Annotated in this window: 52 protein-coding genes and 7 tRNA genes (2 of these 59 cut by a window edge); 19 read left to right on the plus strand and 40 right to left on the minus strand. The window is 72.1% G+C overall.

The window, feature by feature from the left end:
- On the plus strand, window positions 1-50 hold the 3' portion of the coding sequence (locus ACGH7X_RS07600) for a 3'-5' exonuclease (protein WP_399882883.1). It extends 676 nt beyond the left edge of the window; only the last 50 of its 726 coding nucleotides appear in the window; the start codon falls outside the window, past its left edge; its stop codon occupies window positions 48-50.
- A gap of 138 nt (window positions 51-188) precedes the next feature.
- Here the strand turns inward: ACGH7X_RS07600 and ACGH7X_RS07605 are convergent.
- The 9 genes from ACGH7X_RS07605 to ACGH7X_RS07645 form a co-directional block, all read right to left on the minus strand.
- Window positions 189-260 (minus strand) — tRNA-Val (locus tag ACGH7X_RS07605).
- A 39-nt stretch (window positions 261-299) separates the two neighbouring features.
- A complete protein-coding gene (locus ACGH7X_RS07610; RefSeq protein ID WP_399882885.1) occupies window positions 300-758 on the minus strand; it encodes an SRPBCC family protein in 459 nt (152 codons plus the stop codon).
- 39 nt (window positions 759-797) lie between these two features.
- Window positions 798-3,533 carry a Tat pathway signal sequence domain protein gene (locus ACGH7X_RS07615; RefSeq protein ID WP_399882887.1) on the minus strand — a complete coding sequence of 912 codons (2,736 nt, stop codon included), beginning with the start codon at window positions 3,531-3,533 and terminating at the stop codon, window positions 798-800.
- A gap of 157 nt (window positions 3,534-3,690) precedes the next feature.
- Window positions 3,691-4,290 (minus strand): hypothetical protein, encoded by a 600-nt coding sequence (locus ACGH7X_RS07620; RefSeq protein WP_399882889.1) that lies wholly within the window; start codon window positions 4,288-4,290, stop codon window positions 3,691-3,693.
- Between the two features lie 12 nt (window positions 4,291-4,302).
- Entirely contained in the window at window positions 4,303-5,220 is a 918-nt protein-coding gene (locus ACGH7X_RS07625) for a carbohydrate ABC transporter permease (protein ID WP_399882891.1), read from the minus strand.
- Window positions 5,217-6,215 carry a carbohydrate ABC transporter permease gene (locus tag ACGH7X_RS07630; protein ID WP_399882893.1) on the minus strand — a complete coding sequence of 333 codons (999 nt, stop codon included), beginning with the start codon at window positions 6,213-6,215 and terminating at the stop codon, window positions 5,217-5,219. Before ACGH7X_RS07630 ends, ACGH7X_RS07625 begins: the two co-directional genes overlap by 4 nt.
- Window positions 6,215-7,528: an ABC transporter substrate-binding protein gene (locus tag ACGH7X_RS07635; protein ID WP_399882895.1), complete on the minus strand. Its 1,314-nt coding sequence runs from the start codon at window positions 7,526-7,528 to the stop codon at window positions 6,215-6,217. Before ACGH7X_RS07635 ends, ACGH7X_RS07630 begins: the two co-directional genes overlap by 1 nt.
- 400 nt (window positions 7,529-7,928) lie before the next feature.
- Window positions 7,929-8,000, minus strand: a tRNA-Val gene (locus tag ACGH7X_RS07640).
- 78 nt (window positions 8,001-8,078) lie between these two features.
- On the minus strand, window positions 8,079-8,531 hold the full coding sequence (locus ACGH7X_RS07645; protein WP_399882897.1) for a TIGR02611 family protein: 453 nt from the start codon (window positions 8,529-8,531) through the stop codon (window positions 8,079-8,081).
- Window positions 8,532-8,722: 191 nt separating this feature from the next.
- Between ACGH7X_RS07645 and ACGH7X_RS07650 the strand changes: the two genes are divergently transcribed.
- Together ACGH7X_RS07650 and ACGH7X_RS07655 are read left to right on the plus strand one after the other, a co-directional pair.
- Window positions 8,723-9,136, plus strand: a complete 414-nt coding sequence (locus ACGH7X_RS07650) for an SsgA family sporulation/cell division regulator (RefSeq protein ID WP_004002642.1) — start codon at window positions 8,723-8,725, stop codon at window positions 9,134-9,136.
- Between the two features lie 278 nt (window positions 9,137-9,414).
- On the plus strand, window positions 9,415-9,975 hold the full coding sequence (locus tag ACGH7X_RS07655) for a CGNR zinc finger domain-containing protein (RefSeq protein WP_399882899.1): 561 nt from the start codon (window positions 9,415-9,417) through the stop codon (window positions 9,973-9,975).
- Between the two features lie 85 nt (window positions 9,976-10,060).
- Here the strand turns inward: ACGH7X_RS07655 and ACGH7X_RS07660 are convergent, their stop codons facing one another.
- Window positions 10,061-10,240, minus strand: a complete 180-nt coding sequence (locus ACGH7X_RS07660; protein ID WP_399882901.1) for a hypothetical protein — start codon at window positions 10,238-10,240, stop codon at window positions 10,061-10,063.
- A gap of 169 nt (window positions 10,241-10,409) precedes the next feature.
- Entirely contained in the window at window positions 10,410-10,868 is a 459-nt protein-coding gene (locus ACGH7X_RS07665; protein WP_399882903.1) for a hypothetical protein, read from the minus strand.
- 202 nt (window positions 10,869-11,070) lie between these two features.
- Between ACGH7X_RS07665 and ACGH7X_RS07670 the strand changes: the two genes are divergently transcribed.
- Window positions 11,071-11,595, plus strand: a complete 525-nt coding sequence (locus tag ACGH7X_RS07670; RefSeq protein WP_399882905.1) for a DsbA family protein — start codon at window positions 11,071-11,073, stop codon at window positions 11,593-11,595.
- Window positions 11,596-11,642: 47 nt separating this feature from the next.
- On the opposite strand, the gene ACGH7X_RS07675 is transcribed toward ACGH7X_RS07670, so the two are convergent.
- From ACGH7X_RS07675 to ACGH7X_RS07685, 3 genes are read right to left on the minus strand one after another with little or no spacing between them, the layout of a single operon-like run.
- Window positions 11,643-12,467, minus strand: a complete 825-nt coding sequence (locus tag ACGH7X_RS07675) for a GNAT family N-acetyltransferase (RefSeq protein WP_399882907.1) — start codon at window positions 12,465-12,467, stop codon at window positions 11,643-11,645.
- A 51-nt stretch (window positions 12,468-12,518) separates the two neighbouring features.
- Complete coding sequence (locus ACGH7X_RS07680) at window positions 12,519-13,340, minus strand: aminotransferase class IV (RefSeq protein ID WP_399882909.1); 822 nt, start codon at window positions 13,338-13,340, stop codon at window positions 12,519-12,521.
- Window positions 13,337-14,389, minus strand: a complete 1,053-nt coding sequence (locus ACGH7X_RS07685; protein ID WP_399882911.1) for a chorismate-binding protein — start codon at window positions 14,387-14,389, stop codon at window positions 13,337-13,339. Before ACGH7X_RS07685 ends, ACGH7X_RS07680 begins: the two co-directional genes overlap by 4 nt.
- Before the next feature lie 177 nt (window positions 14,390-14,566).
- Here ACGH7X_RS07685 and ACGH7X_RS07690 point away from each other — a divergent pair.
- From ACGH7X_RS07690 to ACGH7X_RS07710, 5 genes are all read left to right on the plus strand, one after another.
- Window positions 14,567-14,639 (plus strand) — tRNA-Gly (locus ACGH7X_RS07690).
- A 38-nt stretch (window positions 14,640-14,677) separates the two neighbouring features.
- Window positions 14,678-14,751 (plus strand) — tRNA-Cys (locus ACGH7X_RS07695).
- Between the two features lies 1 nt (window position 14,752).
- Window positions 14,753-14,824, plus strand: a tRNA-Val gene (locus tag ACGH7X_RS07700).
- A gap of 36 nt (window positions 14,825-14,860) precedes the next feature.
- Window positions 14,861-14,932: transfer RNA gene (locus ACGH7X_RS07705), tRNA-Val, on the plus strand.
- A gap of 38 nt (window positions 14,933-14,970) precedes the next feature.
- Window positions 14,971-15,042 (plus strand) — tRNA-Val (locus ACGH7X_RS07710).
- 84 nt (window positions 15,043-15,126) lie between these two features.
- On the opposite strand, the gene ACGH7X_RS07715 is transcribed toward ACGH7X_RS07710, so the two are convergent.
- From ACGH7X_RS07715 to ACGH7X_RS07725, 3 genes are all read right to left on the minus strand, one after another.
- Window positions 15,127-15,408 (minus strand): zf-TFIIB domain-containing protein, encoded by a 282-nt coding sequence (locus tag ACGH7X_RS07715; RefSeq protein ID WP_399882913.1) that lies wholly within the window; start codon window positions 15,406-15,408, stop codon window positions 15,127-15,129.
- 101 nt (window positions 15,409-15,509) lie between these two features.
- A complete protein-coding gene (locus tag ACGH7X_RS07720; RefSeq protein ID WP_399882915.1) occupies window positions 15,510-16,439 on the minus strand; it encodes a phosphotransferase in 930 nt (309 codons plus the stop codon).
- 211 nt (window positions 16,440-16,650) lie between these two features.
- Complete coding sequence (locus tag ACGH7X_RS07725; RefSeq protein WP_007443462.1) at window positions 16,651-16,833, minus strand: hypothetical protein; 183 nt, start codon at window positions 16,831-16,833, stop codon at window positions 16,651-16,653.
- 588 nt (window positions 16,834-17,421) lie between these two features.
- On the opposite strand from ACGH7X_RS07725, the gene ACGH7X_RS07730 reads away from it, so the two are divergent.
- Window positions 17,422-18,831: a protein kinase gene (locus ACGH7X_RS07730; RefSeq protein ID WP_399882918.1), complete on the plus strand. Its 1,410-nt coding sequence runs from the start codon at window positions 17,422-17,424 to the stop codon at window positions 18,829-18,831.
- Window positions 18,832-18,871: 40 nt separating this feature from the next.
- On the opposite strand, the gene ACGH7X_RS07735 is transcribed toward ACGH7X_RS07730, so the two are convergent.
- The 9 genes from ACGH7X_RS07735 to ACGH7X_RS07775 all read right to left on the minus strand — a co-directional run bounded on the left by ACGH7X_RS07735 (window position 18,872) and on the right by ACGH7X_RS07775 (window position 31,226).
- Window positions 18,872-19,690: a TrmH family RNA methyltransferase gene (locus tag ACGH7X_RS07735; RefSeq protein ID WP_399882920.1), complete on the minus strand. Its 819-nt coding sequence runs from the start codon at window positions 19,688-19,690 to the stop codon at window positions 18,872-18,874.
- A 1-nt stretch (window position 19,691) separates the two neighbouring features.
- Window positions 19,692-20,924: a uroporphyrinogen-III C-methyltransferase gene (cobA, locus tag ACGH7X_RS07740; RefSeq protein ID WP_399882922.1), complete on the minus strand. Its 1,233-nt coding sequence runs from the start codon at window positions 20,922-20,924 to the stop codon at window positions 19,692-19,694.
- Between the two features lie 310 nt (window positions 20,925-21,234).
- Window positions 21,235-24,969, minus strand: a complete 3,735-nt coding sequence (gene cobT, locus ACGH7X_RS07745; RefSeq protein WP_399882924.1) for a nicotinate-nucleotide--dimethylbenzimidazole phosphoribosyltransferase — start codon at window positions 24,967-24,969, stop codon at window positions 21,235-21,237.
- A gap of 372 nt (window positions 24,970-25,341) precedes the next feature.
- Window positions 25,342-26,568: a precorrin-6y C5,15-methyltransferase (decarboxylating) subunit CbiE gene (gene cbiE, locus ACGH7X_RS07750; protein ID WP_399882926.1), complete on the minus strand. Its 1,227-nt coding sequence runs from the start codon at window positions 26,566-26,568 to the stop codon at window positions 25,342-25,344.
- A gap of 118 nt (window positions 26,569-26,686) precedes the next feature.
- Window positions 26,687-27,325: a GNAT family N-acetyltransferase gene (locus ACGH7X_RS07755; RefSeq protein ID WP_399882928.1), complete on the minus strand. Its 639-nt coding sequence runs from the start codon at window positions 27,323-27,325 to the stop codon at window positions 26,687-26,689.
- 134 nt (window positions 27,326-27,459) lie between these two features.
- Complete coding sequence (locus tag ACGH7X_RS07760) at window positions 27,460-28,287, minus strand: MetQ/NlpA family ABC transporter substrate-binding protein (RefSeq protein WP_399882930.1); 828 nt, start codon at window positions 28,285-28,287, stop codon at window positions 27,460-27,462.
- Window positions 28,288-28,373: 86 nt separating this feature from the next.
- Window positions 28,374-29,111 carry a methionine ABC transporter permease gene (locus ACGH7X_RS07765; RefSeq protein ID WP_399882932.1) on the minus strand — a complete coding sequence of 246 codons (738 nt, stop codon included), beginning with the start codon at window positions 29,109-29,111 and terminating at the stop codon, window positions 28,374-28,376.
- The gene (locus ACGH7X_RS07770) at window positions 29,108-30,154 is read right to left on the minus strand and encodes a methionine ABC transporter ATP-binding protein (protein WP_399882934.1); all 1,047 of its coding nucleotides are present in this window, start codon (window positions 30,152-30,154) and stop codon (window positions 29,108-29,110) included. Before ACGH7X_RS07770 ends, ACGH7X_RS07765 begins: the two co-directional genes overlap by 4 nt.
- A 421-nt stretch (window positions 30,155-30,575) precedes the next feature.
- Window positions 30,576-31,226: an HAD family hydrolase gene (locus ACGH7X_RS07775; RefSeq protein WP_399882936.1), complete on the minus strand. Its 651-nt coding sequence runs from the start codon at window positions 31,224-31,226 to the stop codon at window positions 30,576-30,578.
- A 728-nt stretch (window positions 31,227-31,954) separates the two neighbouring features.
- Here ACGH7X_RS07775 and ACGH7X_RS07780 point away from each other — a divergent pair.
- Both ACGH7X_RS07780 and ACGH7X_RS07785 read left to right on the plus strand, forming a co-directional pair.
- Window positions 31,955-32,314 carry a hypothetical protein gene (locus tag ACGH7X_RS07780; RefSeq protein ID WP_399882938.1) on the plus strand — a complete coding sequence of 120 codons (360 nt, stop codon included), beginning with the start codon at window positions 31,955-31,957 and terminating at the stop codon, window positions 32,312-32,314.
- A 1-nt stretch (window position 32,315) separates the two neighbouring features.
- On the plus strand, window positions 32,316-32,732 hold the full coding sequence (locus ACGH7X_RS07785; protein ID WP_399882940.1) for a hypothetical protein: 417 nt from the start codon (window positions 32,316-32,318) through the stop codon (window positions 32,730-32,732).
- Between the two features lie 28 nt (window positions 32,733-32,760).
- On the opposite strand, the gene ACGH7X_RS07790 is transcribed toward ACGH7X_RS07785, so the two are convergent.
- The 3 genes from ACGH7X_RS07790 to ACGH7X_RS07800 form a co-directional block, all read right to left on the minus strand.
- On the minus strand, window positions 32,761-33,258 hold the full coding sequence (locus ACGH7X_RS07790; RefSeq protein WP_399896834.1) for a GNAT family N-acetyltransferase: 498 nt from the start codon (window positions 33,256-33,258) through the stop codon (window positions 32,761-32,763).
- Window positions 33,259-33,315: 57 nt separating this feature from the next.
- The gene (locus tag ACGH7X_RS07795; RefSeq protein ID WP_399882942.1) at window positions 33,316-33,810 is read right to left on the minus strand and encodes a sigma-70 family RNA polymerase sigma factor; all 495 of its coding nucleotides are present in this window, start codon (window positions 33,808-33,810) and stop codon (window positions 33,316-33,318) included.
- A gap of 74 nt (window positions 33,811-33,884) precedes the next feature.
- A complete protein-coding gene (locus ACGH7X_RS07800) occupies window positions 33,885-35,060 on the minus strand; it encodes a glycerophosphodiester phosphodiesterase (protein WP_399882944.1) in 1,176 nt (391 codons plus the stop codon).
- A 458-nt stretch (window positions 35,061-35,518) separates the two neighbouring features.
- Between ACGH7X_RS07800 and ACGH7X_RS07805 the strand changes: the two genes are divergently transcribed.
- Window positions 35,519-36,193 (plus strand): lysophospholipid acyltransferase family protein, encoded by a 675-nt coding sequence (locus ACGH7X_RS07805; protein ID WP_399882946.1) that lies wholly within the window; start codon window positions 35,519-35,521, stop codon window positions 36,191-36,193.
- 94 nt (window positions 36,194-36,287) lie between these two features.
- On the opposite strand, the gene ACGH7X_RS07810 is transcribed toward ACGH7X_RS07805, so the two are convergent.
- The 4 genes from ACGH7X_RS07810 to argH form a co-directional block, all read right to left on the minus strand.
- Window positions 36,288-37,832 (minus strand): MFS transporter, encoded by a 1,545-nt coding sequence (locus ACGH7X_RS07810; RefSeq protein WP_399882948.1) that lies wholly within the window; start codon window positions 37,830-37,832, stop codon window positions 36,288-36,290.
- Window positions 37,829-38,380, minus strand: coding sequence for a TetR/AcrR family transcriptional regulator (locus tag ACGH7X_RS07815; protein ID WP_399882950.1), 552 nt, complete (start codon window positions 38,378-38,380; stop codon window positions 37,829-37,831). The genes ACGH7X_RS07810 and ACGH7X_RS07815 overlap by 4 nt, the downstream gene beginning before the upstream one ends.
- 96 nt (window positions 38,381-38,476) lie before the next feature.
- Complete coding sequence (locus ACGH7X_RS07820) at window positions 38,477-39,448, minus strand: aldo/keto reductase (protein ID WP_399882952.1); 972 nt, start codon at window positions 39,446-39,448, stop codon at window positions 38,477-38,479.
- A gap of 107 nt (window positions 39,449-39,555) precedes the next feature.
- On the minus strand, window positions 39,556-40,989 hold the full coding sequence (argH, locus tag ACGH7X_RS07825) for an argininosuccinate lyase (protein ID WP_399882954.1): 1,434 nt from the start codon (window positions 40,987-40,989) through the stop codon (window positions 39,556-39,558).
- A 298-nt stretch (window positions 40,990-41,287) separates the two neighbouring features.
- On the opposite strand from argH, the gene ACGH7X_RS07830 reads away from it, so the two are divergent.
- The 5 genes from ACGH7X_RS07830 (at window position 41,288) to ACGH7X_RS07850 (ending at window position 45,680) form a co-directional block, all read left to right on the plus strand.
- On the plus strand, window positions 41,288-41,875 hold the full coding sequence (locus tag ACGH7X_RS07830) for a pyridoxamine 5'-phosphate oxidase family protein (RefSeq protein ID WP_399882956.1): 588 nt from the start codon (window positions 41,288-41,290) through the stop codon (window positions 41,873-41,875).
- Between the two features lie 3 nt (window positions 41,876-41,878).
- Window positions 41,879-42,595, plus strand: a complete 717-nt coding sequence (locus ACGH7X_RS07835; RefSeq protein ID WP_399882958.1) for a L,D-transpeptidase — start codon at window positions 41,879-41,881, stop codon at window positions 42,593-42,595.
- 87 nt (window positions 42,596-42,682) lie between these two features.
- On the plus strand, window positions 42,683-44,065 hold the full coding sequence (locus tag ACGH7X_RS07840) for a ferric reductase-like transmembrane domain-containing protein (protein WP_399882960.1): 1,383 nt from the start codon (window positions 42,683-42,685) through the stop codon (window positions 44,063-44,065).
- 27 nt (window positions 44,066-44,092) lie between these two features.
- On the plus strand, window positions 44,093-44,887 hold the full coding sequence (locus tag ACGH7X_RS07845; RefSeq protein WP_399882962.1) for an FMN-binding protein: 795 nt from the start codon (window positions 44,093-44,095) through the stop codon (window positions 44,885-44,887).
- 55 nt (window positions 44,888-44,942) lie between these two features.
- Window positions 44,943-45,680: an FAD:protein FMN transferase gene (locus ACGH7X_RS07850; protein WP_399896837.1), complete on the plus strand. Its 738-nt coding sequence runs from the start codon at window positions 44,943-44,945 to the stop codon at window positions 45,678-45,680.
- Between the two features lie 297 nt (window positions 45,681-45,977).
- On the opposite strand, the gene ACGH7X_RS07855 is transcribed toward ACGH7X_RS07850, so the two are convergent.
- Genes ACGH7X_RS07855 through argC form a run of 5 tightly spaced genes read right to left on the minus strand, consistent with a single transcriptional unit; the run spans window position 45,978 to window position 50,850 of the window.
- Window positions 45,978-46,517, minus strand: a complete 540-nt coding sequence (locus ACGH7X_RS07855) for an arginine repressor (protein ID WP_399882964.1) — start codon at window positions 46,515-46,517, stop codon at window positions 45,978-45,980.
- 7 nt (window positions 46,518-46,524) lie between these two features.
- Complete coding sequence (locus ACGH7X_RS07860) at window positions 46,525-47,733, minus strand: acetylornithine transaminase (protein ID WP_399896840.1); 1,209 nt, start codon at window positions 47,731-47,733, stop codon at window positions 46,525-46,527.
- 35 nt (window positions 47,734-47,768) lie between these two features.
- Complete coding sequence (gene argB, locus ACGH7X_RS07865) at window positions 47,769-48,677, minus strand: acetylglutamate kinase (RefSeq protein WP_399882966.1); 909 nt, start codon at window positions 48,675-48,677, stop codon at window positions 47,769-47,771.
- On the minus strand, window positions 48,674-49,825 hold the full coding sequence (argJ, locus tag ACGH7X_RS07870; protein WP_399882968.1) for a bifunctional glutamate N-acetyltransferase/amino-acid acetyltransferase ArgJ: 1,152 nt from the start codon (window positions 49,823-49,825) through the stop codon (window positions 48,674-48,676). Before argJ ends, argB begins: the two co-directional genes overlap by 4 nt.
- Window positions 49,822-50,850: an N-acetyl-gamma-glutamyl-phosphate reductase gene (gene argC, locus ACGH7X_RS07875; RefSeq protein WP_399882970.1), complete on the minus strand. Its 1,029-nt coding sequence runs from the start codon at window positions 50,848-50,850 to the stop codon at window positions 49,822-49,824. Before argC ends, argJ begins: the two co-directional genes overlap by 4 nt.
- 135 nt (window positions 50,851-50,985) lie before the next feature.
- Between argC and ACGH7X_RS07880 the strand changes: the two genes are divergently transcribed.
- On the plus strand, window positions 50,986-51,444 hold the full coding sequence (locus tag ACGH7X_RS07880; protein ID WP_399882972.1) for a hypothetical protein: 459 nt from the start codon (window positions 50,986-50,988) through the stop codon (window positions 51,442-51,444).
- On the opposite strand, the gene ACGH7X_RS07885 is transcribed toward ACGH7X_RS07880, so the two are convergent.
- Both ACGH7X_RS07885 and ACGH7X_RS07890 read right to left on the minus strand, forming a co-directional pair.
- A complete protein-coding gene (locus ACGH7X_RS07885; protein WP_399882974.1) occupies window positions 51,434-51,958 on the minus strand; it encodes an AAA family ATPase in 525 nt (174 codons plus the stop codon). The two genes, ACGH7X_RS07880 and ACGH7X_RS07885, sit on opposite strands and share 11 nt — an antisense overlap.
- A 64-nt stretch (window positions 51,959-52,022) precedes the next feature.
- Window positions 52,023-54,443 carry the 3' portion of an alpha-L-arabinofuranosidase C-terminal domain-containing protein gene (locus ACGH7X_RS07890; protein WP_399882976.1) on the minus strand. It continues 54 nt past the right edge of the window, so the window shows 2,421 of its 2,475 coding nt (coding positions 55-2,475); the start codon falls outside the window, past its right edge — the gene reads right to left on this strand; its stop codon occupies window positions 52,023-52,025.

Raw genomic sequence — 54,443 nt, forward strand, 5'->3', positions numbered from 1 at the left:
CGGTGGACCCGGCCTGGCCCCTGCGGCCGGACCTGCCCGCGGCGGCGTGAGCATCGCTTACCGGCCCGCGGAAACGCCGGGGCGGGGGTGTGGGTGGCGGAGCCCCCACTACGCGCGGCGCAGCCGCGCAGAAACAACGAAGCGACGTGGTCCGCGTAGTCTGCGGACACACGTCGCGGTCGCGAGCGTGGGCGATACTGGGTTCGAACCAGTGACCTCTTCGGTGTGAACGAAGCGCTCTCCCACTGAGCTAATCGCCCGGGAACGCAGTGAACAATACAGGGCGGCGCGCGTTTCCATCAAACCGCTTGCCGACCGCCCGCCAGGTGCGCGGCGAGGCCGCGCCGTCCCGCCCGCATCATCAGCCGGTGGTTGGCCCGGAACAGCGGCCGGCCCGGCACCGCGAGGCGGCGCAGCAGCGGCTTGCGTACGACGACCTCCTGGTCGTAGCGGACCAGGGAGCCCGAGCCGCGCGGGGCGACCGTCCACCGCGCCCAGCCCTCCAGGTCGCCGCTCATCACCACCTCCAGGACCCCCGCCGCAGGGTCGCGCCGGCCCTCGCGCAGGGTCGCCGTCAGGTCGTACGGGAGCAGGGAGCGGAAGCGGGCGGTCCCGCTGGTGTCGTCGAGGCGGGTGACCTCGCGCACCTGCGGCCACCAGCGGGGGTAGTCCTCGATCCGTTCCAGTGCCCGGTAGACGTCCGGGGCGGGCGCGGGCAGCGGCCACAGGCTGCGGAATCGGTAATGGTTCCAGTCCACCCGTGCAGTGTGCCCGCGCCCGCCCCCGTCAAGGGCCCGCTACGGCATCCTGTCCCCCAGGAGTGCGAGGTTCTCGATGGCGGCGAGGCCGTAGAGCGCGGTGTCGTTGGTGGAGACCCAGCTCGCCTCGCTGCCCGGTACCAGCGTGAGGGGACCGCTCAGCTTCTCCGTCTTCCAGGGGGCCGACTCCTTGTAGCCGTCGGAGTCGTAGAACTTGTCCCACGCGCGCGTGGCGAGCTTCTCGTCGCCGGTCTGCACGGCCGCGTAGGCGTCGAGGCGCGAGTGGCCCTGGAAGAGGATGAGGCTGCCGAAGTTGGAGCCGTAGCGCTCGGCCTGTTCCGTCTTGGTCGCGTTGAAGTAGCGGCAGTAGTCGTAGTACGCCTCGTTGAACTTCGGCATGTCGACGAGGTCGATGAGTTCCGCGCACAGTTCGTTCAGGCCGAAGACGGCCGACAGGTGGGAGACCTCGACCTTCGGGGTGTCGGCGACGGCGAACCTCCCGGTGTCCAGGTCGTACAGCCCGCTGCCCTGTACGAAGCCGTTGGGCTGCGCGGCGATGGTCTCCATGGTGGACAGGACGCGGTCCCTGGCCTTCTCCCATTTGGGGCCCTTGCGTTCCCACTCGGTCAGCCACGCCGATACCAGGCCGCTCCAGTCGGTGCCGAAGCCGATCGAGAGGGCGTGCCGGTCGGGCGTGTAGGGCTCGGTGCGGATCTTGCGGAGCGGGTCGAGGGCGAGGAACGTCTCGTCGGAGTCGACGTTGGCGTGCATGAGGTCGCCGACGCGCTCGTCGGCCGTGAGGAAGTAGTAGAAGCGCCGGTAGGTGGTGTTGGCGATGCGCTGCTGCTTGGCGCTGTCCGCGTAGTGCTGGACGCCGTGCCGGGTGCCGAGGCCGGCCCATTCGCCCAGGTGGTAGACGTCGACCTCGCCGGTGTGCCGGGTCATGGCCTCGGCGAAGCGGAAGATGTCGGCGCGGCCGGAGCGCAGGTAGGCGTACCAGAGCCAGAGGTCCGGGGAGAGTTCGGAGTTGTCCCAGGCGTAGCCGCCGACGTCGTAGCGCCACGTGTGCCGGGCGGCGTCGTAGGTGTGCATGATGTCGCCGTAGTCCCAGAAGCCGTACCAACGGCGGGTCTCCACCTGATCCTTGTAGTAGGTGAAGAGGAAGTCGAGGTGGTCCTCGATCCCGGCCTTGGCGGGGGTGGAGCGGTCGGGTTCGGAGTAGAGGCCGGGGCCGAAGACCTTGGACTTGATGAGCTGCTTGGGCGGGGCGGCCAGTTGCGGCAGGACGCGCACCGCCTCGACCTGTTCGGCGAGCCGCTCCGCGCTCGGGGTGGCCGCGTTGGCCCAGAACAGGAGTTCCGAGGTGCGGGCGATGCCGTAGGGGGTGCCGAACCCGGGCTCGTAGTCCTCGTAGGTGATGTTGAGGCCCTCGAGCTGTTCGGGGAACGTGTCCTGGCCCATGCCGTCGTGGTAGAAGCGCAGGTCCATGGGCTGGGCCTCGGGCGACCAGAGCCAGAGGGTGACCTCGGCCTCGTCGGTCCGGGCGTCGCGGATGTCGAGCTGGGCGGGGTGCTTCTCCCAGAAGTCGCGCAGCCCGAAGGAGAGGCCGCCGCTCGCGCCGCCGACGTAGCCGAAGCCGGAGGCGCGCCGTCCGCCGCCCGCGCCGATCCAGCCGTGGCCCTTCTTGGTGCGCTTGCGCAGGGTGAAGCCGTCGGCGGAGAGCTGGGAGAGGGTGTAGTCGCCCCACTCGGGGATGTACTTCAGGCGAGTGGTGACCCGCTGGTCCCAGGTGGCGGGGTCGGGCAGCTTCTCGCCGGCGAACTGCGCGGCCTGCACGGCCGCGCCCGGGTCGCGGCGCAGTCCGGTGATGCCCTTGACGGCCTCGCGCAGCAGGCCGGTGCCCTCGCCGCCGATGCGGACGTGGCGGTCGTAGGCCTCGTCGCGCATGGGCACGGTGAAGCGGACGCCGAGGCCGCGGATGAAGTCGCCGCTCGCCTTGCCGGGCTCCTGCTTCCCGTCGAACGTGATGGTGTGCACCATGCGGAAGGAGTCGGCGCCCGCGTAGAAGTAGAGGCGGACGGAGAAGGGCAGCCAGCCGCGGTGGCCCTTGCGGTGCTTGCCGTCGATGCGGACGACGGCGCGGACCGGGCCCTCCTGTTCCACCTTCACCTCGTCGATCGCGCCGTCGAAGCGCTCGTACTTGACCGTGCCCTGGTCGCCGTCCTCGATCTCGGGCTGGCGCAGCAGGACGAGGCGGCCGTTCCTGGCGATCTCGGTGGAGCCTCTGGTGACCGACTTGATCAGTGTCGAGCCCGACGTGCCGATTCTCGCGGTGATGACACCGGTCGATATGTCGATGGTGCCGCCGTGCCGGTCGACGGTGACCTTCTTGGCGGGGGCGGCGGGGGTACCGGCGGCCAGGGTGAGCTTGCCGTTGCCCGAGCCGACGGCGTGCGCGGTCCACTTGAGGGAGCCGTCCGGCCAGTGGGCGAGGGGCCACGACTGCACGGGTACGGCCTTGCCGTCGGCGTCCGTGACGGCGAACGACTGGTCCTCCTGGAAGGTGCCCTTGGGCCAGGGGACGCCGACGGTGGAGCCGGGGGCGGCGCCGAGGCCGCCGTCCTCGAGCCAGGTCAGGGTGACGGGGCTGTCGTCGGCGGCGCGGGCGGCGGGCGCGGCCTGCGCGTTCTTCGTACCGAGGGCCCAGCTGAACTGGGCGGCGGCGCCGGCGACGGCGGCCGCCTTGAGAAGGGACCTGCGGGGGATGGGGGACATGGCCTTTCCTTTCCGTGCGGGTGTGCAAGGGGTCAAGGGCATGGCTGTGCGAGGTGTCGTCGGTCGCGTCAGGTGTCGTCGGTCGCGCAGGGATGTCAAGGGCATGACAGCAAGAGCACGGCACCGGAGCGCCGGACCGGTACGGAAGCGCCGCCCGTCAGCGCCGCCGGTAGCGCTCCTCCACGGCGACGGCCGCCGCGGCGACGGCGCCCAGGACGGCGACGGCCAGCGGAGCGCTGAACCAGGCGGAGCAGGCCACGACGGCCAGGCCGCCGACGATCAGGAAGGAACCGGCGGGGTCGAGCACGGTGCGGCGGCCCGCCCCCGCGAGCAGGGCCCGCCAGGAGGAGCCGGGCCGCCAGGCCGCCGCCGCGCGCAGCCCGGCCACGGCGGCGCCGATCAGGGCGAGCACCCCGACGGCGCCGACGAGCGGGCCACCCGGCAGGCCGCTGCGTACTGCTTGCACGTCCACCCACACCGCGGCCAGGGCGATCCACCCGGCGACCCCGACGAGCCACCCGCGGCGCACCGCCGCCCGGTAGTCGGCCACGAACTCCCGCCAGCCGCCGCTCTCGTGGGCCAGCCGGCGCCCGAGGTGCCGTGCGCCGGCCGCGAAGGCGGCGGGGTAGGTGACCAGCGGCAGCGCGGCCACCGCGATCCACACGCCGGTGAGCAGGCACTCGGCGAACAGGGCGAAGCCCTGGGCGAGCCGGGACCCCCCCGGCTCCGGACGGGCCTCGGCACGCGCCTCGGTCATGATCGGTTCACCTCAGCCCTTCAGCCCGGACGTCGCCATGCCGTCGATCAGATAGCGCTGGAAGGCCAGGAAGAAGGCGAGGACGGGCAGCAGGGCGACGAGTGACATGGCGATCATGCCGCCGTAGTTCGCCAGCCCCTCCTGGTCCACGAACATCTTCAGGCCGAGGGAGACGGTGTACTTGCTCGGCTCGTTGAGGTAGATCAGCGGGCCCATGAAGTCGTTCCAGGAGTTGATGAAGGTGAAGATCGCGCTGGTGATCAGGGCCGGCCGGCACAGCGGAAGCACGATCGACCAGTAGATGCGCAGGTGCCCGCAGCCGTCGAGGCGGGCCGCCTCGTCCAGTTCCCTGGGCAGGTTGCGCATGAACTGCACCATCAGGAAGACGAAGAACGCCTCGGTGGCCAGGTACTTGCCCAGCAGGAGCGGGGTGTAGGTGTTGATCAGGTCCATGTTGCGGAAGAGCACGTACTGCGGGATCAGCAGCACGTGGTACGGCAGCAGCAGGGTGCCGATCATCAGCGTGAACAGCAGGTTGCGGCCGGCGAACCTGATCTTGGCGAAGGCGTACGCGGTCAGCGAGCAGGACACGACGATCCCGATCACCGAACCGATCGCGAGGAAGAGCGAGTTGAGGAAGAAGGTGGAGATCGAGATGTCCGCGATGCCGTCGGCGAGGCTCGTGTAGTTGGAGGTGATCGGGTCGCCCGGGAAGAGGTCCAGGCTGCCGACGATGTCGCCGCTCTCCTTGAAGGAGCCGCCGATCACCCAGAGCACCGGGTAGAGGATCACGGCGAGGATCGCCAGCGAGCCGAGGTGCCAGGCGAGCGACCCGGGCAGTCTGCGCCGGAGCGCGGCCGCCTTGGGGGACGGGGACGGGGCGGGCGCGCCGTCGGTGGCCGGCGTGACGTCGGTGGCCTGCGCGCTCATCGGCCGCCCTCCTCGTAGTGCACCCAGCGCTTCTGGGACCAGAACAGCACCGCGGTGACCAGGGCGACCGCGACGAGCAGCATCCACGCCATGGCGGAGGCCAGGCCCATGCGGCTGTTCTCGAAGCCCTGGACGTACAGGTAGCAGGTGTAGACCATCGTGCCGTCCGCGGGACCGCAGGCGTTGCCTCCGGCGCCGCCACCGACGATGTAGGCGGAGCTGAAGATCTGGAAGGAGTGGATGGTCTCCAGCAGGACGTTGAAGAAGAGGACGGGGGAGATCATCGGCAGAGTGATGTTCCAGAACTGCCGCAGCTTGCCCGCCCCGTCGACGTCGGCCGCCTCGTACAGCTCGCGCGGCACCTGCTTGAGGCCGGCCAGGAAGATGACCATGGGGGCGCCGAACTGCCAGACGGTCAGCGCCACCAGGCTGTAGATGATCAGCTCCGGGTCGCCGGTCCAGCCGCCGGCGTCGAGCCCGAAGAACTGCTGCGTACGGTCGACGATCGCGTCGTCCGTGAAGATCGCCTTCCACACGATCGCGATGGACACGCTCGCACCGATCAGGGACGGCGCGTAGAAGGCGGCCCGGTAGAAGGCCTGACCGCGCCGCTTCTGCGCCAGCAGCAGCGCGACCCCGAGCGCCGCGATCAGCTTGATCGGCGTGCCGACCACGACGTACCACAGGGTGATCCGGACCGAGTGGCGCCAGCGCGGGTCGCCGAACATCTCGGAGAAGTTGTCCAGGCCGATCCACCTGGGGGCGTCGAACAGGTTGTAGTCGGTGAACGCGAAGTAGAGCGAGGCGACCATCGGTCCCGCGGTCAGCAGCAGGAATCCGGCGATCCAGGGGGACATGAAGAGGTAGCCGGCCAGGTTCTCCCGGCGGCCCCGCCGCTTCAGTTCGGCGGGGCGCGGGGACTTGTGCGGACCGTGCCGCGGCTCGGAGTCCCGCAGCCCCTCCATCGCGGGGGCGTGTGTCACGGCGCTTCCCATCAGCCGACGAGAGCCGTCTTCGACTCGGTGAAGAACTGCTTGACGGCGTCGTCGACCGACCGGGAGCCGAGCGCCATCTCCTCGGCGATGCGCAGGAACGCGGCCTCGCAGATGTCGGCCCCGTTCGGGTGCGGGGTGATCTCCTCCAGGACGCCCGCCTCGACGAGCGACTCCTCGTAGGCGGCGATGGCCTTGTTGACCGGGTCGGTCGGCCGGTACGCGTCGTACTGGGCCTGCGTCGTGGGGACACCGCGGTCATAGCCCATGATCTTGGCGACCTCGGGGTCGTGCACCATGAAGTCGATGAACTGGGCGACTTCCTTCGGGTGCTCGGTGCGCTTGTAGCCGCTGAGCATCAGCGAGCCGAGGTACTGGCCGGTCCGCTTGCCGTCCGTGGTGGGGATCGGCGCGAGTCCGTACTCGCTCTTGCCCTCGGAGGTGTAGCGGACGGTGAAGTTGTCCCAGGTGAACTCGCTGCCGGCGAGTTCCGCGGACAGGGCCGACTTGGGCTTGATCTGGGCGACCTTCTTGGCGTCGGCGAAGAGTCCGGACTTCACACCCTTCTCCGCCTTGGTCCACCACGTGGTCAGGTCCGCCTCGGTGAAGCCGAGTCCGTCCTCGGTGAAGAAGGCCTTGCCGTTCTGACGCAGGTACAGGTCGTAGAGGTACATGACGCCGTACATGCCGCTGTCGCCGGCCCGGCCCGTCTTGTCGCGGATCTTCGTCATCGCCTCGTCGAAGTCGTCCCACGTCCAGCCCTGTTCGGGCTTGACGCCGGCCCGGGTGTAGACGGGCTTGTCGATGACCAGGGCCATCGAGTTCGAACCGACGGGCACGCCGAGGAGTTTGCCGTCGATCTCGCCGAACTTCTCCAGACCCGCGCGGAAACCGTCCATGGCGAGGTTTCCCGCCTTGACCTGCTCGCTCAGATCGAGCAGGACATTCTTGGCATCGTATTTCCGGAGAAAACCAATGGCATTCTGGAAGACGTCCGGTGGATTCCCCCCGGAGGCCTGTGTGTTGAACTTCTTCCAGAAGTCGGTGTACGGCTGAAAGTCGGTCTTGACCTTGATCTTCGGATACTTCTTCTCGAAGAGCGCGATGGTCTTGTTGATGCGTTCCGCCCGGTCCTCGGCACCCCACCAGGAGTAACGGATCGTCACCGTTCCGTCTCCCGAGCCGCTGCCGCCGCCGCACGCGGTGGCCGTGGCGCCCAGCCCCGCGACGGCCAGCGAGGCCCCGGCCGCCTTGAGGACCGTCCGCCTCCCGGTCTGCCTCTCCGCCGCCCTCTTCGCATTCCCGCCCTGCTGCATACGAGCCTCCCCGCGACGTCGCGTCCGCCTCATGAATCGTTTCAAGTAAGCGCTTGCTGGCACAAGGTACGGAGGGCCCGGAGGCGCGTCAATGATTCGGACAGGAATTGATGGGCGCGGGCCAGGACCTGCTTGGACGCCCCACCCGGACGCGCTGTTCGGCGGCCCGGAGAACACCCAGGTCGGCGCGGCGCGACCGACGGGCCGAACGCCGTGGGGCCCGTGACGGGCCGCGGCACCGAAGGTCACGGTTGAATGAACGCGAGCAGAAGCGGAACGGCCGCGCGAGCCCTTCGGGCACCCCGCGGGCCCTTCGGGCGCCCGGGGACGGGCTGCCGGGCGCACCGCACGACAAGGCGGCCCGGCTCACGATCGTGAGCCGGGCCGCCTGATGATCCGGTGGGCGATACTGGGTTCGAACCAGTGACCTCTTCGGTGTGAACGAAGCGCTCTCCCACTGAGCTAATCGCCCGGACGCAGGAAGAACATTACCCCATGTCAGGCACGCCCATGACCAGCGGGGGCCGCGACGGCGCACCCCCGTGGACGATCACTGGTCCTTGATCTTCCAGGGCATCTGGAGGCCGAACTTCCACAGGTAGATCCCGGCCAGCACGGCGATGATCACCACACCGATCGAGGTCAGGATGATGTTCCGCCGCCGCACCTTCGGATCGAGGGCACGCTGCGCCGCCTCGGTGACCTTGCGCTTGGTCCAGCGCAGCACCAGCTGGGCCCAGACGAACTCGGTCGCCCAGATCGCCATGCCGCCGAAGATCACGACCCAGCCCGGTCCGGGCAGCACCAGCATGGCCACGCCGGCCACCACGACCGCCAGGCCGACGATGAAGACGCCGACCTGCCAGCTGATGTGCAGCGCACGGCGCGCCTTGATGAATTCCGGTGCCCGCGAACCGAGCGCGCGCTCGGCCGTGGCCTCGTCCGTCCCCGTACGGTCTGCCGCCACGGCCGCCTCGCCCGGCTTGTTACTCCCCGTGTTCATACGGCCAAACACTACCGGAGCGAAACCTGTCACCGGAATGGGCGCACGACCCGAACGATCTCTCGGCCGGAAGAGCTACGTAAACACACGCAAAACACTCAGAGGGGTTTACAACGGCACCGTAGGTGGCATGTCGATTTCGCCGACGTGCGAATCCCCGAGCGCACACTGAGCGAAAGGCCCTGGCGCTTATGAACACCACGGTCAGCTGCGAGCTGCACCTGCGCCTCGTTGTGTCGAGCGAGTCCTCCCTGCCTGTCCCCGCAGGCCTGCGGTACGACACGGCCGACCCCTACGCCGTGCACGCCACCTTCCACACCGGAGCCGAGGAGACCGTCGAGTGGGTGTTCGCCCGCGACCTCCTCGCCGAAGGTCTCCACCGCCCCACCGGCACGGGCGACGTCCGTGTCTGGCCGTCCCGCAGTCACGGCCAGGGCGTCGTGTGCATCGCTCTCAGCTCCCCGGAGGGCGAGGCACTGCTCGAGGCCCCGGCGCGGGCCCTGGAGTCCTTCCTGAAGCGCACAGACGCCGCCGTGCCCCCCGGCACGGAACACCGGCACTTCGATCTCGATCAGGAGCTCTCGCACATCCTGGCGGAAAGCTAGGGCGGGGCCCCGCGTGAAGCCGCCCGTCGCCGTCGACTCGGGGTGACGGCACGGGCCCGGACAACCGCATACGGCACACACCGGCGTCGTCGCCGCGGATCTCCGCGGCGGCGGCGCCGCTGCGTGCGCGGCGACGGGGAACGAAGGCGGGCCTGCCGCCGTTGTAGGGGCAACCGACGACCGGGACCGGCTCGCGGCCGGTTCGCCCGCCGCGCGAGCCACTACCATCGGCCAGCATCGGCGGGCGCCCGCCCGACCCCCAGGCCAGGGAGCGAAACGTGCTGATCACCCACGACACCCGGTGCGCGCTCGACACCGTGGTGGATCTGGTGAACACCGTGCCGGAGGACGAAGCGGCTCCGGACGGGCTGGCGGACCTCGCGGCCCTCCAGGAATTCGTGGGAACGCACGACATCAGCGACGTCGGAGTGCTCTCGGAGCTCGATCTCTCGGCGGTGCGCAGGATCCGTGGGCGGTTCGCGGCGGTCTTCGCCGCCCCCGACGCCCGGACCGCGGCAGGGCTGATCAACGACCTGGTCGCGGCGGCCGGCACGACGCCCCGGCTCACCGACCACGACGGCTACGACTGGCACATCCACTACTTCGCGCCCGGCGCCTCCGTCGCGGACCACCTGACCGCCGACTGCGGGATGGCGCTGGCGTTCTTCGTGGTCGCCGGGGAGCAGGAGCGGCTGCGGCGGTGCGAGGCCCCCGACTGCCGGCGCGCCTTCGTCGACCTCTCCCGCAACCGCTCGCGGCGGTACTGCGACAGCCGCACCTGCGGAAACCGTTTGCACGTGGCCGCCTACCGGGCCCGGCGCAAGGAGGCGGCGGGCTGACGCCACCTCTGCGGACGGCGCTCGTGCAGATGTCTTGAGGGCGACGCGGCCCCCGGCGGGTGGCGCCGGGGAGCGCGGGTACGGCTCACAGCAACAGCAGATCGTGCAACGAAGCCATGAGCAGCAGACACCCGATCACCGCAAGGAAGATCATGAGCGGTGGCTGGGAAAGGGCGAAGAGGCAGCCGCGTGGTTCGTCCTGCACCCGCGCGGTTTCGCTCTGTCTCGTGTCCAGCTGGGGATCCAGCTGAGTGGTGTCCGGCATCTCGCCGCGATGATGACTCAGCGGACGGGGTCTACGCGATCAACACGCCCGTAAAGACCGGGAGTTCGTTGAATGTCGCAATCTCCGGTCGGATCGTGATCATTCCGGAGCGCGCTCTGTCGGCCTGGGACCGCTGTGTCGTTTCAGTCCGCATCAGCGGCGACGGACTTCATATCCCGTGCTTCTTGAGGATGGCCTCGATGTCGCTGAAGTCCTCCTCACCACCGCGGGACGCCTTCGCCGGCCGGGACGGGGGCGCGGGCTCGGCGGCCGGGCGGGCGCCCGCGCCGAGGGAGGGCGCGGAGGCCGCCGGCGCCACCGCGTCGCGCTGTGCGGCGGCCCTGGCCGCCTTGCGCTCCTTGCGGGTGCCGCCGCGGCGGCGCTCCACGGCGCGGGTCGTCATGAAGAGCACCCAGGCCACGCCGAGCACTCCGAAGCCGGCCCAGGCCACGGGGCTGAAGGCGGTGTCGGCCAGCCACTCCACGACTCCGGTCATCACCAGGCCGATCGGGACCAGTGAGTAGGCGGCGATGCGGGCGGCGGCGAGAAAACGCTTGCGGTACGCGGTGACCGCCGCGATGCCCAGGCCCGCCGCGGACACCGCGGAACAGACGGTCTCGGCAATCATCCGGTCCTCCAGGCTGGGCTCGGTCGCGCATGAGTACTTCGTCCCTTCCATCCTGCACCGCCCGGACGCCGAGAGGCCATGCCGGGGGACGGAGATCAGGGAGATCTAGGGGTCGGCTCTCAGGGTCGGCTCCACCCCAGGTGTTGTGAACGGCGTACGACGCCGGTTGGGGTGCGGCCTTGTGGGCTGGGAGGATGGGGGCATGAGTGACTCCTCCCCCGCCCGCCCCGCCGCGCCCGTCCTCGACGTCTGGTGCGAGCTCCAGTGCCCGGACTGCCACACCGCTTTGGAAGATCTCCGTGCCCTGCGCGCCCGGTACGGCGACCGCCTGGAGGTCCGGCTGCGGCACTTCCCGCTGGAGAAGCACAAGCACGCCTTCGCCGCCGCGCAGGCCGCCGAGGAGGCCGTCGCCCAGGGCATGGGCTGGCCGTACGCCGAGGCCGTCCTGGACCGGGTCGCGGAGCTGGACCGTGCGGGCGAACCGCTCCTGGTGGAGGTGGCCCGGGAACTGGGACTGGACGCGGAGGAGTTCGACACGGCGCTCATCGACGGCCGGCACATCCTGATCGTCGACGCCGACCAGGCCGAGGGCAAGGCCATCGGCGTGACCGGCACCCCCACGTACGTGATCGGCGGCGAGCGCCTCGACGGCGGCAAGAGCCAGGAAGGGCTGCGCGAGCGCGTCGAGGAGATCGCGGACCGGCTGCTGGCCGGGCAGCGGGACTGAAGGGCGCACCGGACCCCGCAACGGCCAGGTACACGTACTACAAGCCGCTACTGCAGCGGCTTGTAGTACGTGTACCGCGTGGTTTCGTAGCCGAGTGACTCGTAGAGCCGCTCGGCCGCGGTGTTCCCCGCGAAGACGTTGAGGCCGATCTGCGAGCGGCCGGCGGTGATCGCCTGCCCCTCGGCCACCAGCATCAGGGTGCGGCCGTGGCCCCGGCCCCGGTGGGCCGCGTCGGCCTCGACGTCGAAGACGAAGGCCCGGTCCTCCCGCAGTGCGAGCCACAGGACGCCGACCCGCTCGCCCTCGTGCTCCAGCACGCTGAACAGCATGTCCTCGGTGGCCGGCCCCCGGGGCAGCAGCGTCTCGTGATCGCGGCGGGCCTTCGCGTACGCCTCGGCCTCGGGCACGCCCCGCTCGATCCAGGTCCGGGCGTACTGCTCCGACTCGTGCGCGAGCCAGGCGGCGAAGTCGTCCGGTGTCATGGGCCGTGCCCGGCTGCCCGCGGGCAGGGCGGGCGGGGTGTCGCCGAGCGGCTTGGTCATGCCGCGGTTGCGCAGGACGTAGCCGAGCGCCTGCGCGAGCCGCACGCCCGCCTCGGCGTCCCCGGCGACGGCCGTCTCGATCTGCCGGCAGCCCCAGCCGCGCGCGACCTCCTCGGCGGCGAGCGCGGCCACCGTGCCCCGGCCGCGCCGGCGGTCCGGCTCGTCGATGTGCAGCCGGCGGATCACGGCCACCGAGTCGCCGAGGGCGGGCGAGGTACCGAGGTGCAGCACGCCGACGGGTCGGCTGTTCACGCACACCTGGTAGTGGCGCGAACGCGTCCCGTCGGCGGCGCGCTGGAGCGGCTCGGTCGGCCGCAGGGTCGTGGTCATCACGGCAGTTCTACCCAGCGCGGGCGGGAACGGCAGCCGAATATCGGCGGGTTACGGGTCCAGGTCGTTCCCGGACCGCTCCTCGAAGATCCGCATGGCCTTGGCGGTCACCGGTCCCGGGGCGCCCGGCAGTTCGCGGTCGTCGACGCGGTGCACGGCCTGTACGTCGCGCAGTGTGGAGGTCAGGAACACCTCGTCGGCGCGGTCCAGGACGTCCAGCGGGAGGTCGCTCTCGCGGGCTCCGGTCCACTCGGCGGCCAGCGCGCGGGTGATCCCGGCGAGGCAGCCGGAGGCGAGGGGCGGGGTGTGGATCTCACCGTCGAGGACGACGAAGACGTTCGACCCGGTGCCCTCGCACAGCTGCCCCACCGTGTTGCCGAACAGCGCCTCCGAGGCGTCCCGTTCGCGGGCGCGGGCCAGGGCGACGACGTTCTCGGCGTAGGAGGTGGTCTTCAGGCCGGTGACCGCGCCGCGCTCGTTGCGGGTCCACGGCACGGTGATCACGGCGGTGGAGTCGGGGCGCCGGCCGGTCTCGCCGAGGGCGACGACGAGGGTCGGGCCGTGCTCGCCGCGGTCGGAGCCGAGCGGGCCGTGGCCGCCGGTGTAGGTGATGCGCAGCCGGCCCAGCGGCATCGGGCCGGCGTCGATGACGGCGGCGCAGGCGCGGCGCACCTCGTCGAGGTCGGGGTCGGGCAGGCCCAGGCCGCGGGCCGAGCGGGTCAGCCGGTCCAGGTGCCGGGTCAGCGCGAACGGCCTGCCGTCCACCGTCTTCACGGTCTCGAAGATGCCGTCGCCCACGGTCAGCCCGTGGTCGAGGACGGAGACGCGGGCGGACTCGATGTCCGTGAGCCCACCGTCGAGCCAGATCTTCACGTCGTCAGCGCCTCTCCACTTCCGTTCACCTCGTACGCCCCCGACGCTACCGCGAGAAGCCGGGACGCCTTCAGTTCGGTCTCCCGCCACTCGCCCTCGGGGTCGGAGCCCCAGGTGATGCCGGCGCCGGTGCCGAAGCGCAGCCTGGACGCGGCCCGGTCGATCCAGAAGGTTCGGATGCCCACGGCCAGCTCTCCGGTGCCCCGGTCGGCGTCGACCCAGCCGATGCCGCCGCAGTAGGGGCCGCGCGGCGCGGTCTCCAGCGCGTCGATGATCCGCAGGGCGCTGGTCTTGGGCGCGCCGGTGACGGACCCGGGCGGGAAGGCCGCGTCGAGCAGGTCCGGCCAGCCGGCGCCCGCGCACAGTTCGCCGCGCACCGCGGAGACCAGGTGCACGAGGCCCGGGTGCTTCTCGAGCGCGCACAGGTCCGGCACCGTCACGCTGCCCGTGGCGCAGACCCGTCCGAGGTCGTTGCGGACCAGGTCCACGATCATCACGTTCTCGGCGTAGTCCTTCTCCAGGAGGTCGGCCTCGGTCCGCCCGGTGCCCTTGATCGGCCCGGACTCGACGGTCCGGCCGTCCCGGCGCACGAACAGCTCGGGCGACGCGGTGGCGATCTCCACGCCGTGCCCCGGCAGCCGGATCGTGCCGGCGTACGGCGCCGGGTTGCCGCGGGCCAGCAGGGCGGTGAGCGCGTCCACGTCGGCGTCGGGGTCGACGGGCGCCGAGAGCACCCGGCAGAGGTTGGCCTGGTAGACCTCGCCGGCGGCTATGTGCTCGCGGATGCGCCGTACGGCGGTGATGTACGCGGCGTGTTCGAGGGAGGACGTCCAGTCATCGACGGCGGGACCCCGCCACCTTCCCGGCGTGGGCGCCGGCACCGGCTCCGTCCGTACGTCCGCGAAGCGTGCGCAGGTCAGACCGCCCTCGAAGTCGGCACTGACGGCCCAGAAACCCTCGGAGTCGAGGGCCGCGGGATCGCTCGTGACGTCGAGGAGACGGGTGGCGAGACGGTCGCCGAAGCGGGCGAGGGGAGGGAGGTCGAGCACGTGACCGAGTCTAGGCCGGTGTCCCCGAGGTGACCCGAACGTGTCCTTCCGGGTGCCCTGACCAGGTTCGCGACCGTACGCACCGCAGCACGCTGCACAAACGCGTTTTTGTGCTGGCCCCGGAATCCGCTAGAGTTCATCACGTCGCCGGGCCGCGCGAGCGGGCCGCACCGACAGGCGGACGTAGCTCAGTTGGTAGAGCGCAACCTTGCCAAGGTTGAGGTCGCGAGTTCGAACCTCGTCGTCCGCTCGCGGGAACAGAGGACCTCCCGGGTCCTCTACACTCCTGGTGGAGTGGCCGAGAGGCGAGGCAACGGCCTGCAAAGCCGTCTACACGGGTTCAAATCCCGTCTCCACCTCCAAGGACGATTAGCTCAGCGGGAGAGCGCTTCCCTGACACGGAAGAGGTCACTGGTTCAATCCCAGTATCGTCCACTGGTCCGCAAGGATCACCGATCCGTATGGATCTCCGCGCGATTAGCTCAGCGGGAGAGCGCTTCCCTGACACGGAAGAGGTCACTGGTTCAATCCCAGTATCGCGCACGCCGCACACGTATCACGCTGCACTCGCATCACTCCCAGGACGATTAGCTCAGCGGGAGAGCGCTTCCCTGACACGGAAGAGGTCACTGGTTCAATCCCAGTATCGTCCACACCGCCCGAAGCCCCCGGCCGTCTCGTACGGCCGGGGGCTTCGTCGTGTGCGGGCTCGTCCGGACGAGCCCGCACACCGTGGGTCAGCTGGAGAAGAGCATGCGCCCGAAGCCCTTCTGACGGTGGTGGCCGTAGTGACCGTGGCCGCCGTGCGGAGCGCCCCAGGCCGGAGCCTGAGCGGCCGGGTACGCCTGCGGCGCGGCGGGCGGCGGCGGAGCGGGCTGGGACCACTGGGCCTCCAGGCGGGTCAGCGACTCCAGCTCGCCGTAGTCGAGAAAGATGCCGCGGCAGCCGCTGCACTGCTCGATCTGAACGCCGTTGCGGTTGTAGGTGTGCATCGGTGCGTGACACTTGGGGCACTGCATGCTCGGCTCAACTCCTCGCCGGTCGGTCCTGCTTCGCGTATCGCCAGGACAGACTCTGTCCGGCCGCAGGTCGGTTGCACCCTACTTCGCGGAACTTCGGCTCAACTCCGCGGGGCGCGGGGCCGGACGCCGGCCATCCGCGCGCAGGCGTCGACCAGGGACCGCTCCACCTCGTCCAGCGGCCGGTCCGCCCGGGCCGCCTTGGTGACGGCCCGGGCGGCGGTCTGCGCGGTGAGGGCGCGGGCCGGGACGTCCAGGGCGGGCCAGGGGTCGCCGTCGGCGGGGACTGCGGGTCCGCCGGCGGCGCGGTAGGCGGTCAGGAAGCGGTGCCACTCGTCGGGCGGGAGGAGTCCGCAGGCGTACCAGGCCGCCGGGCGGGCCAGGTCCCAGGCCGGGACGCCGGTGCCGAGGTCGTCGACGTCGATGAGCAGCCAGGGCCCTTCGGGGGCGGGGTGGCGTATGAGCTGGCCGAGGTGGAGGTCGCCGTGGCAGAGGGTGGTCGTGTCCGGCATGGCGCCCTCGCCGCGCGCCCAGGCGGGGAGAGCGGCCCAGGCCGCCAGTACGGGCGCGGTGGCCGGGTGGTGGGGTGCGGTGCCCCGGAGGCGGGTGAGGGCCTGGGCCGCTTTGGCGGGGCCGCGCATCGCGGGTACGGCCGTGGGGGGCGTGGTGCGGTGGAGGCGGGCGAGCAGACCGGCGGCGGCCTCCCACGGCGCCGCGTCCGGATCGTCGGGGTCCACCGGGGCGCCGTAGGGCCAGTAGGTGACGAGCCGCCCGTGCAGGAGGACGGGGGTCGGGGCCAGCGGGGGCAGGAGTACGCCGGGGAGCCGGGCGGCGACGGTGACACGGCGGGACAGCCCGGCGGGGTCGGCGTCCGCCGCGTGGGCCTTGGCGACGGTGCCCGCGTGGCGGACGACGGTGGCGTCGGGGCGGTCGGCGAGGGTGGCCGCGCCGCAGGGACAGGCCGGGGCGTGGGCGTGGGCCGTTTCCCTGACGCGGGCCTTGAGGGCGGGGAGGAGGGCGTCCGTTGTCACGTGGTGAGGGTACGCAGGGGGTGTGCGGCAGCCGTCCGCGCGGCCGTCTCCGGGGGCCCGGGGACGGCCGCGGGCTCGTGGCGGCAAAAGCAATGCCGGCGCAGCTCCCCAGCTGCGCCGGCATTTTGCCGTCCGCCGCACCCCCGTCCCCACGGGGTTTCATGGATGGATGTCCCCGCCCGGACCGCTCTTCCGGGCCTGGGGTCGCCGCTCAGCGCCCCAGCACCACACCCACGGACGACGCCTGTGTGGCCACTGTCTCCCACCCGTCGAAGACGAGGAGGAGCAGGACCGCCAGGGGAAGGGCCATGAGCGTCGCCACCGCGGGGTGGCGGCGGCCCTGACGGCGGCTTTCCCGTGTGCGGACCAGCGTCCGCGGAACCGTCTGGGCCATGGTCCCTCTCCTGACCGTTTCGTTGTCTCGTGCAGCGGCGGGTGTCTGACCTCGGGGGACGAGTGCTGCACCCGCCGCTTGACCTCAAATCTATGCGTCCGGCGATCGCCGGACGTCATGCCCTCGTACCGATTGCCGGGCCTCCCGGAGGATGAGCCATGACCTGCCGAGTACTCCCCTGGGTGGAGACCGCGTCCCAGGTCTCGGGGTCTTCCCGGACGGGGTGCCCACCGTGCCCCGGTATCTCCTTGCTGTCCGGTGACATCGCTCACTTCGGCCTGCTCCCCGCAGGCCCCCGTCCCCGCCCCGTGCGCCACTCCTCCCTCCACCGTGGCCGAGGTGCGCGGCGCCGACCAGGCGTCTTCCGCCGTCTCCACCCGGAGGTCCTGCGCCGGTCCAATCCCCGCGCCGGGGCGGCCGGTTGGGATCACCGCCGATGCGGGTCCGGCCCGCTCACGCGTTCGCTGACCGCCCCTCAACTCTCCCACCGGGCACTGACAATCCGTCGTCCCGAGAGGGCGCGGCCTCTGCGCGCGGGCGGCCGGGGAAACGTAAGCTGTGGCTCGTCACAGGGACCGGGCAGCGGGGATGAACATGGCGATGATGCGCCTGAGGCGCGAGGACCCGCGCGTCGTCGGCTCGTTCAGGCTTCACAGGCGGCTCGGCGCGGGTGGAATGGGCGTGGTCTACCTGGGCTCCGACAAGAAGGGGCAGCGGGTCGCGCTGAAGGTCATCCGGCCCGACCTGGCCGAGGACCAGGAGTTCCGGTCCCGGTTCGCGCGCGAGGTCTCGGCGGCCCGGCGCATCCGGGGCGGCTGTACCGCGCGGCTGGTCGCCGCGGACCTGGAGACGGACCGTCCCTGGTTCGCCACGCAGTACGTGCCCGGCCCTTCCCTGCACGACAAGGTCGCCGACGGAGGCCCGCTGGCCGCGGCCGACGTCGCGGCCGTGGGCGCCGCGCTGTCCGAGGGTCTGGTCGCGGTGCACGAGGCGGGGGTGGTGCACCGGGACCTGAAGCCGTCCAACATCCTGCTGTCCCCGAAGGGGCCGCGGATCATCGACTTCGGCATCGCCTGGGCGACGGGTGCCTCCACGCTCACCCACGTCGGCACGGCGGTCGGCTCCCCCGGGTTCCTCGCGCCGGAGCAGGTGCGCGGGGCCGCGGTCACACCGGCGACGGACGTCTTCTCGCTCGGGGCCACGCTGGCGTACGCGTCGATGGGCGACTCGCCCTTCGGGCACGGCAGTTCCGAGGTGATGCTCTACCGCGTGGTGCACGAGGAGGCGCAGCTGCACGGCGTCCCGGACGCCCTGGCGCCGCTGGTGCGGGCGTGCCTGGCCAAGGATCCCGAGGAGCGGCCCAGCACCCTGCAACTGTCGCTGCGGCTCAAGGAGATCGCCACCCGGGAGGCCCAGGGCGTGGCCGACGTACGGCCGCCCGCGCCGCGCAGCGCCGAGGCGGACCTGCCCACGGGGCGGCTCGCCGACACCTACCCGGAGCGGGCCCAGCGACGCCCGCAGGGCCGGCCGGGCACGCCGGGCACTCCCGCACCGAGGAACACGTCGGGGTCGCGGGGACCCGCGCCCCGGGGCGCGGGTACGCCGCGCGGCGGCGCGTCCTCGCGGGGCGGCGGCACCGGAGGGCGGTCCTCGTCCAGGCCCACGCCCGTCTCCCGCGACGGCAACGGCAACGGCCGGAACACCCCCCGCACCAACGGCGGCGGTCGTCCCGCGCCGCGCAGCGGGGCCGGTCGTCCGGCGCCGAGGACCACGGGGGGCGGCTGGCGGCGGCCCGCCAATCCGCGGCTGCTGCGGCAGCGCCTGTTCGTGTTCGTGGTGGTGACGCTGCTGGTGGCGCTGGGTATCGCCGCCGCACAGGGCTGTCAGGGGCCGTCCCGCGGCCTCGGTGGCGAGCGGGACGGCGTACGGGCAGCGCGGCAGCTGGAGCGGGTGGACGTGCGGGACGAGGTCCCCGGGTGGCGGGCGAGCGGACTGTAGCGGCCGGGGCTTCGCCGGCGGCCCGCCGGGTGGGAGGGTTCTACGCCGGGGGGCGTCCCGCCGTCACCGCGTAGAAGGCGACCGCCGCCGCCGCGCCCACGTTCAGGGAGTCGACGCCGTGGGACATCGGGATGCGGACCCACGCGTCGGACGCGGCCAGGGCGCGCCGGGACAGTCCGCTGCCCTCGGCGCCCAGCATGAGGGCCACCCGGTCCATGCGGTGCGGGGCGACCTCGTCGAGGGGCTCGGCGCGCTCGTCCGGGGTGAGGGCGAGGAGCGTGAAGCCCGCCTCGCGGACCGTCGCCAGACCGGCCGGCCAGGTGTCGAGGCGGGCGTAGGGCACGGAGAAGACCGCGCCCATCGAGACCTTGACGCTGCGCCGGTACAGGGGGTCCGCGCAGTCCGGGGAGAGCAGGACCGCGTCCATGCCGAGGGCGGCGGCGGAGCGGAAGATCGCGCCGATGTTGGTGTGGTCGTTGACGGACTCCATGACGACGACACGGCGGGCGGTCGTCAGCAGGTCCGCCACGGTGGGAAGGGGCTTGCGCTGCATCGAGGCCAGCGCGCCGCGGTGCACGTGGTAGCCGGTGACCCGTTCGGCGAGCGCCGGGTCGACGACGTACACCGGGGCGGGGGCCTCGTCGATGACGTCGCGCATGGTGTCGACCCACTTGGCGGACAGCAGCATCGAGCGCATCGTGTAGCCCGCCTCGCCGGCCCGTCTGATGACCTTCTCGCCCTCGGCGATGAACAGACCCTCGGCGGGTTCGCGTCTGCGGCGCAGTTCGACGTCGGTCAGGCCCGTGTAGTCGTGCAGGCGCGGGTCGTCCGGGTTCTCGATCGTGAGGAGTTCGCCCATGTCACGCGGTCCCGTGCGGGCCTACGGCGACGACCTGGCCGACGACGATGACGGCGGGCGGCCTGACCTCGTGCTCGACGACCGTGCCGGCGACCGTGGCGAGGGTCGCGTCCACCCGGCGCTGGGCGGCCGTCGTGCCCTCCTGGACGAGGGCGACCGGGGTGTCGGGGGACCTGCCGTGCGCGACGAGGGTCTCGGCGATCTTGCCGATCTTGTCGACGCCCATGAGGATCACGAGCGTGCCGGTGAGCTTGGCGAGCGACGGCCAGTCGACCAGTGAGCGCTCGTCGTCGGGGGCGACATGGCCGCTGACCACGGTGAACTCGTGGGCGACACCCCGGTGGGTGACCGGGATGCCGGCCGCGCCGGGGACCGAGATGGAGCTGGAGATGCCGGGCACGACGGTGCACGGGATGCCCGCCTCGGCCAGCGCCTGCGCCTCCTCCATGCCCCGCCCGAAGACGAACGGGTCGCCGCCCTTGAGCCGTACGACCGACTTGCCCTGCCTGGCGTGCTCGATCAGCGCGTTGTTGATGGCCTCCTGGGCCATGTACCGGCCGTACGGGATCTTCGCCGCGTCGATGACCTCGACGTGCGGGGGCAGTTCGGCGAGCAGGTCGCGGGGGCCGAGCCGGTCGGCGATGACGACGTCGGCCTCGGCGAGCAGACGCCGCCCGCGGACGGTGATCAGGTCCGGGTCGCCGGGGCCGCCGCCGACCAGGGCGACTCCGGCGCTGCGGGTGCGGTGGTGCGGGGCGACGAGGGTGCCGTCGCGCAGGCCCTCCACGACCGCGTCGCGGATGGCAGCGGTGTGGCGGGGGTCGCGGCCGCGCGCGTCGGTGGTGAGCACCGCGACGGTGACGCCCTCGCTGTGTCCGGTCGCCGGGGTCCAGGCCGTGGCCCGGTCGGCGTCGTCGGAGCGCACGCACCACACGCGGTGCCGCTCGGCCTCGGCGGATGCGGCGTCGTTGGCCGCGGTGTCGCTGGTGGCGATCAGGGCGTACCAGGCGTCCGCGAGGTCGCCTTCCGAGTACGGGCGCCGCTCCCAGGTGAGCTCGCCCGCGTCCGCCATCGCCTCGACGGACGGGGTCGCCTCCGGGGACACGAGGCGGATGTCGGCGCCCGCCGCGATCAGGGCGGGCAGGCGGCGCTGGGCGACCTGTCCGCCGCCGAGGACGACCACGCGACGGCCGGCGAGGCGGAGGCCTACGGGGTAGGCGGGGTGTTCGGCCATGAGGGAGGGCTCCTCGTCCTGGCGGTGCGGTGGGCGCTGCGGCTCTGGAGCGGCCCTGACGTGGCTGGGGTGGTGGGGTGTCGAGGTGTCTGACGGGTCTGATGTGTCTGACGGGTCTGATGTGTCTGACGGGTCTGATGTGTCTGACGGGTCTGACGTGTCCGACGTGTCTGACGTGTCTGACGTGGGGATACGTGCGGATTCTAGGAGACGGGCGGGGACGGCACGAGACGCGTCCGGCATACGGCGGGGGGGTGGAACGGCGGCGGGGGGTAGCCGCCGCGCCGCTCCTCCCCCGCCGCCGGGGCCACTACTTCTCGGTGACTCCCGCCGAGTCGAACGTCGCCACCTCGTGCATCGCCCGCGCGGTGCTCTGCACCATGGGGAGCGCGAGCAGCGCGCCGGTGCCCTCGCCGAGGCGGAGGTCGAGGTCGACCAGCGGGCGCAGGCCCAGCTTGTTGAGCGCGGCGACATGACCGGGCTCGGCGCTGCGGTGACCGGCGATGCACGCCGCGAGGACCTCGGGGGCGATCGCGCGGGCCACCAGGGCGGCGGCGCCGGCGCTGACGCCGTCCAGGATCACCGGCGTGCGCAGGGAGGCGCCGCCGAGCAACAGACCGACCATGGCCGCGTGCTCGAAGCCGCCGATCGCCGCGAGGACGCCGATCGGGTCGGCCGGGTCCGGCTGGTGGAGTTCGAGGGCGCGGCGGACGACGTCGGTCTTGCGGAGCAGCGTCTCGTCGTTGATGCCGGTGCCACGGCCGGTCACCTCGCCCGGGTCCACGCCGGTGAAGACCGAGATGAGCGCGGCGGACGCGGTGGTGTTCGCGATGCCCATCTCGCCGGTGAGCAGCGCCTTGTTGCCGGCCGCCACCAGGTCGCGGGCGGTCTCGATGCCCACCTCGATGGCCTGCTTGGCCTCCTCGCGGGTCATCGCGGGGCCGGTGGTCATGTCGGACGTGCCCGCGCGGACCTTGCGGGGCAGCAGGCCGGGCGTGGCGGGCAGGTCGGTGGCGACACCGACGTCCACGACGCACACCTCGGCGCCGACCTGGGTGGCGAAGGCGTTGCAGACCGCGCCGCCGCCCAGGAAGTTGGCCACCATCTGGGCCGTGACCTCCTGCGGCCAGGGGGTGACGCCCTGGGCGTGCACGCCGTGGTCGCCGGCGAAGACCGCGACGGCCGCGGGCTCCGGGATGGGCGGCGGGCACTGTCGGGACAGCCCGGACAGCTGCGCGGAGATGATCTCCAGCATGCCGAGCGCGCCGGCCGGCTTGGTCATGCGCTTCTGCCGCTCCCAGGCCTCGCCGAGCGCCTTGGCGTCCAGCGGGCGGATCTGCGCGACGGTCTCGGCGAGCAGGTCGTGCGGCGCCTCGCCGGGCAGGGCACGCCGGCCGTACGTCTCCTCGTGCACCACCCAGGACAGCGGGCGGCGCTTGGACCAGCCGGCCTGCATCAGCTCGGGCTCGTCCGGGAACTCGTCGACGTACCCGACGCACAGGTAGGCGACGATGTCCAGGTGTTCGGGCAGACCGAGGGCGCGGACCATCTCGCGCTCGTCGAAGAAGCTGACCCAGCCGACGCCGAGGCCCTCGGCGCGGGCGGCGAGCCACAGGTTCTCGACGGCGAGCGCGGAGGAATACGGCGCCATCTGCGGCTGGGTGTGCCGGCCCAGCGTGTGCCGGCCGCCGCGGGTGGGGTCGGCGGTGACGACGATGTTGACCGGGGTGTCGAGGATGGCCTCGATCTTCAGTTCCTTGAACTGCTTGGCCCGGCCCTTGGGCAGCGACTTCGCGTACGCGTCGCGCTGACGCATCGCCAGTTCGTGCATCGCGCGGCGGGTGTCGGCGGACCGGATGACGACGAAGTCCCAGGGCTGCGAGTGGCCCACGGAGGGCGCGGTGTGGGCGGCCTCCAGGACCCGGAGCAGCACCTCGTGCGGGATGGGGTCGCTGCGGAAGCCGTTGCGGATGTCACGGCGTTCGCGCATGACCTTCAGTACGGCCTCGCGCTCGGCGTCGTCGTAGGCGGGTGCCGCCGGGCCGGTGGGCTGTCGTGGCTCCGCGACCGCTGCCGTACTCACGTCGAGCGGGTCTTCCCACGTCGCGGGTACTTCCTGGGACGCGTGCGCTCCGTGGGGCTCTTGGGCCGCGTCGGCCGCTTCGCCGGCGTGGTCCTCCTGGCCGGCGCCGCGGGTGTCCAGGTCGTCGGCGTTCTGGGCCACTTCGGGGTCGGCCTCGCGGGGCGCGGGCACCGCGGCCACCGGGTCGGCCGACGCCGGTTCCTCGGCGACGGCCGGCGGTGCCTGGGCCTTTGGCGGGACCAGAACGGCCTCGGGCGGCGTGGGCGCGAGGTGCGGGGTGGTGGGCACCTGACCGCCGTCGACCGGCATGAACCGGCCCACGGGCCGGCCGGGCTGCGGTTGCGGGGCGACCGGGGCCTGCGCGGGCACCGGCTCCGGTGCGGCGGTGCCGGCGGGCGGCGTCGCGTCGGTCGCCACGGGCTCTGGCGTGCTGTCGGCCACGGCCACTTCCTGCGGTACGTCGGCGTCCATGAGGGACTGGGGGCCCTGAGCGGGCTGCGGTGCGTGCGGGGCCGGGGGGTGCTCGGCGGTGGGCTGGACGTCGGGCCGGGCCTCGGCGACGGGCTCGAGGGGCGGCTCGGACTCGGCATCCGGCTCGGGCTCCGGCTCGACGACCGGCTGCGGTGCGGCTTGCTCCGGGGCAGCCTGGACGACCGGCTGAGGTGTGGGCGCCTGCGGGTCGGCCTGGAGATCCGGCTGGGGGGCCGTGGCCTGGGGCGCGGGCTGGACGTCCGGGTGCGGGTGGGGCGCCTCCTCCGGTACGGGCTGCGGCGCCACCGGCTGGGGGTGCGCGGGCTGCTCCTGTACCGGCGTGGGCTGCTGTACGGGCGTGGGCTGCTCCTCGCCCTCCGGGGCTTCCGGTGTTTCCGGGGCCGGGGCCGGCACGGGTTCGGCGACCTCCGGTCCGGCGGCGTCGGGGGCGGCCGCTCCCGGTTCTCCGACGACCGCGGACGCGTCCGGTGCCTGGACGGCTTCGGGCTCGGGGGCCTCGGTGGCGTCGGCCACCCGGGGCTCCTCGAGCCCTTCCGGCGCTTCCTCAGGGGTCGGCTGCTCGGCGACCTCGTGGAACTGCGGGGCCTCGTGCATCGCCGGGGCCTCTGGGAGTCGGGGGGCCTCGTGGGCCTCCGCGACGTCCTGGGCCTCGACTTCTTGAACGGGCTCGGTCACGGGCTCCGCGGTGGCCGCGACAGGCTCGGTCGCGGGCTCCGCGGAAGCCGTCTCGGGAGCCGGGACGGCTTCCGGCGCGGCCTCGGGTGCGGGCGCCTCGTCCGGTTCCCCGGACTCGCCCTCGCCTGCGGTCACCCCGCCCGTCGCCGCCACGGCCTCCGTCGCCACGCGGGTCACCAGCGCCTGGGCCGCGCCCACCGGCTCGGGCACCTGGTCCGGTACCGGAACAACCGTTTCCGCATACCCGGCCCCGGCACCCACCGGAGCCTCGTGTGCCTGCGGCGCCGTCTGTGCGCCCCAGGGTGCCGCCGCCTGCGGAGGCATGGCGGCGGCCTGCGGAACGTCGAGGTACTCGGGGCCGGCGGTCGGCGGGCCCGGGTGCCGTACCGGCGCTCCGGCGGGGCCGCGGTCGGCGAGGGATCGGACCGGGCTCGCCGAGGTGTCGGGGATCGGCGGACCGAGGTGCAGGGGTCTGCGCGACGGGACCGGGGCGGACGCGGGGTCCGGCGCCGGGTCGGGCAGGCGGACGCCGCCGAGGTCGACCGAGCCGCTGTCGCGGCCGGACATCTCGTGCGGGCCCGGCTGGTGCACGGTCTCCACGACCGGCTCCGGCGCCGGCGGCGCGACCTCGTTGCCCCATGCACTCTGGGCTCCCGGCAGCAACAACAGGTCCTCGTCCTCGGCGGTGGCCTCGGAGAGGTAGGCGTACGCGCCGGGTGCGGGGACTCCCGGCTGCTCCGCCATGCCTGCGTTCTCCGGCAGCCCCTCGCCCGGGATCTGGCCGGTGTCGGTCATGCGTAACCCCTCGCCCATCGGTTAGTGCTTCTACGACCAGCTCACCCGGGACGGCGCACCGACCGCCCGTAGTGAAGAACGAGCGTGCGTGCCGAGCGGCACGAACGACCCGCAGGAAAAGACGACAAAGCCATTGAGTGGCATTGTCGCGGGCGTTCCCCCGCCACGACAGCTTGATCCGCGACGGCCCGCTGTGGACTGCGCCACGTTGCGCGTCCTCCGGTTCTGCCGTACCACACCCGGCCCAGAAGGAGCGGGTTTTTACGGACATTGACCGACGAATTGCCGGGTGCCCGAGTGCGGTACAACAATCCGCCAGCCTACCCCGCGCGGTATGACGAACCGATCACGGGGCGCGGTCGTCGTCGGTCGTCAACGAGGCGCTTCGCGCCGCACGATCTCTCCGCTGAGCAGGAACGCGACGCTCCGCTCCGTCTCCGTCCAGGCCCTGGTGTCGAGTCCGACGGACTGCAGCAGGGCGCACTCGACGCGGTATCCGTGCTCCGTCAGGTCCCTGCCCACGAGTTCGGCCGCGTCGCGGGTCGCGGCGTGCGCGACGATGCGCTGCGGCCGGCGGTCGGCGACCGCGGAGACCACGGCCACTCCCCCGCCGCCGACCCGGACGACGTCCGGTTCGGGGAGGTTCTCCAGGATGTGCGGGGCGGTGCCGTGCACGGTCTGAAGCTGGACGCCGAAGTGCCGTGCGACGGCCTCGGTGCGGGCGCAGGCCTCCGGGTCGCGGTCGACGGCGATGACGGCGGCACCGCCGCGGGCGGCCTCGGTGGCGAAGGCGCCGCTGCCGCAGCCGATGTCCCACACGAGGTCGCCGGGGCGCGGTCCGAGGCGGGCGAGTTGGGCCGTGCGGAGCAGGTCCGTCTCGCCCTCGCCCAGGTCGCCGCCGTATGCCGCGGCGGGCAGTGACCAGCCGCGCGGTCCGGCGGCGGGGTCGCGGCCGGCGATCCAGCCGGTGCCGTCGCTCGCGGCGCCCGGACCGGCGCTGCCGCCGGCCACGATGACGACGTTCGGGTCGCGCCAGGTGTGGTCGGCGGCCTTGTCGGAGGTGACGACGGTGACCCGTTCGCGCGTGGTGCCGAGTTCCTCGCAGATGACGAAGGTGCGGTGGATGCCCTCCATCAGCAGGCCGAGTTCGGCGGGCCCGGCGCCGGGTGAGGTGAGAACCGCGACCTTGGTGTGGGCCCGGCACACGTTCACCGCGCGTCGCAGCGTACGGGGGTGGGCGACGACCACGTGGGCGTCGTCCCAGGGCATACCGGCGCGGGCGAAGGCGGCGGCCACGGAGGAGACCGCGGGGACGACCTCCACCTCCAGGCCGAACTCGGGGGCGCGCAGGGTGCGTACGACGCCGAAGAAGCCGGGGTCGCCGTCGGCGAGCACGACCGTCGTGCCGCGGTGGGCGGCGATGCGGCGGGCGGCGAGGGCGACGCTGCCGAGGCGGATGCGTTCGGCGGCGGGCGGTACCTCGGGAAGTGCCAGGTGGTGCGGGGCGCCTGCCACGAGGGTGGCGGCGCCCAGTGCGGAGCGTGCCGCGGCGGTCAGCGGCGAACCGTCCCAGCCGATCACCGTGACACGGTCGGCCATCGTCGTCAGTCTCCAGGGTTTTCGCAGGTCGTGGTCGCGGAACCGTTCGCAGGCGCGCCCCTTGAGGGTATCCGGTGCGACCTGGGTACGGGGTGGTGGCGCCGTCCGCCCCCGCGCATCAGTTCCAGTCCGTGAAGGTGGTGAAGCCGTCGCTGCCGGTCAGTGGCCCGATGCTGCCCTCGAGATCCTCGGGCAGCAGGCTCCAGACGATGAAATCGGTGCGTACGTCCGTCCAGACGCCGTCGTCGGTGCGTACGCGCGCTATGCAGGCGCCCCGCAGGACGCCCTCGCTGATGCAGCCGATCTTCTGGGCGACCTGCTGGGAGGCGGTGTTGTCGGCCGCCGTGCGCAGCTCGACGCGTTCGAACTTCTGGTCGCCGAAGAGCCACTGGGCGGTGGCGAGCGCCGCCTCGGAGGCGTATCCCTCGCCCCGGGCCCAGGGGGCGACTATGTACGAGAGTTCGGTGGACCGTACGTGCCAGTTGGTCTTGGTCAGCTGGACGACGCCGACCAGTCGCTGGGTGAGGAACTCGGTGACGGCGAGGTCGAGTCCCCGGCCGGCGGCGCGCTCGGCGGGGGCGTGGTCGCCGATCCAGGTGCCGGCGTCGGCCTCGGTGAAGGGCTGGGGGACGTGGGTCCAGGCGGCGACCTGCTCGTCGTTCATCATCGCGGCCAGCGCGGGGACGTCGTCCTCGTCGAGGGGGCGCAGCACCAACCGCTCCGTGCTGATGGAGATGTTGGGGAAGGTGCTCGTCATGCGCCGCTCCGTAATCTGGGTAACCGTCAGGGCCTGCTCGAACTGCCCAGCATGCAGCATGAAAGCACTCAACCACACCACCGGGTCCGCCCCGTGAGCACGGAGCGGACCCGGTGGGTGACGCGGAGTTCGGCTCAGAAGGAGGGCAGGACCGCGCCGGCGTACTTGTCCTCGATGAACTTCTTCACCTCGGGCGAGTTGAGGAGCTTCGCGAGCTTCTTGACGCGCGGGTCGTCCTCCTGGCCCTCCTTGACGGCGAGGAGGTTGCTGTTCGGGTTGTTCTCGGCGCTCTCCAGGACGAGGGCGTCCTTGGCGGGCTTGAGGTCGGCCTCGATGGCGTAGTTGCCGTTGACGACCGCCGCGTCCACGTCGTCCAGGGAGCGCGGGGTCTGGGCCGCCTCCAGCTCCTTGAACTCGAGCTTCTTCGGGTTCTCGGTGATGTCCGCGGGGGTCGCCGAGGTGCCGACGCCGTCCTTGAGGGTGATGATCTTGTTGGCCGCGAGCAGCTGGAGGGCGCGGCCCTCGTTGACGGTGTCGTTGGGGACGGCGACGGTCGCGCCGCTCTTCAGGTCGTCGGCCTTCTCCACCTTGTGGGAGTAGAGGCCGAGGGGCTCCAGGTGCACGTCGACGACGGACACGATGTGGGTGCCGTTCTTCTTGTTGAACTCGTCGAGGTACGGCTGGGTCTGGAAGTAGTTGGCCCCCACGGAGCCGTCCTCCGTCGCCGTGTTCGGCGTGACGTAGTCGGTGAACTCCTTGACCTCGAGGTCGAGCCCCGCGTCCTTCGCCAGGTTGTCCTTGACGTAGTTGAGGATCTCGGCGTGCGGGGTGGGGCTCGCGGCGACGACCAGCGGGCCGGAGGTGTCGGAGGCGGAGTCCTTGTCCGAGCCGCAGGCGGTCAGGCCGAGGGTGAGGGCTCCGGCGGCGAGGACGGCGGTGGTGATCTTGGCGGTGTTACGCACGAAAAGTGCCTTTCCTGAGGTGGTGCGGCCCCGCCTCGGGTGGTGCGGGGAGTCTGGGTCGGGGGTGGGCGGGCCTACGAGTGGGCCTACGCGACCTTGCCGATGTCGGCCGCCGCGGGCTCCTTGGCCCTGAGCAGCCGGAGCTTGGGCGTCGCGCCGCCGCGTCCGCCCCGGCGGTGCAGGGTGCGGGCCGCGAAGTCGCCGGCGAACTGGATGAGCGAGATGGCGACGGCGAGGAACGCGACGGTGATCCACATGAGGCCGGTGTCGAAGCGCTGGTAGCCGTAGCGGACGGCGAGGTCGCCCAGGCCGCCGCCGCCGACGGTGCCGGCCATGGCGGAGTAGCCGATGAGGGCGATGATCGTGGTGGTGGTGCTGGCGATCAGCGACGGAAGGGCTTCGGGGACCAGGACCTTGCGGACGATCGTCCAGGTGTTGCCGCCCATGGACTGGACGGCCTCGACGAGCCCTTGGTCGACCTCGCGCACGGCGGTCTCGACGAGCCGCGCGAAGAACGGGATGCCGCCGATGGCGAGCGGCACGATCGCGGCCTCGCTGCCGATGGTGGTGCCGGTGACCCAGCGGGTGAAGCTCATGAGCGCGACCATGAGGATGATGAACGGCATCGAGCGGCCGATGTTGACGATCTGGCCGATGACCTTGTTGACCACGACGTTCTGGAGCAGGCCGCCCCGGTCGCTGAGGACGAGGAGCACACCGAGCGGAAGCCCGGCCACCACGGCGATCAGGGTGGACCAGCCGACCATGATCAGGGTCTCCCAGGAGGCCTGTTCCAGCAGCGGCTGCGTCTCGGACCAGGTCACTTGGCACCTTCCTTCACCAGCACGGACGGCTCGTCCGGCGTCTCGTTCACGACGTCGATCTGCAGGCCCTGTTCGCGCAGGAAGCCGACGGGCACGACGTTGTCCTCGTAGCGGCCGGGCAGTTCGATCCGCATCCGGCCGACCTGGAGGCCGCCTACGGTGTCGATGGCGGCGCCGAGGATCGATATGTCGATGTTGTAGGTGCGCGAGAGCTGGGAGATGACGGGCTGGGTGGCGGCCTCGCCGTGGAAGGTGACGTCCAGGACGGTGCGGTCGTCCGCGGAGGCCTCACCGCCGACGGGGAAGAGCGCGGCGGCCAGTTCGGAGCCCGGGGTGGCGAGGAGTTCGCGGACCGTGCCGGACTCGACGACGCGGCCCCGTTCCATGAGGGCGGCCGAGTCGCAGACGCTCTTGACGACGTCCATCTCGTGGGTGATGAGCAGGACGGTCAGACCGAGCTGCCGGTTCAGGTCGCGCAGCAGTTGGAGGATGGAGCGGGTGGTCTCCGGGTCGAGGGCGCTGGTGGCCTCGTCGGAGAGCAGGACCTTGGGGTCGCCGGCCAGGGCGCGGGCGATGCCGACGCGCTGCTTCTGGCCGCCGGAGAGCTGGGCGGGGTAGGCCTTGGCCTTGTCGGCGAGGCCGACGAGGTCGAGCAGCTCCAGGGCCTTGCGGGAGCGCTCCTTGCCGGACCTGCCGAGGATCTCCAGCGGCAGTTCGACGTTGTCCTGCACGGTCCGGGAGGAGATCAGGTTGAAGTGCTGGAAGACCATGCCGATACGGCTGCGTGCCTGCCGCAGCTCCTTGCCGGCGCGGGGGCCGCGGCCGGCCAGCGCGGTGAGGTCCTGTCCGGCGACGGTGACCGTGCCGGCGGTGGGGCGCTCCAGGAGGTTGACGCAGCGGATGAGCGAGGACTTGCCGGCGCCGGACTGGCCGATGACGCCGTACACCTCGCCCTCGCGGACATGCAGGTCGACGCCGTCCAGGGCGGTGACCTCGCGGCCGCGTGAGCGATAGACCTTCGTGAGGCCCGATGTCGTGATCACGTGGGTTTCCGTCACTGTCGAGTGCGCGGCGCGGTGGTGGGCGCCGTGCACGGGGCGTTGTTCTTCGGGGTCTTGTGGCCCTGGGAACGCGGCACGGTTCTCGCGGTGGCGATGCGCGGTGGCGTTGGAAACCGGGGGAGAAACGTGTGCGCGGGGCGTGGCTCGGCCGGGTGCGCGGGGCGCGGCGGCGGACGAGAGCGGCTCTCGCTTCGGGGCGCGAGGCTCAGGTGGTGCGGGGGCCCTCTAGAAGGCGCACATTCGACACATACAACGAGCACCGGGCGTCATCGTCGCCTCGGTCGCAGGGGTGCGGTCGCTCGTCGTGCTCATGCGATCAGTAAAGCAGACGTACGGTCCTGACCGGTCACCGCTGTCCGGATGCTGGACAGCGGTGGACGCCGGCCGGTCCCGGGGTCGCGGATCAGCCCCGGACGGTGATCTCGACTCCGTCGTCGGTGACCAGTGCCGACAAGGCCGACAGGTCGGTGACCACCAGGTCGGCGTCGAGTTCGTCGGCCCGGTGGGTTGTGGCCAACGCCACGGTGGTCATGCCGGCGGCGCGGCCCGACTGGAGGCCCGCGGGGGCGTCCTCGAAGACGACGCAGGCCGCCGGGTCGACGCCCAGCGCGCGGGCGCCCAGCAGGTAGGGCTCGGGGTCGGGTTTGCCACGCGTGATGTCGTCGGCGGCGACGAGGGTCTTGGGGAGGATGCCGACGGCTTCGAGCCGGGCCTCGGCGAGGCGTCGCGTGGCCGAGGTGACCACGGCCCAGCGGTCGGCCGGCAGCGCGTCGAGGAACTCCCGGGTGCCGGGCAGCAGGTGCACGCCACCGTTCGGCACGTCCTCGACCTCCAGCTGTTCGATCCGCGCGACCGCCTGCGGCACCACGTCGGCGGGCAGCAGGTCGGCGGCTATCTCCGCGGCCGGCCGCCCGTGCAGCTCGACCCGCCCGAACTCCTCGGCCGTGATCCCGTACTCGACGGCCCACCGCGTCCAGCAGCGGCGCACGGATTCGAGGGAGGAGACGAGGGTCCCGTCGTTGTCGAACAGGAGTGCCTGCGCATGGATCTTCATACCCTCGACCCTACGGCGCCGCCGCACCACGACACCGGGGGACCGTGGCGCGACGGCGGAGGCGAGGCCAGAGGCAGGGGCCGAGGCCGGGGGGACCGGGCGCGGGTCGAGGCCGGTAGCCAGGGCCGGGAGCCAGGCTGAGGACCAGGCCGGGAGCCGAGGCCGTGAGCGACGCCAGAACCGGGAACCGGAGTCGAGACCGGGGCGAGGCCGTGAGCGACGCCGGAACCGGAGACCGGAGTCGAGGCCCGGGCGAGGCCGGGGACGGGGACCGGAGTCGAGACCGGGGTGAGGCCGGGAGCCGGAGCCATGAGCAACGCCGGGGACGGGCCCGAGGTCGAGGCCAAGGCCGGGGGCGAGGGCCGGGCCGGGCCGGGCCGGGCCGGGACGTGAGCAACGCCGGGGACCGGCCCGGGGTCGAGGTCGAGGCCGGGAACCAAGGCCGGGGTAAACGCCGGGGGCGGGGCCGGGACGTGAGCGACGCGGTGCCGGGGTCGACGCCGGAGCAGAGGGCCGGGGACAGAGGCCGGGCCGTGAGCGACGCCGGTGCCGGGGTCGACGCCGAGGCAGAGGACCAGGGACAGAGGCCGGGACGTGAGCGACGCCGGTGCCGAGGTCGACGCCGGAGCAGAGGGCCGGGGGGAGGTCGGGCTGGGGGCGGCGTCGGGCGGGGGGCGGGGGTGGGGTCGGGGGCGGCGGGGCTTTTGGGGCGTAATAGGGTCGCTGCCATGCTTGACGTCCTGACGCTGGTGACCGGTGTCGCCGCGCTGCTGCTCGCCGCCTGGTGCGGCTGGGCGGCCTACCGTGACCAGCCGACGAAGGACTGGCACTTCATCGGCATGGCCGCGGTCTCGCTGCTGGCGCTGATCCAGCTGGTGGTCGGGATCGTGCAGCTGGCGCGGGGCGAGGAACCGGACCAGGGCACGACGATCTTCGTGGCGTATCTGCTGGGCGCCTTCGCCTGCGTGCCCGCGGCGGGGTTCATGTCGCTGGCCGAGCGCACCCGCTGGGGCTCGGTGACGGTCGCCGCGGGCGGTGTCGTCCTCGCCGTCCTCGAGGTGCGGCTCTATGACATCTGGGGAGGCTGACATGGTGACCGCGCAGGAGAAGCCGGCCCGCAAGCGGCTGATCAGCGGGCCCGGGATCCTGCTGGTATGGCTGTACGGCGTGATGGTCGTCGGCGCCGTGTCGCGCTCCGCGTACCAGATCGCGACCGAGTTCGACCGGGCGCCGCTCGCCTACACGCTGTCGGCGCTCGCGGGCGTCGTCTACGGATTCATCACGTACACCCTCGTGCGCGGCGGCGAAACGGCCCGCAGGGCGGCGCTGGTGTGCTGCGCCGCCGAGCTGGTGGGCGTCCTGACGGTGGGCACCTGGACGCTGGTGGAGCCGTCCGCCTTCCCCGACGCGACCGTGTGGTCGGACTTCGGGATGGGGTACCTCTTCATTCCCGTGCTGCTGCCGCTGTCGGCCCTGTACTGGCTGCGCCGGGCCCGCACCGCGTAGCGGTTGCCGGACCCGGCGGCACTCGCACTCAGGCCGTGGTGGCGTACGCCTCCGCCGGCTTCTCCAGGACGATCATGGGTACGCCGTCCGTGCCCTCGGCCGTCCCCACCGTCTCGTAGCCCACGCGCCGGTACAGCCGCAGATTGCTCTCGCTGCGGTGTCCGGTGTGCAGCCGGAAGCGCTTGGCGCCGCGCTCCTCGACCAGGGTGGACTCGGCGGCCCGCAGCAGCCGGGCCCCGATGCCGTGCCCCTGGAGGCGGGGGTGGACACACAGCTTGCCGATGGACGCCGCCCCGTCCTCGGTCACCCGCCCGCGTACCGAGCCGACGACCTCGTCGCCGAGCCGCGCCACGAAGACACAGTCGGCGGCGACCTCCTCGCGCACGGAGTCCAGGCTCTGTACGAGCGGGTCGATGCGGTAGTTGCCGTACAGCGCCGCCTCGCTCTGGAAGCAGAGGTACTGCAACCGGAAGATCTGCTCGGCATCCTGTTCGGTCGCCGCCGAGATGGTCACGCTCATGCCCATGTGCGCATGCCTCCCGCTCACCTGATCACCTGTGGTCCCCCACTCCTATCCCCGTCCTCAGCGGGCCGCAACCTCCGGCGTCAGCATTCGCCGCAGACATCCCAGACATCGGGAACGTTCCGGGCCAAGACTGCCCTGTGAGATACCCAACTCCCCCGCGATCTCCCGGTATGTGAGGTCCTGCGGGGACAACAGGGCCTCCATCAGCCGGGGGCAGCGGCCCGGCAGCCGGCGCACGGCGTCGCGCAGGGCGCGGTGCCGGGCCGCGGTGAGCGCGAGCTGCTCGGGCTGGTGCTCGGCGGCGCCGGCGGGTTCGGGGCCGTACGGCCGCTCGTTGCGGACCCTGCGGCGGGTGCGGCGGGCCTCGGTGCGGACGGCGCTGCGCAGCCAGCGGTGCGGGTCGCGGGGCGGGCCGTCGGCCTCCAGGCGTTCCAGCAGGCGCAGCCAGACCGCCTGTTCGAGGTCGCCCGGCTCGGCGCCGGACGCATATGCCTCGGCGGAGGCCTCGGCGGTGAGCAGGGGGCGCAGGGAGGTGAGCAGGTCGTGCGTCATATGCACGTCGACGCGGCCGCCCGGGCGGCGGGTTGCCCGGGCGGCCGAAGCTCACCCCAACCGGGGGTGTCCGCTCAGCTGTTGACGAAGTCCTCGCGGGCCAGGACGCCCGTGTCCGGGTTGTCGGTGAAGACGCCGTCGATGCCGGTGGCGAAGTAGGTCCGGAACGCGCCGAAGGCGTCCCCGTAGGCGTCGGGGTCGCCGCCCTTGCGGAACTCGGCGGGCAGGAAGGGGTTCTCGTTGCGCATGGTGTACGGGTGCAGGATCAGGCCCGCGCGGTGCGCGTCGCGGACGAGCGTGGTCGGTTCGGTGAGCCGGCCGGCGGAGTCCTTGGGGATGATCAGGTCCAGGGTCGGGCCGATGCCCTGCGCGTAGGAGGCGATCTCCTTCAGGCCCTTGGGCGTGACGAGGTCGGCCGTGGTGCGCGGGTCGCCGGTCTCGACGAAGTCCCAGGGGCGGCTGTCCGCGCCGGAGAGCAGGACGGCGAGGGGGTTGCCGACCAGCTTGTCCATCCGCTGGATGCTGGTGGGCTCGAAGGACTGAATGATGACGGGCGAGTTCTTCCGGTCCTTGCCGTACTTGCGCAGCAGGCGCGCCAGCCGCTCCTCCGTGCCGAGGCCCAGCTTGCGGAAGTAGGTGGGGTGCTTGAGCTCCGGGTAGATCCAGACCTGCTTGCCGCGCCTGCGGGTCTGCTCGTTCTGCCAGCGCAGCACCTCTTCGAAGGTGGGGATCTCCCAGCGGCCGTCGTAGAGGGTGTTGTGCGGGCGGTTGGCCGGGATGCGCTCGGCGGCACGGAGCGTCTTGAGCTCGGCGAGCGTGAAGTCCTCGGTGAACCAGCCGGTGGTGGAGACGCCGTCCAGCAGCTTCGTGCGCCTGCGGTCGGCGAACTCGGGGTGGTCGGCGACGTCCGTGGTGCCGCCGATCTCCGGCTCGTGCCGGCACACGAGGTGACCGTCCCTGGTCGGGACGAGGTCACCGGCCTCGACGATGTCGGCGCCCAGGTCGAGGGCCAGCTCGTAGGAGCCGAAGGTGTGCTCGGGGCGGTAGCCGCTGGCCCCGCGGTGGCCGATGACGGTGGGGACGGGGAGGCTCTTCACGCCGCCGCCGTGCCGGGCGTCCCGCCCCGTGTCGGCGGCTCTCGCCGTGCCCGACAGGCCCAGTACGGTCCCGCCCGCGCCGAGCACCGCCGCGCCCAGGAGCGCCCGCCGTCCGGTGCCGCCCGCCCGCTCGTCCGACTCCTGCGTTCCCATGGGGTCCTCCTGCCGTCGACCGTCAGTGCGGGCTGATCGTAGGGGCGCGTACATGACGAGCGGGAGACCGCGGCCGGAACACGCGGGTGCGTGGAGATGTCGTACCGGACCGGATGCCTGACACGCCGTCGGCTTGGCGGCGGCGGAGCGGGGTACGCGAATGCCACAAGGGTCGGTGGCGCTGCTCGGTCGGCGCGCCTCGCGCGGTCCGTGCCGAGCCCGTGCTTCGATCCGGGCCGGGTACGCCACCCCTGGAACCCGGGACACCGGTTCCGGAGGGAGCGACCTGCCTCACATCCCGTGAGGGCGTTACGGCCGGGCAACGTCACGGCACCGCAGGTGAACACGCGTCAACACCGTGTAAGACCCGGGTGACCCGAGGTGCGTGACCCCCCGGGCCGCGAGTAATGTCCTCACCTGCACAGACTCATACCGCATCCCCGACACCGGAGGACCCGTTGTCCCGCTTCGTGTTCATCAGGGCAGTGCTCGGCCCGATCATGCGCCTGATGTTCCGCACTCGGGTGGAGGGTGTGCAGAACATCCCGGGCGACGGTCCGGTGATCCTGGCCGGCAACCACCTCACCTTCATCGACTCGGTGATCATGCCGCTGACCTGCGACCGGCAGGTCTTCTTCATCGGCAAGGACGAGTACGTCACCGGCAAGGGCCTCAAGGGGCGGCTGATGGCCTGGTTCTTCACCGGGGTCGGCATGGTCCCGGTCGACCGCGACGGCGGCCGGGGCGGGGTCGCGGCGCTGATGACGGGGCGCCGCATCCTGGACGAGGGCAGGGTCTTCGGCATCTATCCGGAGGGCACCCGTTCCCCCGACGGCCGCCTCTACCGGGGCCGCACCGGCATCGCCCGGCTCACCCTGATGACGGGCGCCCCGGTCGTCCCGTTCGCCGTCATCGGCACCGACAAGCTCCAGCCGGGCGGCGCGGGTCTGCCCCGGCCGGGCAGGGTCACGGTCCGCTTCGGCGAGGCGATGGAATTCTCCCGCTACGAGGGCATGGACCGCGACCGCTACGTGCTGCGGGCGGTGACCGACTCGGTGATGACCGAGGTCATGCGGCTGTCCGGCCAGGAGTACGTGGACATGTACGCGAGCAAGGCGAAGGCCGCGGCGTAGTTCCGCGGAACCTGTGCACGTGAACGGCGGGTCGCCCGGTGGGCGGCCCGCCGTCCGCGTTCCGGCGCGGTGCCGCCAGGGGGTGTTCCACCCGCTACGGGTGTTCCAACGGGTGTTCCAGCCCGTCCTCCAGCCGCTGGCCCCGCAGCAGGAACCAGGAGGCCGCGGCGGCGGCCAGGAGGACGGCGGCGCCGACGCCCGCCGCGAGGGTCAGGCCGTCGACGAAGGCCTGACGGGCGGAGTCCAGCAGGGTCTCGGCCGTACGGGGCGGGAGCCCGGCCGCGGCCTCCACCGCGCCGCCGAGCGACTCGTGCGCCGCGGCCGGGGTGCCCGCGGGGCCGGTGAAGTCACGGTAGACACCGGTCACGATCGAGCCGAGCACCGCGATGCCGAGGGCGGCGCCGAGTTCGTACGCCGTCTCGGAGACGGCGGAGGCGGCGCCCGCCTGCTCCCCGGGCACGCTGGAGAGGATCACGTCGGCGGTGACGGTGAACGCGAAGCCCGCGCCGAGGCCGACGACCAGCAGGGCCACGCCGAGCAGCGGGTACGGGGTGTGCCGGCCGATGACGGTCAGCGCGGCGAGCGCGAGGCCGACGGCGGCGAGTCCTCCGGAGACCACGGCACGGACCGAGAAGCGCCGGGCCGCGCGTCCGGCGATCAGACCGGCCGCCACCGCGCCGACGGCGGCGGGCAGTTCGGCCAGCCCCGCCTCGAAGGGCCGCCTTCCCTGGACGAGTTGCAGGTACTGGGAGAGGAAGAACACCAGCCCCGACAGGCCCAGGATGGTCAGCAGGTCGGCCAGGACCGCGCCGCTGAAGCCGCGGTTGCGGAACAGCCGCATGTCGAGCAGCGGGACCGGCATCGTGAGCTGCCGGCGCACGAAACCGTAGAGTGCGGCGGCGCCCAGCAGGCCCGCGGCGAGCGTGGCCCACGCGAACCCGTGGGCGGCGGCCTCCTTGACGGCGTACACGACGCCGACCATGCCGACCAGGGAGAGGGTGACGCTGAGCAGGTCCCAGGGGCCCGGGTCCGGGTTGCGGGACTCGGGCAGCAGCTTGACGCCGACGACGACCAGGACGGCCATCACGGGCAGGTTGATCAGGAAGACGGAGCCCCACCAGAAGTGCTCCAGCAGGAACCCGCCGACGACCGGACCGACCGCGGCGCCGGCGGAGGCCGCCGCGCCCCAGATGCCGACGGCGAGGCTGCGTTCGCGCGGGTCGTGGAAGAGGTTGCGGATCAGGGCGAGGGTGGCGGGCATGAGGGTGGCGCCCGCGACGCCGAGCAGGGCCCGGGCGAGGATCATCAGCTCGGGCGTGTGCGCGTAGGCGTTGAGGACGGATATCGCGCCGAACGCCGTGGCGCCGACGAGCAGGATCCGCTTGCGGCCGATGCGGTCACCGAGGCTGCCCATGGAGACGAGCAGGCCGGCGATGACGAAGGAGTAGACGTCGCCGATCCAGAGCAGCTGGGTGCCGGAGGGGGCGAGGTCCTCGCTGATGTAGGGGGTCGCGAGACCGAGCACGGTCGCGTCGACGGCCACCAGCAGCACGGCCAGCACGAGGACGGACAGCGCGAGCCAGCGGCCGGGGCGCTTCACCGCCTCGGTCGGCTGGGCCGGCTGCAGGGTGCGGGTCATGGTCCCTCTCTTCGCAGTGCGCCGCCGAGCAGCAGCTCGACGATCATGTGGGTCAGGTCGTTGCGGGCCACGCGGCCCTCGGTCACCGCCCAGGCGCCGGAGGCCAGCAGGCCGTAGAGCGCCTCGGTGAGCCAGGCGGGGGTGAGGTCGATGCGGAACTCGCCGCTCTCCTGGCCGCGCCGGAAGACGGCGGCCATCCGGGCGTCGATGCGGGCCCAGCCCTCGTTCTGCTCCTCGCCCTCGAACAGCTGGTTCTCGGTGTAGAGGAAGGCGAGCAGACCGGCGGCGGGCTCGATCTCGCGCACGAGCCGGCGCACCGCGTCGGCCGCCGGTCCGTCGTCGAGACGGGCCGCGTCGAGGGCGGCCTCGCACTCGGAGATACCGAGCGACTCCAGCGCCCGCACGAGGGCGTCGCGTCCGGCGAAGTGCCGGTGCAGCGTGGCGCGGCTCAGTCCGGCGGCCCTGGCGACCTCGTCCATGGTCGCGGTGGCCCTGCGGGTCAGCAGGGCGGCGGCGCTGCGCAGTACGTGGTCACGGTCGACAGCCATGAGACGACCATAAACCACATGAGACAACTTTGTCTCATCCTGGGCATGCGTGACTCAGGCATCACGTGAGTCGGCGCTTGCTGGAACGTGCAGGAATCAGTGCCAGGGCAGCTGCCCGCGGCGGGCCCAGTAGGCGTTCGGCTCCTCGACGAGGGCGCCGAGTCGCGCCACCTGGCCATCGTCGAGGTCGACGACGGCGGCGTGCAGGTTCGAGCCGAGCTGGTTGACGGTCGCGGCGCCGGACAGGACGACACCGGCCCAGGGCTGTCGCAGGATCAGCGCGAGGGCGACCGCGTCGCAGCTCAGGGACGTCTCCTCGGCGACGGCTCCGAGGACGTCGGGCGCCTGCGGCCCCGCCAGTCGGCCGTTGGCCATGCCCTCCTTGACGATCACGGTGAGCCCGGCCTCGTGCGCCTCGGCCAGCGCGGGTCCGGCGGAGGTCTCCAGCGCGTTGTACGTCGACTGGACGGTGCGGAAGAGGGGCTCGCCCTCCACGGTCACGGCGAGCGCGGCACGGATGGCGTCGGCCTGGGCGGGGCCGCTGGTGGAGAAGCCGACGGTGCTGCCCTGCGCGGCGGCCTCGGCCAGCCTGGCGTGCAGGTCCTTGTCGGTGAGGGCCGGGCTGTCCGGGGTGAGCGAGTGGATCTGGTACAGGTCGAGCCGGTCGCCCAGCAGGGCGTCGGTCTCGCCACGCTGGCGTTCGTACGTCGCGACGCCGTGGTCCTTGACCTCGTGCCGCTCGGCCTCGGTGGACCAGTCGGCGGTGTAGGTGTAGCCCCACTTGCTGCCGACGACCACGTCGTCGGCGTCGGGGCGGTCCCGGAGCCAGCCGGCCAGGAACTCCTCGGAGCGCCCGTAGGAGCGGGCCGCGTCGACGTAGCGGACGCCCTGCGCGTAGGCGGCGTCGAGGAGGTCGTGCGTGCGGGTGCGCAGCGCTTCCACACTGCGGTCCTGCCCGAGGTCCGTGTCCCGGCCGAGGTTGATGTAGCCGGGGCGCCCGACGGCGGCGAGACCGAGGCCGATGTGGCAGGTCGGGGTCGTTGCTGTGGCCAGTCGGGCGAAGGGCATCGCGGGCTCCGTTCGGTCGGCTCCGGTGAGGCTTTCGACCAACGTAACCCGCGACACCCCGCGGCTCGCCCCGGGGGACGGATCCGGTCCCGTCGCAAGGCCTCGCGTCAGCCCCGCTTCTTGGCCGTCGCCCAGGCGTGCTGGGCCGCCACGTCCGCCTTGACCTCGGCGAGCTGGACGGCGACCGCGCTGGGCGCCGTACCCCCGCGGCCGTCGCGGGAGGCGAGGGCGCCGGGGACGTCGAGGACGGTGCGCACCTCGGGGGTGAGGTGGGCGGAGATCTTGGCGAACTGCTCGTCGGTCAGCTCGTCCAGCTCCTTGCCGTCCGCCTCGGCCACCTTCACGCACTCGCCGGCCACCTCGTGCGCGACGCGGAACGGCACGCCCTGCCTGACCAGCCACTCGGCGATGTCGGTGGCGAGCGAGAACCCGGCCGGGGCGAGCTCCTCCATCCGCTCGCGGTGCACGGTGAGGGTGGCCATCATGCCGGTGAAGGCGGGGAGCAGGATCTCCAGCTGGTCGATGGAGTCGAAGACCGGCTCCTTGTCCTCCTGGAGGTCGCGGTTGTACGCGAGCGGGAGGGCCTTGAGGGTGGCCATCAGGCCGGTGAGGTTGCCGATGAGGCGCCCGGACTTGCCGCGGGCCAGCTCGGCGATGTCGGGGTTCTTCTTCTGCGGCATGATCGACGAGCCGGTGGAGAAGGCGTCGTGGAGGGTTACGAAGGAGAACTCCTTCGTGTTCCAGATGATGATCTCCTCGGCGATCCGCGAGACGTTCACCCCGATCATCGCGGTGATGAAGGCGAACTCGGCGACGAAGTCGCGGGAGGCGGTCCCGTCGATGGAGTTGCCGGCGCTGCCGCGCTCGAAGCCGAGGTCCCTGGCGACCGCCTCCGGGTCCAGGCCGAGGCTGCTGCCCGCGAGCGCTCCCGAGCCGTACGGGGAGACGGCCGTGCGCTCGTCCCACTGGCGCAGCCGCTCCGCGTCCCGGCCCAGCGCCTGGACGTGGGCGAGGACGTGGTGGGCGAAGAGCACCGGCTGGGCGTGCTGGAGGTGGGTGCGGCCGGGCATCGCCACGTCCGGGTGGGCCTCGGCGAGGCCGGTCAGCGCGTCCTGGAGGTCGGCGATCAGGCCGCCGACGGTGCGGGCGTGGTCGCGCAGGTACATGCGGAAGAGGGTGGCCACCTGGTCGTTGCGGGAGCGGCCGGCGCGCAGCTTGCCGCCGAGGTCGGGGCCGAGCCGTTCCAGCAGCCCGCGCTCCAGGGCGGTGTGGACGTCCTCGTCGGCGATGGTGCCGGTGAAGGAGCCGTCGGCGACATCCGCCTCGAGCCGGTCGAGCCCCGCGATCATCCGGGTCAGCTCGTCCTCGGTGAGCAGGCCCGCCGCGTGCAGCACGCGCGCGTGGGCACGCGATCCGGCGATGTCGTAGGGCGCGAGCCGCCAGTCGAAGTGGACGGACGCGGACAGCTTCGCCAGGGCCTCGGCGGGACCGTCGGCGAAACGGCCGCCCCAGAGCCGGACGTCACCGCTGTTGCTGCTCACTTGGGTCGCTCCTCAGCCGTTGATGTGCCACCGCCCTCCGCGCGCCCGCCCGTGGCGTGTACGCGAGTGGCATGCATGAGTATGCAGAGTACTGCATGATTCGTCAATCCGGCCCGTGGGGCCGAGGGTGCCTGAACGCGGGAACCCACCCTTCCGTATCTCCCTCGCCGGGCGCAGGCGCCGTGGCCGCCCCGTGGAACGCCGGCCGGGACGGCCACGGCTCCGGGTTTCGTCCGGATGGCGGGACCACCGGAAATTTTTCGGACAGACGGACGACCCGCACTCATAATCGTTAGACATGGGAAAGACTTATGAGCGCATAGACGGCAGACTCCGCACCTTCATCGAGGCGCAGCCCCTCTTCTTCACCGCCACCGCTCCCCTGGCCGGCGACGGCACGGTCAACCTCTCCCCCAAGGGCCTCACGGGCTGCTTCGCGGTGCTCGACGAACTCACCGTGGCCTACCTCGACTTCGCCGGTTCCAACGCCGAGACCGTCGCCCACCTGCGGGAGAACGGTCGGATCACCCTGATGTGGTGCGCCTTCCAGGGCCCGCCGAACATCGTGCGGGTGCACGGCCGGGGCGAGCCGGTCTTCCGCGACGACCCCCGCTTCCCGGAGTTGCTCACCCACTTCCCGGACATCGACACCACCGCACACGGGCTGCGCGCGATCATCGTGGTGAGCGCCGAACTCATCCGCGACACCTGCGGCTACGCCGTCCCCTTCATGGCGTACGAGAGCGACCGCGACCTGCACGGCAAGCGGTTCGCGCGTGAGGACGACGCCTCGCTCAGCGCGTACTTCACCAAGAAGGAGCACATCGCCTCGAGCATTGACGGCCTCCCCGGGCTGCCGTTGCCGCTGCCTCCTTCTACCGTCTGAGCCATGCGCCCAGGTGTCGTCGCCGTCCTCGTCTCCGCGTCCCTCCTCGTGCTCGGTGCCGCACCCGGCGGCGGTCCCGCCCCCCGGCCGCTGCCGGAGCGGATGGCGGACACCGGGGGCGGCGGTCAGCTGATCACCGCCGTCGCGCCGGACACCGGCTCGACGACGGGCACCGTCACCTGGTGGGACCGCGGGGGCGGGAGCGGGGACCGGTGGGTGAGGGCCGGTTCCGCGCCCGCCCGCTTCGGGTCCGGCGGACTCACCGCCGGGACGACGCGCGTCCAGGGCACCAACACCACCCCGACCGGGCTGTACGACCTGCCGTACGCCTTCGGCATCGAGGCCGCGCCGCGCGGGACGGCGTACCGGTACCGCCCGGTCCGCCAGGACTCCTGGTGGTGTCAGGACAACGCCTCGCCCTCCTACAACCGCTGGACCGAACCGCGCCCCGCCGACTGCCGCGCCACCGAGGCCGAACACCTGATCACCTACCCGGCGCAGTACGCGCACGCCCTGGTCGTCGGCTTCAACTACGACCGTCCGGTGCGCGGGCGCGGCGCGGGCATCTTCCTGCACGTCAACGGGCGCGGGGCGACGGCCGGATGCGTGTCGGTGCCTCAGGAGGCGATGCGGCGGATCCTGCGGTGGGCGAAGCCGAAGCAGCGGCCGCACCTCGCGATCGGCACCTCTGACGGGGCCACGGCGATCACCCGCTACTGAACACGGACAGCGGTACCGGCAGGGGCTGAACGCTGGACCGGCGCGGCGCGTATCTGTGGGCCAAGGGTCAAGTCCCACGGAGGAACCGTGACCACCACGCTCGCCGGCGGCCGTGCCGCCCGCCGTCAGACGATGCGGCGCATCCGTCCGCGCCGCTCCCCCGCCGTCCCCCTGCTGCTCGCCGTGTGGGCGGGCGCGGCGGGCGTGTTGTGGCTGTGGTGGCGCAACACGCCCGCCATTTCCGACGACACCGGCAAGATCCTGGGCGCGGGCCGGATCACCGGTCTGCTCGCCGGGTACCTGATGGCGCTGGTGGTGCTCCAGATGGCCCGGGTGCCCGCGCTGGAGCGGCGCGTCGGGTCCGACCGGGTCGCCCGCTGGCACGCCATGACCGGCCGATACACCCTCTGCCTCGTCCTCGCGCACGTCTTCCTGATCATGTGGGGCTACGCGGCACAGGCCGGCAAGGGCCTCGGCGACGTCGTCGCGCAGACGGTCGACTCCGTGAACCAACTGCCCGACATGGGCAAGGCGGCCATCGGCACCGGCCTGCTGGTGCTGATCGGGCTGCTCTCCATCGGCCCGGTGCGCCGCCTGATCCCGTACGACTTCTGGTACCACGTGCATCTGCTCACGTACGTGGCGGTGTTCCTGACCTTCTGGCACCAGCTGACCACCGGCAACGACTTCGCCGTCGAGCCGGTCGCCAAGACCGTCTGGTACGTGCTGTACGGCTCGGTGACCGCGCTCGTGCTCTGGTACCGCGTCCTGACCCCGCTGCGGCTGAACCTGCGGCACCGGATGCGGGTCGAGGCGGTGATCGAGGAGACGCCCGGGATCGTGTCGGTGCTGATCGGCGGGCGCCGGCTGCACCGGATGGGCGCGCAGGCCGGGCAGTTCTTCCGCTGGCGGTTCCTGGCGCCGGGGATGCGGTTCAGCTCCCACCCGTACTCGCTGTCGGCGGCGCCGCGTCCGGACATGCTGCGGATCACCGTGAAGGCGATCGGCGACCACAGCACCCGGCTGCGCGAACTCACCCCCGGCACCCGGGTCTGGGCGGAGGGCCCGTACGGCGCGCTGACCGCCCAGCGCCGCAGCCGCGGCAAGGTGCTGCTGGTGGCGGGCGGGGTGGGGATCACGCCGATGCGGGCGCTGTTCGAGACGCTGCCCGGCGCCTCCGGCGACATCACGCTGCTCTACCGGGCCAACAGCACCCAGGACCTGGCGCTGTGGGACGAGCTGGCCGGAATCGCGGACGAGCGCGGGGCCCGGCTGATGTACGCGGTCAACAGCCCGGACGGGGAACGCCCGGACATCTCCGCGGAGTCCCTGGCCCGGAAGATCCCGGACGTCGAGCGCCACGACGTCTTCCTGTGCGGACCGCCCGGCTTCGCCCAGTCGGTGTACGAGGCACTGCGCGGCGCGGGGGTCCCCGCCCGCCGTATCCACCACGAGTCGTTCGAGATGTGAGCGACGGACATCAGGAGTCCAGGACAGATGAGGAAAAGCCACCCCGTTCGGCGTGCCGTGCTCGCCGGCGCCGCGACCGTGTCCGGGATCGTGCTGCTGCTGTCGCTGAAGCCGGCGTCCGACCCGGGCTCCGCCTCGGCGGCGGGCGGCGCGGCTCCGCCCGTGGCCGCGCAGTCGCCGCAGGGCGGCCGGGGCGCGGGGGCCGGCACCGTCACGGGTGACGCGGCCAGTACCCAGTACGGCCCCGTGCAGGTCCGGCTCACGGTCAACGGCGGGAAGATCACCAAGGCCGAGGCCGTGCAGGCGCCCAAGGGCGGGCAGAGCGACCAGGTCACCGCCGACGCCGTACCCAAACTCAACCGGGCCGCGATCGCCGCGGGCAACGCCGACATCGACGCCGTCTCCGGCGCCACCTACACCAGCGCCGGGTACGTCAAGTCCCTCCAGTCGGCACTCGACAAGGCGGCCGCGGCCGGATCAGCCGAACAGGGATCGGGCGATGCCGGCGAGGGTTCGGGCGAGGAGGGCTCGGGCGGGAGCGCCCAGGGCACGCAGGTCCTGACCGGCGAAGCCGCGCAGACCCAGTACGGGCCCGTGCAGGTCCGTGTCACCGTCACCGGCGGGAAGATCACCGCCGCCGAGACCCTCCAGGCGCCCAAGGGCGGCCGGAGCGACCAGGTCACCGCCGACGCCGTACCCGAACTCGAACAGGCCGCGATCGCCGCGGGCAACGCCGACATCGACGCGGTATCCGGCGCCACCTACACCAGCGCCGGATACCAGCAGTCCCTCCAGTCGGCACTGGACCGGGCCGGTGGCTGACACCGTGGCCGAGTCCGCACAGACTCCCGCCGCGGTGCGTCACGTGGAGGAGACGATGGGGACCGTCTTCTCCTTCGACGTCCGCGGCGGGGAACCCACGGCCGTACGCGCGGCGCTGGACGAGGCGGTCGCCGGGCTGCACCGGGCCGACGAGGTGTTCAGCACGTACCGGGACGGCAGTCAGATTTCCCGGCTGGCACGCGGGGAGCTGACCGTCGGCGCGTGCGTGCCCGAGGTCGCCGAGGTGCTGGAGCTGGCGGCCGAGGCGGAGCGGGTGAGCGAGGGCTGGTTCAGCACGCGGTACCAGGGCCGGCTCGATCCGACCGGGATCGTCAAGGGCTGGGCGGTGGAGCGTGCCGCGCGGCGGATCGCGGCGGCGGGTGCGAGCGGCGTCAGTGTCAACGGCGGCGGGGACGTGCAGTTGCTGGGGACGCCGGGGGCTGCGCGGCCGTGGCGGGTCGGCGTGTCGGACCCGCTGCGTCCGGGCGGGCTTGCGGCGGTCGTCTCCGCGGCGGGGGCGGCCGAGCTGGCCGTGGCGACGTCCGGTTCGGCCGAGCGCGGCGCCCATGTCGTCGACCCGCGCACCGGCCGCTCGGCGGTGACCGACCTGCTCGCCGTGACGGTGGTGGCGCCTCGGCTGACCTGGGCGGACTGCTGGGCGACGGCGGCGTTCGCGATGGGGGCGCGGGAGGGGCTGCGGTGGCTGGAGTCGTTGGACGGGGTGGAGGCGCTGCTGGTTACCGCGGGGGACGAGGTGCGGTGCACGGGGGGTTTGGCGGGGTGGCTGGGGTGAGCGGGGCTCGACGGTGGCCGGTGCTGTAGCTGAGGTACCGGCATTGCACTCGCCCGCGTTCGCGGGGTGCCGCTCTCTTTGGGACGGGAGCCGCCCCAGCCGCACGACTGCCCGCCCCAGCCGCACGACTGCCCGCAGCTGCGGCGGGGGCCCGCAGATAAGCGCGGGGGCTGCTGTGCTCTGCCTCGCCGCAACCCCCAGGGGCGCGGGGCTGTGCCGATGTGCGGCTCCGCCGCGTGGGCGCGATCAGCCACGACGCACCCGCAGCCGGCAGACCGGCTCACCGCCCCAGAGTATTCAGTGGCCGTTCTGAGCCAGTCGCAGCAGATGGTTCGCCAGCGCCTGCCCGCCCGTGGGCTCCCGGCTGATCAGCATCAGCGTGTCGTCGCCCGCGATCGTCCCCAGGATGTCGTGCAGCTCCGCCTGGTCGATCGCCGAGGCGAGGAACTGCGCCGCCCCCGGCGGGGTCCGCAGGACCACGAGGTTCGCGGACGCCTCCGCGGAGATCAGCAGCTCCGCGGAGAGCCGCCGCATCCGCTCCTCCTTCGCCGACTCCCCGAGCGGCGCCCGCGGGGTGCGGAAGCCGCCCTCGCTGGGCACCGCGTAGATGAGGTCGCCGTCGCTGTTGCGGATCTTCACCGCGTTCAGCTCGTCCAGGTCCCGGGAGAGCGTCGCCTGGGTGACGGTCAGCCCGTCGTCGGCGAGCAGCTTCGCCAGCTGGCTCTGCGAGCGCACCGCCTGCCGGTTGAGGATGTCCACGATCCGCCGGTGGCGTGCGGTGCGGGTCTGCGGCAGGGCGGGCCCTGCCGTCTGCTCGTGCTCCTGCGCGTGGCTCATCGTCGTCTCATTCTCCGGATCGTCCGTCCCCGTGGGCCGCGTCGGCGACCTGGTCAAGGATGCCGGGCAGCGCCCCGAGGAACGTCTCCACCACGTCGTCGCCGAGGTTCAGCGCGGGCATCAGCCGTACGACATCGGGTGCGGGCGCGTTCACCAGGATTCCGGCGTCCTGAGCCGCCTGTTGCACCTGGGGTGCGAGCGGCTCGGTGAGCACGATACCCAGGAGCAGGCCCGCGCCCCGGACGTGGCCGATCAGCGGGTGGCCGAGCGCCTCGACTCCGCCGCGGATCTTCTCGCTCTGCCGCTTGACGTTGTCCAGCAGTCCCTCGTCCGCGATGGTGTCGAGGACGGCGAGTCCCGCGGCGCAGGCGACCGGGTTGCCGCCGAAGGTCGTGCCGTGCTGGCCCGGCCGGAGGAGATCGGCGGCGCGTCCGAAGGCGACCGTCGCACCCAGCGGCAGTCCGCCGCCGAGTCCCTTGGCGAGGGTGACGACGTCCGGCAGGACGCCCTCGTGGGCCTGGTACTCGAACCAGTGCCCGGTCCGGCCGACGCCGGTCTGCACCTCGTCCAGGACGAGCAGCGCGCCCGTGGCGGCGGTGATGGCCCGGGCCGCCTTCAGATAGCCGGGAGGCGGGACGACCACACCGTTCTCGCCCTGGATCGGCTCGATGATCACCAGCGCCGTCTCCTCGGTGACCGCCGCGGCCAGCGCCTGCGGGTCGCCGTACGGTACGTGGGTGACGTCGCCGGGCAGCGGCAGGAACGGCTCCTGCTTGCCGGGCTGGCCGGTCAGCGCCAGGGCGCCCATGGTGCGGCCGTGGAAGCCGCCGTGGGTGGCGACCATGTGCGGCCGCCCGGTGAGCCGGCCGATCTTGAAGGCGCCCTCGTTGGCCTCGGCGCCGGAGTTGCAGAAGTAGACCCTGCCGTCGCGGCCGAAGTGCTGGAGCAGCCGTTCGGCGAGGGCGACGGGCGGCTCGGCGATGAAGAGGTTGGAGACGTGGCCGAGGGAGGCGATCTGCCGGCTCACCGCCTCGACCACCGCCGGATGGGCGTGGCCGAGGGCGTTGACCGCGATGCCGCCGACGAAGTCGAGGTACTCCTCGCCGTCGGCGTCCCAGAGCCGGGCGCCCTCGCCGCGCACCAGGGGCAGGCGCGGTGTGCCGTAGTTGTTCATCAGCGTGTCCTGCCACCGCTCGGTCAGCTCCGCGTTGCTCACGGCTCCCCCGTTGCTCACGGCTCCCCCTGCGTTGCTCACGACTCCCCCTGTTCGTCCGGCACGACCATCGTGCCGATGCCCTCGTCGGTGAAGATCTCCAGCAGGATCGAGTGCTGGACCCGGCCGTCGATGACGCGGGCGGTGGTGACGCCGCCCCGTACGGCGTGCAGGCAGCCCTCCATCTTCGGCACCATGCCCGAGGACAGGTCCGGCAGCAGTTTCTCCAGCTGGGACGCGGTGAGGCGGCTGATCACCTCGTCGGAGTTCGGCCAGTCCTCGTAAAGACCCTCGACGTCGGTGAGGACCATGAGGGTCTCGGCACCGAGCGCCGCAGCGAGTGCCGAAGCCGCCGTATCAGCATTGACGTTGTAGACATGTCCGTCGTCCTGGGAACGGGCGATCGAGGAGACGACCGGGATGCGGCCGTCGGCGAGCAGTGCCTCGATGGCGCCGGTGTCGATCTCGGTGATCTCGCCGACCCGTCCGATGTCGACGAACTGGCCGTCGATCTCGGGCTGGTGCTTGGTGGCGGTGATGGTGTGGGCGTCCTCGCCGGTGAGGCCGACGGCGAGCGGACCGTGCTGGTTCAGCAGCCCGACCAGTTCGCGCTGCACCTGCCCGGCCAGCACCATCCGTACGACGTCCATGGCGTCCTCGGTGGTGACGCGCAGGCCGGCCTTGAACTCGCTGACGATGCCGTGCCGATCGAGGGCGGCGCTGATCTGCGGGCCGCCGCCGTGCACGACGACGGGCTTGAGGCCGGCGTGGCGCAGGAAGACGACGTCCTGGGCGAAAGCCGCCTTCAGGTCCTCGTCGATCATGGCGTTGCCGCCGAACTTGATGACGACGGTCTTGCCGTGGTGCCGGGTCAGCCAGGGCAGCGCCTCGATGAGGATCTGGGCCTTGGGGAGCGCGGTGTGCTTCCGCGTGGGTCCGTTGCTCATGAGCTGTACGCGCTGTTCTCGTGGACGTAGTCGGCGGTGAGGTCGTTGGTCCAGATGGTGGCCGTGGCGTCACCGGCGGCGAGGTCGGCGACGACGTGGACCTCGCGGTAGCGCATGTCGACCAGCTCGCGGTCCTCGCCGACGCCGCCGTTCTTGCAGACCCAGACGCCGTTGATGGCGACGTTGAGGCGGTCGGGCTCGAAGACGGCGGAGGTCGTGCCGATCGCGGAGAGCACACGGCCCCAGTTGGGGTCCTCGCCGTGGATGGCGCACTTGAGGAGGTTGTTGCGGGCGATGGTGCGGCCCACCTGGACGGCGTCCTCCTCGGTCGCGGCGTTCACGACCTCGACCTTGATGTCCTTGCTGGCGCCCTCGGCGTCCCGGATGAGCTGCTGGCCGAGGTCGTCGCAGACGGTGCGGACGGCCTCGGCGAACCCGTCGTATTCGGGGGTGACGCCCGAGGCGCCCGAGGCGAGCAGCAGCACGGTGTCGTTGGTGGACATGCAGCCGTCGGAGTCGACGCGGTCGAAGGTGACCCTGGTGGCGGCGCGCAGGGCGCGGTCCAGCACGTCCGTGTCGAGGTCGGCGTCGGTGGTGATCACGACGAGCATGGTGGCGAGGCCGGGGGCGAGCATGCCGGCGCCCTTGGCCATGCCGCCGACGGTCCACCCGTCCTTGCTCACGACGGACGTCTTGTGGACGGTGTCGGTGGTCTTGATCGCGATGGCGGCCTTCTCACCGCCGTGCTCCGAGAGCTGCGCGGCGGCCGTCTCCACACCCGGGAGCAGCTTGTCCATGGGGAGCAGTACGCCGATGAGCCCGGTGGAGCACACGGCGACCTCGCCGGCACCCGTCCCGAGCGCCTCGGCGACCTTCTCGGCGGTGGCGTGGGTGTCCTGGAAGCCCTTGGGACCGGTGCAGGCGTTGGCGCCGCCCGAGTTCAGGACGACGGCGGACAACTGCCCGCTCTTCAGCACCTGCTCGGACCACAGGACCGGCGCGGCCTTGACGCGGTTGGAGGTGAAGACGCCCGCGGCGCTGCGGCGGGGGCCGGTGTTGACCACAAGGGCCAGGTCGGGGTTGCCGCTCTCCTTGATCCCGGCGGCGACACCGGCCGCCGTGAATCCCTTCGCTGCCGTCACGCTCACGGCGCAACTCCGATCGTCGTCAGTCCGGTGGTCTCGGCGAGACCCAGGGCGATGTTCATGCTCTGGACGGCACCGCCCGCGGTGCCCTTGGCCAGGTTGTCGATGGCGCTGATCGCGATGACGCGGCCCGCGGCGGCGTCGTACGCGACCTGGACCTGGACGGCGTTGGATCCGTACACGGAGGCGGTCGCGGGCCACTGCCCCTGGGGCAGCAGGTGCACGAAGGGTTCGTCGGCGAAGGCCTTCTCGTAGGCGGCCCGGACCGACTCGGCGGTGACCCCGGGCTTCGCCTTGGCGGTGCACGTGGCGAGGATGCCGCGGGGCATCGGCGCGAGGGTCGGCGTGAAGGAGACGGTGACCGGCTCGCCGGCGACCGCGCCGAGGTTCTGGATCATCTCGGGGGTGTGCCGGTGTCCGCCGCCGACGCCGTACGGCGACATGGAGCCCATGACCTCGCTGCCCAGCAGGTGGGGCTTGGCCGCCTTGCCCGCGCCGGAGGTGCCGGAGGCGGCGACGATCACGGCCTCGGGCTCGGCGAGCGAGGCGGCGTAGGCCGGGAAGAGGGCCAGTGACACGGCGGTGGGGTAGCAACCGGGCACCGCGATGCGCTTGGACCCCTCCAGCGCGGTGCGGGCACCCGGAAGTTCGGGGAGGCCGTAGGGCCAGGTGCCGGCGTGCGGGGAGCCGTAGAACGTCTCCCAGTCGGCCGCGTCCTTGAGCCGGAAGTCGGCGCCCATGTCGACGACGAGGACGTCAGGGCCGAGCTGCTCGGCGACGGCCGCGGACTGCCCGTGCGGCAGCGCGAGGAACACGACGTCGTGCCCGCCGAGTACCTCGGGGGCGGTCGGCTCCAGCACCCGGTCGGCCAGCGGCAGCAGATGCGGCTGGAGCGCACCCAGCCGCTGCCCCGCGTTGGAGTTGCCGGTCAGGGCGCCGATCTCGACCTCCGGGTGGGTCAGGAGCAGGCGCAGCAGCTCACCGCCCGCATACCCACTCGCTCCGGCCACCGCCGCACGTACCGCCATGGAAAACCCTCCTCCTGGAGAGCATGACTATACGTGCCGCTGCACGTTTATGCAACGCGCGGCATGACCTCGGGGTCCTGCCGCAGGCATCGGCTACCCTGCCGTTTCCGGACTCCGAGCGCCGTGGGGGTGGATGTGCGTTCATGGATCATCGAGCTGATCGTCGGGCTGTGGCCCTGGCAGCGTGCGGCGCTCGTCGTGTCCCTGTGCGCCCTCGCCCTCCCCCTGTGGTTCGCCGCGGGGAACACGGACCGGTATCGGCATGGGCAGACGGCCGTGACAGAAGGGTTCGTCGACTGCCAGTGGGACGGGCCGTGCCAGGGCACGTGGACGCTGGCGGACGGGAGCCTGGGCCGGGGCAGGATCGACGGCCTGGACTTCACCGCCGAGGAGGAGCTCGTCGAGGACATCCCGCTCTTCGGCGGCCGCGACTGGGCCGTCGCCGACCGCGGGACCCTGCTCCGCCACGCGCTGGCCCAATACACGGTGGCTCCGGCCGGCGCGGCGCTCGTCATCTGGATCGCCCGGCGGCGCGCGACGTACAACCAGGAGACGCGTTCGTTGATTCGGCGGTACCGCAGCACTACGCCTTGACGGCCTCCGCGATCCGCAGCGCCGCCTCGGCGGGCGTGAGGTGCGTGGTGTCGACGACCTCGGCCTCGGCGTGCAGCCAGGTGCGGGCCGCCTCGGCGTAGGGCTCGAGGTACTTGAGACGGAACGGCGAGTTCGGCCCCAGTACAGCGTCCCCCGCGATGCGCCCCCGCAGGGTCTCCTGGTCGGCGTGGAGGACGAAGTGCCGTACGGGGATGCCGTGTTCGGCGAGGCCCGTGCTGATCTCGCGCCAGTACTGCTCGACCAGGACCGTCATCGGCATCACCAGGGTGCCGCCGGTGTAGTCGAGTACGCGGCGGGCGGTCTCGACGACGAGCGGCCGCCACGGCGGCCAGTGCTGGAAGTTGTCCGTCCCGGGCAGCCCGGGCGTGATGTCCATGAGCGTCTCGCCGACCTTCTCGGCGTCGAACACCCGTGAGTCCGGGAGCAGCTCCTGCACGAGCGCACCGGTCGTCGTCTTGCCCGCACCGTGGGTGCCGTTGAGCCATACGATCATGGGCCCCAACGTTAGCCCGGACCGGCGACGGCGTACCGGTGCCGTCGCCGGTCCGGGCCACAGGTCACCGCTGTCTGATCCGCAGGAACGTCACCGAGTTCGCCGGGAAGGTGTACGTGAACTCGCTCGCCGCCCCCGAGAAGGTCGAGGTCACCGGGGTGACCGGCGTGTCCGTCTCGGTGTTGACCGCGTCCTGGTCGGCGGCCAGCGTGGTGACGCGGGCCCTGGGCGCGACCTTGGCGCCGCCGAGGTCGACGGAGGTGCGGGCCGCCGTGTCCTGGGCGGTGACGACCTTGACGACCAGCTCGCCGGTGCGGTCGTCGCGCGTGACGATCTGGCGGAACGGCTCGGCCGGCCTGTCGTCGGTGAAGCCGCCCCACTCCTCGCCGTCGAGGTAGAGGGTGACCTGGCGGCCCCTGACCTTGATGTCGATGTCGTAGGCGCGGCCCGTCTCGATCGACCCGGCCTTCGACAGGAGCGTCGACTTGCCGCCGTCGGAGGCCTGTTCGACGGCTGACTGGGTGTTGTTCCAGCCGCCCAGGTTCCACCAGTAGTAGTTGCCGGTGTCCTTGACGCCGAAGGCGACGAGGAAGCCCTCGTTGCCCGACTTCTTGGTGGCCTTCACGTGCAGGTCGTAGTCCTGCCAGGCCGGGTCGCCCGCCGTGACCATGGTGTTCTCGGCCGCCGCGTCCGTCTGGACGTACTGGCCGTCCTGGACGGTCCAGCTGCCGGTGCCCGAGTGGGTCCACTTCGACGCGTCACCGGAGAAGTCGTCGCTCAGGAGCGTCCCGCCGTCGGCCGAGGTCACCTTGACCTCGTCGTACGCCGCGCTGGTCGCCCAGGTCGACAGGCCGACGGCGCCGGTGATGGGGCCGCTGACGGCGGGGGTACCGGTCGCCTTCGAGGGGACGACGCGGTCGCCGGTGTTGTTCATGAACAGCTTCTGGACCTCGTAGTTGGCCGAGTTCCAGGAGGCGTGGTTGTTGAACCAGATCATGTCTGGGCTCCACTGCACGTAGTCCTCGTTGGCGAGCAGCGGGGCGTAGGAGGCGAGCTTGACGACGTCGGCGTTGCGCTCCAGGCCGGTCATGAACGCGGCCTCGGACAGCGCGTTCTTCCAGGCGTTGCCCTGGGAGGCGTACTCGCCGAGGAAGACCTTGGGGCCGTTCCTGTCGTAGGAGTCGTAGCGGTCGTTGTTCTGGAGGAACCACTGCGGGCTGTTGTAGTAGTGCTCGTCGACCATCTCGACGCCGGCGTCGCGGTTCAGCTGCCAGGCGGTGTCGAAGGTGGCGCCGGAGTCGTCGGGGCCCGAGTTGGAGACGACGGTGATGTCCGGGTACTTCGCCTCGATGGCGGTACGGAACTGCTCGAAGCGCGCGAAGAACTCGTTCGGGAGGTTCTCCTCGTTGCCGACCTCGAGGTGGGTGAGGTGGAAGGGCCTGGGGTGTCCCATCTCGGCGCGCTTCCTGCCCCACTCGCTGGTGCGGGGGCCGCTCGCGAACTCGATGAGGTCCAGGGTGTCCTGGATGTGCCGCTTCAGCAGTGCGTCGTCGTCGACGGCCTTGTTCTGGCCGCAGCCGGTGACCAGGGCGGGGACGACGGGCAGCGGCATGGCGCCGATGTCCTCGGCGAAACGGAAGTACTCGTAGTAGCCGAGGCCGTAGCTCTGGTTGTAGCCCCAGAAGTTGGCGTTGGTGGCGCGCTCCTCGACCGGGCCGACGGTGTCCTTCCACTGGTAGGAGCGCTTGCGCTGCCAGTCGGAGTCGGCGCTGTAGTCCTCCATCGAGCCGGTGTTGACCAGGCAGCCGCCGGGGAAGCGCAGGAAGCCCGGGTTCAGGGCCTCGATCTTCTCCGCGAGGTCCTTGCGCAGGCCGTTCGGCTGGTGCCGGTAGGTGTCGCGGGGGAAGAGGGACACCATGTCGAGGGCGGCGGACGCGGTGGTGGCGACGGCGAGCCGGCCGCGGTTGCTGGTGCGGGTCGCGGTGAAGCCGGCGGTGTACTTGCGCCACTTCCCCTTCGCCGCCACCTGGCGCACCTTCGCGAGCGTGCCCGCGGAGTCCTGGAGGCTGACGGTGAGGGTGGTGCCGCTCTCGGCGCGGGCCCACACCGAGAAGTCGTACTTCTCGCCCTTCTCGATGCGGATGCCGGTGTTGTAGCCGGCGTTGGTGACGGCGGAACCGGCGGCCAGGGAGAGGTAGTTGCGGTTGCGCTCGCCCAGCCGGCCGCCGTCGTTCACCACCTGGGCCGTGCCGTCGGCCGTCCAGGCGGTGAGGGGCGTGTACGAGTTGTTGTCGGCGGTGGAGTACTCGAAGGACCGGTTCTGCACCAACTCGGCGTACAGGCCGCCGTCGGCGGCCCGGTTGATGTCCTCGTAGAAGACGCCGTACATCGTGTCGTCGATGGCGGCGCCCTCGGCGGACGGGTCGACGGTGATCGTGTAGTCGGCGACGGCCCGAGCGTGTGCCGGGGACGGCAGCAGGGCCGA

Source organism: Streptomyces sp. BBFR51, assembly GCF_044591655.1.
Classification (GTDB): domain Bacteria; phylum Actinomycetota; class Actinomycetes; order Streptomycetales; family Streptomycetaceae; genus Streptomyces.

What these genes read in the sequence shown, in the direction of transcription:
- ACGH7X_RS07755 (WP_399882928.1), bottom strand. Translation starts at nt 27,325, where the DNA reads ATGACGAGCACCTTCCCCAACATCTCCATCAGCACGGAGCGGTTGGTG.
- cobA (WP_399882922.1), bottom strand. Translation starts at nt 20,924, where the DNA reads ATGGCCGAACACCCCGCCTACCCCGTAGGCCTCCGCCTCGCCGGCCGT.
- ACGH7X_RS07780 (WP_399882938.1), top strand. Translation starts at nt 31,955, where the DNA reads ATGCTTGACGTCCTGACGCTGGTGACCGGTGTCGCCGCGCTGCTGCTC.
- ACGH7X_RS07735 (WP_399882920.1), bottom strand. Translation starts at nt 19,690, where the DNA reads ATGGGCGAACTCCTCACGATCGAGAACCCGGACGACCCGCGCCTGCAC.
- ACGH7X_RS07850 (WP_399896837.1), top strand. Translation starts at nt 44,943, where the DNA reads ATGGGGACCGTCTTCTCCTTCGACGTCCGCGGCGGGGAACCCACGGCC.
- ACGH7X_RS07730 (WP_399882918.1), top strand. Translation starts at nt 17,422, where the DNA reads ATGAACATGGCGATGATGCGCCTGAGGCGCGAGGACCCGCGCGTCGTC.
- ACGH7X_RS07650 (WP_004002642.1), top strand. Translation starts at nt 8,723, where the DNA reads ATGAACACCACGGTCAGCTGCGAGCTGCACCTGCGCCTCGTTGTGTCG.
- cobT (WP_399882924.1), bottom strand. Translation starts at nt 24,969, where the DNA reads ATGACCGACACCGGCCAGATCCCGGGCGAGGGGCTGCCGGAGAACGCA.
- ACGH7X_RS07635 (WP_399882895.1), bottom strand. Translation starts at nt 7,528, where the DNA reads ATGCAGCAGGGCGGGAATGCGAAGAGGGCGGCGGAGAGGCAGACCGGG.
- ACGH7X_RS07670 (WP_399882905.1), top strand. Translation starts at nt 11,071, where the DNA reads ATGAGTGACTCCTCCCCCGCCCGCCCCGCCGCGCCCGTCCTCGACGTC.
- ACGH7X_RS07855 (WP_399882964.1), bottom strand. Translation starts at nt 46,517, where the DNA reads ATGAGCCACGCGCAGGAGCACGAGCAGACGGCAGGGCCCGCCCTGCCG.
- ACGH7X_RS07660 (WP_399882901.1), bottom strand. Translation starts at nt 10,240, where the DNA reads ATGCCGGACACCACTCAGCTGGATCCCCAGCTGGACACGAGACAGAGC.
- ACGH7X_RS07810 (WP_399882948.1), bottom strand. Translation starts at nt 37,832, where the DNA reads ATGACCCGCACCCTGCAGCCGGCCCAGCCGACCGAGGCGGTGAAGCGC.
- ACGH7X_RS07775 (WP_399882936.1), bottom strand. Translation starts at nt 31,226, where the DNA reads ATGAAGATCCATGCGCAGGCACTCCTGTTCGACAACGACGGGACCCTC.
- ACGH7X_RS07625 (WP_399882891.1), bottom strand. Translation starts at nt 5,220, where the DNA reads ATGAGCGCGCAGGCCACCGACGTCACGCCGGCCACCGACGGCGCGCCC.
- ACGH7X_RS07845 (WP_399882962.1), top strand. Translation starts at nt 44,093, where the DNA reads ATGAGGAAAAGCCACCCCGTTCGGCGTGCCGTGCTCGCCGGCGCCGCG.
- ACGH7X_RS07820 (WP_399882952.1), bottom strand. Translation starts at nt 39,448, where the DNA reads ATGCCCTTCGCCCGACTGGCCACAGCAACGACCCCGACCTGCCACATC.
- ACGH7X_RS07620 (WP_399882889.1), bottom strand. Translation starts at nt 4,290, where the DNA reads ATGACCGAGGCGCGTGCCGAGGCCCGTCCGGAGCCGGGGGGGTCCCGG.
- ACGH7X_RS07665 (WP_399882903.1), bottom strand. Translation starts at nt 10,868, where the DNA reads ATGATTGCCGAGACCGTCTGTTCCGCGGTGTCCGCGGCGGGCCTGGGC.
- argB (WP_399882966.1), bottom strand. Translation starts at nt 48,677, where the DNA reads ATGAGCAACGGACCCACGCGGAAGCACACCGCGCTCCCCAAGGCCCAG.
- ACGH7X_RS07830 (WP_399882956.1), top strand. Translation starts at nt 41,288, where the DNA reads ATGGGAAAGACTTATGAGCGCATAGACGGCAGACTCCGCACCTTCATC.
- ACGH7X_RS07675 (WP_399882907.1), bottom strand. Translation starts at nt 12,467, where the DNA reads ATGACCACGACCCTGCGGCCGACCGAGCCGCTCCAGCGCGCCGCCGAC.
- ACGH7X_RS07790 (WP_399896834.1), bottom strand. Translation starts at nt 33,258, where the DNA reads ATGGGCATGAGCGTGACCATCTCGGCGGCGACCGAACAGGATGCCGAG.
- ACGH7X_RS07615 (WP_399882887.1), bottom strand. Translation starts at nt 3,533, where the DNA reads ATGTCCCCCATCCCCCGCAGGTCCCTTCTCAAGGCGGCCGCCGTCGCC.
- ACGH7X_RS07835 (WP_399882958.1), top strand. Translation starts at nt 41,879, where the DNA reads ATGCGCCCAGGTGTCGTCGCCGTCCTCGTCTCCGCGTCCCTCCTCGTG.
- ACGH7X_RS07885 (WP_399882974.1), bottom strand. Translation starts at nt 51,958, where the DNA reads ATGATCGTATGGCTCAACGGCACCCACGGTGCGGGCAAGACGACGACC.
- ACGH7X_RS07795 (WP_399882942.1), bottom strand. Translation starts at nt 33,810, where the DNA reads ATGACGCACGACCTGCTCACCTCCCTGCGCCCCCTGCTCACCGCCGAG.
- ACGH7X_RS07645 (WP_399882897.1), bottom strand. Translation starts at nt 8,531, where the DNA reads ATGAACACGGGGAGTAACAAGCCGGGCGAGGCGGCCGTGGCGGCAGAC.
- ACGH7X_RS07800 (WP_399882944.1), bottom strand. Translation starts at nt 35,060, where the DNA reads ATGGGAACGCAGGAGTCGGACGAGCGGGCGGGCGGCACCGGACGGCGG.
- ACGH7X_RS07785 (WP_399882940.1), top strand. Translation starts at nt 32,316, where the DNA reads ATGGTGACCGCGCAGGAGAAGCCGGCCCGCAAGCGGCTGATCAGCGGG.
- ACGH7X_RS07630 (WP_399882893.1), bottom strand. Translation starts at nt 6,215, where the DNA reads ATGGGAAGCGCCGTGACACACGCCCCCGCGATGGAGGGGCTGCGGGAC.
- ACGH7X_RS07715 (WP_399882913.1), bottom strand. Translation starts at nt 15,408, where the DNA reads ATGCAGTGCCCCAAGTGTCACGCACCGATGCACACCTACAACCGCAAC.
- ACGH7X_RS07725 (WP_007443462.1), bottom strand. Translation starts at nt 16,833, where the DNA reads ATGGCCCAGACGGTTCCGCGGACGCTGGTCCGCACACGGGAAAGCCGC.
- ACGH7X_RS07815 (WP_399882950.1), bottom strand. Translation starts at nt 38,380, where the DNA reads ATGGCTGTCGACCGTGACCACGTACTGCGCAGCGCCGCCGCCCTGCTG.
- argC (WP_399882970.1), bottom strand. Translation starts at nt 50,850, where the DNA reads ATGGCGGTACGTGCGGCGGTGGCCGGAGCGAGTGGGTATGCGGGCGGT.
- cbiE (WP_399882926.1), bottom strand. Translation starts at nt 26,568, where the DNA reads ATGGCCGACCGTGTCACGGTGATCGGCTGGGACGGTTCGCCGCTGACC.